The organism is Bradyrhizobium sp. UNPA324 (assembly GCF_006658635.1).
GTDB lineage: Bacteria > Pseudomonadota > Alphaproteobacteria > Rhizobiales > Xanthobacteraceae > Bradyrhizobium > Bradyrhizobium nanningense.
The window spans coordinates 981775-1037352 of the sequence record NZ_LFJD01000004.1 but is presented as its reverse complement, the minus strand read 5'-3'; the positions used below and the strand labels follow the sequence as shown (position 1 = coordinate 1037352).

Annotated in this window: 55 protein-coding genes and 1 tRNA gene; 25 read left to right on the top strand and 31 right to left on the bottom strand. The window is 64.4% G+C overall.

The features are described 5' to 3' along the window. Window positions 1-73 precede the first annotated feature (73 nt). The gene (locus UNPA324_RS04940) at window positions 74-433 is read right to left on the bottom strand and encodes a hypothetical protein (protein ID WP_141933779.1); all 360 of its coding nucleotides are present in this window, start codon (window positions 431-433) and stop codon (window positions 74-76) included. 106 nt (window positions 434-539) lie between these two features. On the opposite strand from UNPA324_RS04940, the gene UNPA324_RS04935 reads away from it, so the two are divergent. The 6 genes from UNPA324_RS04935 (at window position 540) to UNPA324_RS04900 (ending at window position 6991) form a co-directional block, all read left to right on the top strand. After that, window positions 540-1022: a hypothetical protein gene (locus tag UNPA324_RS04935; protein WP_245471880.1), complete on the top strand. Its 483-nt coding sequence runs from the start codon at window positions 540-542 to the stop codon at window positions 1020-1022. 105 nt (window positions 1023-1127) lie between these two features. Next, window positions 1128-2735: an acyl-CoA synthetase gene (locus UNPA324_RS04930; RefSeq protein ID WP_141933777.1), complete on the top strand. Its 1608-nt coding sequence runs from the start codon at window positions 1128-1130 to the stop codon at window positions 2733-2735. Window positions 2736-2744: 9 nt separating this feature from the next. Continuing rightward, entirely contained in the window at window positions 2745-3605 is an 861-nt protein-coding gene (locus UNPA324_RS04925; protein WP_141933775.1) for a PCC domain-containing protein, read from the top strand. Between the two features lie 76 nt (window positions 3606-3681). Then, window positions 3682-4380: an AAA family ATPase gene (locus tag UNPA324_RS04920; protein WP_141933774.1), complete on the top strand. Its 699-nt coding sequence runs from the start codon at window positions 3682-3684 to the stop codon at window positions 4378-4380. Window positions 4381-5456: 1076 nt separating this feature from the next. After that, window positions 5457-6035, top strand: a complete 579-nt coding sequence (locus tag UNPA324_RS04905; RefSeq protein ID WP_128919453.1) for an SRPBCC family protein — start codon at window positions 5457-5459, stop codon at window positions 6033-6035. Between the two features lie 2 nt (window positions 6036-6037). Beyond that, the gene (locus UNPA324_RS04900; protein WP_141933770.1) at window positions 6038-6991 is read left to right on the top strand and encodes a YVTN family beta-propeller repeat protein; all 954 of its coding nucleotides are present in this window, start codon (window positions 6038-6040) and stop codon (window positions 6989-6991) included. Between the two features lie 109 nt (window positions 6992-7100). Here the strand turns inward: UNPA324_RS04900 and UNPA324_RS04895 are convergent, their stop codons facing one another. Next, on the bottom strand, window positions 7101-7742 hold the full coding sequence (locus UNPA324_RS04895; protein WP_128919455.1) for an HAD-IA family hydrolase: 642 nt from the start codon (window positions 7740-7742) through the stop codon (window positions 7101-7103). Between the two features lie 69 nt (window positions 7743-7811). Between UNPA324_RS04895 and UNPA324_RS04890 the strand changes: the two genes are divergently transcribed. Next, on the top strand, window positions 7812-8033 hold the full coding sequence (locus tag UNPA324_RS04890; protein ID WP_128919456.1) for a DUF433 domain-containing protein: 222 nt from the start codon (window positions 7812-7814) through the stop codon (window positions 8031-8033). A 51-nt stretch (window positions 8034-8084) separates the two neighbouring features. Next, entirely contained in the window at window positions 8085-8387 is a 303-nt protein-coding gene (locus UNPA324_RS04885) for a DUF5615 family PIN-like protein (RefSeq protein ID WP_283810303.1), read from the top strand. A gap of 25 nt (window positions 8388-8412) precedes the next feature. On the opposite strand, the gene UNPA324_RS04880 is transcribed toward UNPA324_RS04885, so the two are convergent. The 5 genes from UNPA324_RS04880 to UNPA324_RS04860 all read right to left on the bottom strand — a co-directional run bounded on the left by UNPA324_RS04880 (window position 8413) and on the right by UNPA324_RS04860 (window position 14743). Next, window positions 8413-8736: a hypothetical protein gene (locus UNPA324_RS04880; RefSeq protein ID WP_128919457.1), complete on the bottom strand. Its 324-nt coding sequence runs from the start codon at window positions 8734-8736 to the stop codon at window positions 8413-8415. A 57-nt stretch (window positions 8737-8793) separates the two neighbouring features. Beyond that, window positions 8794-11769, bottom strand: coding sequence for an excinuclease ABC subunit UvrA (uvrA, locus tag UNPA324_RS04875; RefSeq protein ID WP_141933768.1), 2976 nt, complete (start codon window positions 11767-11769; stop codon window positions 8794-8796). A 287-nt stretch (window positions 11770-12056) separates the two neighbouring features. After that, on the bottom strand, window positions 12057-12803 hold the full coding sequence (locus UNPA324_RS04870; protein ID WP_141933766.1) for an outer membrane protein: 747 nt from the start codon (window positions 12801-12803) through the stop codon (window positions 12057-12059). A gap of 227 nt (window positions 12804-13030) precedes the next feature. Next, window positions 13031-13723, bottom strand: a complete 693-nt coding sequence (locus UNPA324_RS04865) for an outer membrane protein (RefSeq protein ID WP_128919460.1) — start codon at window positions 13721-13723, stop codon at window positions 13031-13033. A 237-nt stretch (window positions 13724-13960) separates the two neighbouring features. Continuing rightward, window positions 13961-14743, bottom strand: coding sequence for an outer membrane protein (locus UNPA324_RS04860; protein WP_128919461.1), 783 nt, complete (start codon window positions 14741-14743; stop codon window positions 13961-13963). A 436-nt stretch (window positions 14744-15179) separates the two neighbouring features. Between UNPA324_RS04860 and UNPA324_RS04855 the strand changes: the two genes are divergently transcribed. Next, window positions 15180-15677 (top strand): single-stranded DNA-binding protein, encoded by a 498-nt coding sequence (locus UNPA324_RS04855; RefSeq protein WP_100174836.1) that lies wholly within the window; start codon window positions 15180-15182, stop codon window positions 15675-15677. 357 nt (window positions 15678-16034) lie between these two features. Beyond that, the gene (gyrA, locus tag UNPA324_RS04850; RefSeq protein WP_128919462.1) at window positions 16035-18779 is read left to right on the top strand and encodes a DNA gyrase subunit A; all 2745 of its coding nucleotides are present in this window, start codon (window positions 16035-16037) and stop codon (window positions 18777-18779) included. 221 nt (window positions 18780-19000) lie between these two features. Here the strand turns inward: gyrA and UNPA324_RS04845 are convergent, their stop codons facing one another. After that, window positions 19001-20854: a potassium transporter Kup gene (locus UNPA324_RS04845; protein ID WP_141938702.1), complete on the bottom strand. Its 1854-nt coding sequence runs from the start codon at window positions 20852-20854 to the stop codon at window positions 19001-19003. 177 nt (window positions 20855-21031) lie between these two features. Further along, window positions 21032-21289: a hypothetical protein gene (locus UNPA324_RS04840; protein ID WP_128919463.1), complete on the bottom strand. Its 258-nt coding sequence runs from the start codon at window positions 21287-21289 to the stop codon at window positions 21032-21034. Window positions 21290-21558: 269 nt separating this feature from the next. Here UNPA324_RS04840 and coaD point away from each other — a divergent pair, with 269 nt between their 5' ends. The 5 genes from coaD (at window position 21559) to queA (ending at window position 24767) form a co-directional block, all read left to right on the top strand. Next, window positions 21559-22056, top strand: coding sequence for a pantetheine-phosphate adenylyltransferase (gene coaD / locus UNPA324_RS04835; RefSeq protein ID WP_128919464.1), 498 nt, complete (start codon window positions 21559-21561; stop codon window positions 22054-22056). A gap of 36 nt (window positions 22057-22092) precedes the next feature. Then, entirely contained in the window at window positions 22093-22656 is a 564-nt protein-coding gene (locus UNPA324_RS04830) for a peptidylprolyl isomerase (protein ID WP_128919465.1), read from the top strand. 8 nt (window positions 22657-22664) lie between these two features. Then, complete coding sequence (locus UNPA324_RS04825) at window positions 22665-23090, top strand: UCP034077 family protein (RefSeq protein WP_141933764.1); 426 nt, start codon at window positions 22665-22667, stop codon at window positions 23088-23090. Next, complete coding sequence (locus tag UNPA324_RS04820) at window positions 23087-23551, top strand: peptidylprolyl isomerase (protein WP_128919467.1); 465 nt, start codon at window positions 23087-23089, stop codon at window positions 23549-23551. The genes UNPA324_RS04825 and UNPA324_RS04820 overlap by 4 nt, the downstream gene beginning before the upstream one ends. Before the next feature lie 121 nt (window positions 23552-23672). Further along, complete coding sequence (gene queA, locus UNPA324_RS04815; RefSeq protein WP_141933762.1) at window positions 23673-24767, top strand: tRNA preQ1(34) S-adenosylmethionine ribosyltransferase-isomerase QueA; 1095 nt, start codon at window positions 23673-23675, stop codon at window positions 24765-24767. 136 nt (window positions 24768-24903) lie between these two features. Here queA and UNPA324_RS04805 read toward each other — a convergent pair whose 3' ends face one another. The 4 genes from UNPA324_RS04805 to UNPA324_RS04790 form a co-directional block, all read right to left on the bottom strand. Then, window positions 24904-25941, bottom strand: coding sequence for an aspartate-semialdehyde dehydrogenase (locus UNPA324_RS04805; RefSeq protein ID WP_128919469.1), 1038 nt, complete (start codon window positions 25939-25941; stop codon window positions 24904-24906). A 248-nt stretch (window positions 25942-26189) separates the two neighbouring features. Continuing rightward, entirely contained in the window at window positions 26190-26789 is a 600-nt protein-coding gene (locus UNPA324_RS04800; protein WP_128919470.1) for a PepSY domain-containing protein, read from the bottom strand. Window positions 26790-27040: 251 nt separating this feature from the next. Next, complete coding sequence (locus UNPA324_RS04795) at window positions 27041-27784, bottom strand: TetR/AcrR family transcriptional regulator (RefSeq protein ID WP_128919471.1); 744 nt, start codon at window positions 27782-27784, stop codon at window positions 27041-27043. 135 nt (window positions 27785-27919) lie between these two features. Then, a complete protein-coding gene (locus tag UNPA324_RS04790) occupies window positions 27920-29104 on the bottom strand; it encodes a patatin-like phospholipase family protein (RefSeq protein ID WP_246667115.1) in 1185 nt (394 codons plus the stop codon). Window positions 29105-29319: 215 nt separating this feature from the next. On the opposite strand from UNPA324_RS04790, the gene tgt reads away from it, so the two are divergent. Further along, window positions 29320-30465 (top strand): tRNA guanosine(34) transglycosylase Tgt, encoded by a 1146-nt coding sequence (gene tgt / locus UNPA324_RS04785; protein ID WP_141933758.1) that lies wholly within the window; start codon window positions 29320-29322, stop codon window positions 30463-30465. A gap of 14 nt (window positions 30466-30479) precedes the next feature. Here the strand turns inward: tgt and UNPA324_RS04780 are convergent, their stop codons facing one another. Next, on the bottom strand, window positions 30480-30698 hold the full coding sequence (locus UNPA324_RS04780; protein WP_141933756.1) for a hypothetical protein: 219 nt from the start codon (window positions 30696-30698) through the stop codon (window positions 30480-30482). A 223-nt stretch (window positions 30699-30921) separates the two neighbouring features. Between UNPA324_RS04780 and cysK the strand changes: the two genes are divergently transcribed. Both cysK and UNPA324_RS04770 read left to right on the top strand, forming a co-directional pair. After that, on the top strand, window positions 30922-31899 hold the full coding sequence (gene cysK / locus UNPA324_RS04775) for a cysteine synthase A (protein WP_141933754.1): 978 nt from the start codon (window positions 30922-30924) through the stop codon (window positions 31897-31899). Between the two features lie 3 nt (window positions 31900-31902). After that, entirely contained in the window at window positions 31903-32145 is a 243-nt protein-coding gene (locus UNPA324_RS04770; protein WP_128919476.1) for a BrnA antitoxin family protein, read from the top strand. A 273-nt stretch (window positions 32146-32418) separates the two neighbouring features. Here UNPA324_RS04770 and UNPA324_RS04765 read toward each other — a convergent pair whose 3' ends face one another. Both UNPA324_RS04765 and UNPA324_RS04760 read right to left on the bottom strand, forming a co-directional pair. Beyond that, window positions 32419-33849 carry a caspase family protein gene (locus UNPA324_RS04765; protein WP_128919477.1) on the bottom strand — a complete coding sequence of 477 codons (1431 nt, stop codon included), beginning with the start codon at window positions 33847-33849 and terminating at the stop codon, window positions 32419-32421. Between the two features lie 167 nt (window positions 33850-34016). Next, window positions 34017-34925 (bottom strand): DMT family transporter, encoded by a 909-nt coding sequence (locus UNPA324_RS04760; protein ID WP_128919478.1) that lies wholly within the window; start codon window positions 34923-34925, stop codon window positions 34017-34019. A 149-nt stretch (window positions 34926-35074) separates the two neighbouring features. Here UNPA324_RS04760 and UNPA324_RS04755 point away from each other — a divergent pair, with 149 nt between their 5' ends. Beyond that, a complete protein-coding gene (locus UNPA324_RS04755; protein WP_128919479.1) occupies window positions 35075-35473 on the top strand; it encodes a RidA family protein in 399 nt (132 codons plus the stop codon). A gap of 52 nt (window positions 35474-35525) precedes the next feature. Here UNPA324_RS04755 and UNPA324_RS04750 read toward each other — a convergent pair whose 3' ends face one another. The 3 genes from UNPA324_RS04750 to UNPA324_RS04740 form a co-directional block, all read right to left on the bottom strand. After that, window positions 35526-36071 (bottom strand): hypothetical protein, encoded by a 546-nt coding sequence (locus UNPA324_RS04750; protein WP_164936256.1) that lies wholly within the window; start codon window positions 36069-36071, stop codon window positions 35526-35528. Further along, entirely contained in the window at window positions 36016-36366 is a 351-nt protein-coding gene (locus tag UNPA324_RS04745; RefSeq protein ID WP_128919481.1) for a hypothetical protein, read from the bottom strand. The genes UNPA324_RS04750 and UNPA324_RS04745 overlap by 56 nt, the downstream gene beginning before the upstream one ends. Window positions 36367-36553: 187 nt before the next feature. After that, entirely contained in the window at window positions 36554-37141 is a 588-nt protein-coding gene (locus UNPA324_RS04740) for a formyltransferase family protein (protein ID WP_128919482.1), read from the bottom strand. Between the two features lie 542 nt (window positions 37142-37683). Between UNPA324_RS04740 and UNPA324_RS04735 the strand changes: the two genes are divergently transcribed. Further along, a complete protein-coding gene (locus UNPA324_RS04735; protein WP_128919483.1) occupies window positions 37684-37902 on the top strand; it encodes a hypothetical protein in 219 nt (72 codons plus the stop codon). A gap of 72 nt (window positions 37903-37974) precedes the next feature. Here the strand turns inward: UNPA324_RS04735 and UNPA324_RS04730 are convergent, their stop codons facing one another. Continuing rightward, window positions 37975-38277: a hypothetical protein gene (locus tag UNPA324_RS04730; RefSeq protein ID WP_027575377.1), complete on the bottom strand. Its 303-nt coding sequence runs from the start codon at window positions 38275-38277 to the stop codon at window positions 37975-37977. 147 nt (window positions 38278-38424) lie between these two features. Continuing rightward, entirely contained in the window at window positions 38425-38652 is a 228-nt protein-coding gene (locus UNPA324_RS04725; RefSeq protein ID WP_128919484.1) for a hypothetical protein, read from the bottom strand. A gap of 263 nt (window positions 38653-38915) precedes the next feature. On the opposite strand from UNPA324_RS04725, the gene UNPA324_RS04720 reads away from it, so the two are divergent. Together UNPA324_RS04720 and UNPA324_RS04715 are read left to right on the top strand one after the other, a co-directional pair. Beyond that, entirely contained in the window at window positions 38916-40001 is a 1086-nt protein-coding gene (locus UNPA324_RS04720) for an AI-2E family transporter (protein ID WP_128919485.1), read from the top strand. A 144-nt stretch (window positions 40002-40145) separates the two neighbouring features. Continuing rightward, window positions 40146-40538, top strand: a complete 393-nt coding sequence (locus UNPA324_RS04715) for an NUDIX hydrolase (protein WP_128919486.1) — start codon at window positions 40146-40148, stop codon at window positions 40536-40538. Window position 40539: 1 nt separating this feature from the next. On the opposite strand, the gene UNPA324_RS04710 is transcribed toward UNPA324_RS04715, so the two are convergent. From UNPA324_RS04710 to UNPA324_RS35010, 3 genes are all read right to left on the bottom strand, one after another. Further along, on the bottom strand, window positions 40540-40785 hold the full coding sequence (locus tag UNPA324_RS04710) for a hypothetical protein (protein WP_502705448.1): 246 nt from the start codon (window positions 40783-40785) through the stop codon (window positions 40540-40542). 205 nt (window positions 40786-40990) lie between these two features. Then, window positions 40991-41230 carry a hypothetical protein gene (locus UNPA324_RS04705; RefSeq protein WP_246667114.1) on the bottom strand — a complete coding sequence of 80 codons (240 nt, stop codon included), beginning with the start codon at window positions 41228-41230 and terminating at the stop codon, window positions 40991-40993. A gap of 646 nt (window positions 41231-41876) precedes the next feature. Beyond that, window positions 41877-42140, bottom strand: a complete 264-nt coding sequence (locus UNPA324_RS35010) for a hypothetical protein (protein WP_181769703.1) — start codon at window positions 42138-42140, stop codon at window positions 41877-41879. On the opposite strand from UNPA324_RS35010, the gene UNPA324_RS04700 reads away from it, so the two are divergent. Beyond that, a complete protein-coding gene (locus tag UNPA324_RS04700) occupies window positions 42037-45141 on the top strand; it encodes a DEAD/DEAH box helicase (protein ID WP_181769644.1) in 3105 nt (1034 codons plus the stop codon). The genes UNPA324_RS35010 and UNPA324_RS04700 overlap by 104 nt on opposite strands. 1378 nt (window positions 45142-46519) lie before the next feature. Continuing rightward, window positions 46520-47191: a hypothetical protein gene (locus tag UNPA324_RS04690; RefSeq protein WP_181769295.1), complete on the top strand. Its 672-nt coding sequence runs from the start codon at window positions 46520-46522 to the stop codon at window positions 47189-47191. A gap of 64 nt (window positions 47192-47255) precedes the next feature. Here the strand turns inward: UNPA324_RS04690 and UNPA324_RS04685 are convergent, their stop codons facing one another. Continuing rightward, complete coding sequence (locus UNPA324_RS04685) at window positions 47256-47498, bottom strand: hypothetical protein (RefSeq protein WP_128919492.1); 243 nt, start codon at window positions 47496-47498, stop codon at window positions 47256-47258. 221 nt (window positions 47499-47719) lie between these two features. Continuing rightward, a complete protein-coding gene (locus UNPA324_RS35005; protein ID WP_164936258.1) occupies window positions 47720-47890 on the bottom strand; it encodes a hypothetical protein in 171 nt (56 codons plus the stop codon). Between the two features lie 1356 nt (window positions 47891-49246). On the opposite strand from UNPA324_RS35005, the gene UNPA324_RS04680 reads away from it, so the two are divergent. Then, window positions 49247-49879 (top strand): hydrolase, encoded by a 633-nt coding sequence (locus tag UNPA324_RS04680; RefSeq protein WP_128919493.1) that lies wholly within the window; start codon window positions 49247-49249, stop codon window positions 49877-49879. A gap of 141 nt (window positions 49880-50020) precedes the next feature. On the opposite strand, the gene UNPA324_RS04675 is transcribed toward UNPA324_RS04680, so the two are convergent. From UNPA324_RS04675 to UNPA324_RS04655, 5 genes are all read right to left on the bottom strand, one after another. Beyond that, window positions 50021-50689: a UPF0149 family protein gene (locus UNPA324_RS04675; protein ID WP_141933745.1), complete on the bottom strand. Its 669-nt coding sequence runs from the start codon at window positions 50687-50689 to the stop codon at window positions 50021-50023. 367 nt (window positions 50690-51056) lie between these two features. Beyond that, window positions 51057-51188 (bottom strand): type II toxin-antitoxin system HicB family antitoxin, encoded by a 132-nt coding sequence (locus UNPA324_RS36045; RefSeq protein WP_349630195.1) that lies wholly within the window; start codon window positions 51186-51188, stop codon window positions 51057-51059. 210 nt (window positions 51189-51398) lie between these two features. Further along, window positions 51399-51474: transfer RNA gene (locus UNPA324_RS04665), tRNA-Lys, on the bottom strand. 423 nt (window positions 51475-51897) lie between these two features. Next, window positions 51898-54564, bottom strand: coding sequence for a glycosyltransferase (locus tag UNPA324_RS04660; protein WP_128919495.1), 2667 nt, complete (start codon window positions 54562-54564; stop codon window positions 51898-51900). 217 nt (window positions 54565-54781) lie between these two features. Further along, on the bottom strand, window positions 54782-55375 hold the full coding sequence (locus tag UNPA324_RS04655) for a beta-1-3, beta-1-6-glucan biosynthesis protein (protein ID WP_141933743.1): 594 nt from the start codon (window positions 55373-55375) through the stop codon (window positions 54782-54784). Window positions 55376-55578 lie beyond the last annotated feature (203 nt).

The window sequence follows — 55578 nt, the reverse complement described above, 5'->3', positions numbered from 1 at the left end:
AGCCGTTGGCCTCGCGCACGACTTCGTAACGCACGATTGGGTCGGCAGGTTTCAGCTGTGACTGCGGTTCACGTCAATCGGCGGCTTTGGCGAGCCTGGAATCTTCGGGCTGTTGCGGCGGGCGCAGGCACCCCTGGCAGATGACCAGGGAGCGGTTGACCCTGGCATCCTGCTCGGCCTCGCTGCCGTCCTGCGCCTGCCGCCATTCCTTCGACTGGGACTGCAGCTCGACTTGCGACCTGTTGCGTTCGGATCGGGCCGCCGCGCGCGTTGGTTGCGAGGCCGCATGCGGCCGATTGGGATCCTCGCCGGCGCCATCCCAGGCATAACGTGCAGGCTTGAAGGCGGGATCGGGCGCCAGGTGCGCCTGAGGACCCACAGCACATCCGGCGAGCGCCAGCGACAACAGGAGGAAGGCGGACGCTTTGACCATGATGCGACACTCTGTACGCAAGAACTCAGCGAGGGTGCGCCGATCATGTTTAAAATTCCCTGAACGATTGCGGTTACAGAAGCGACCAACGCCCATGCGCCATCCGATGCTTCTGCTTGTTCTGGTCGCCTCCGCCGCGTGGGCCGAGGATGCGAAGCCGTTCAATCCGTCCGACTATCCCCCCGGCGTGCAGACGGCGCTGCGCTATGCCAATGAGGAATGCACCAGCCAGGACGGTGGCGAGGTGAGCTTCGCGCCCGATACGGTGCGCCAGATCGACCTGACCGGCGACGGCCGCGACGACTACATCGTCGATTTCAGCGAGACCAAATGCGGTGGCCGCGAGACCACCTATTGCGGAACCGGCGGCTGCGTCATGAACATCCTGGTGACGCTGCCGGACGGCAGCGTACGGAAGGTGTTCGACGGCTATGTCCGCAGCTACACGATCATGCCGCCGGCAGTGAAGCGCGGAGCCGCGCGCATTCGCTTCGATCTGCATGGCAGCTTTTGCGGCGGCTTTGGCCCGCAGGCCTGCGTCAAGCAGAAGACCATCACGGCGACGCCGTTTGCGTTCAAGCAGCCGTAGGGCAGGTGTGCGGCCGGCGGCCTTGCAGAGGCGCCGGCGATGGCGATAAATGGGTCGCAATGAGCGGGCGGCCAGCGCGCCGTTCGCCCTCGAAGAGGAAGCCCCATGCAGCCCTTGCGCATGTCCCGTCGCGTCATGAATCTCGCTCATATGCTGACCCAGAATGCGCGGCGGCATGGGTCACGTCCCGGCTTCATTTGGGGAGACAAATCCTGGACCTGGCGGCAGATCGATGCGCGGGTCTCGGCGCTGGCCGCAGCGCTCGCTGCGCGCGGCATTGCCAAGGGTGACCGCATCCTCGTCCATTCCAAGAATGGCGACGAGATGTTCTTTTCGATGTTCGCCGCGTTCCGGCTCGGCGCGGTCTGGGTGCCCACCAATTTCCGTCTGATGCCGGACGAGGTGACTTATCTCGCAGAAGCCTCCGGGGCGAAGGCGTTTCTGTGCCATGTCGATTTTCCCGAACACGCGGCGGCCGTGAAGGGCGGTGCGCTGGAGTTCACCTGGAGCCTCGACGGCAAGGGCGCGTTCGGCGAGACGTCCGTTGCTAAGGCCATCGCCTCGCGCGCCGGAGAGGTGGTCCAGAACGTCGCCGTCGAGCACGACGATCCCTGCTGGTTCTTCTTCACCTCGGGTACCACCGGTCGGTCCAAGGCCGCGGTGCTGACCCACGGCCAGATGGGATTTGTCGTCACCAACCATCTCGCCGATCTGACACCCGGCGTCACCGAGCACGACGCCTCGCTGGTGGTGGCGCCGCTCTCGCATGGCGCCGGCGTGCATCAGCTGGTGCAGACCGCGCGCGGCGTCTGCACCGTTTTGCTGCCGACGGAGAAGTTCGACATCGACGAGGCGTTCCGCCTGATCGAAAGGCATCGGGTCGCCAATCTCTTCACCGTGCCGACGATCCTCAAGATGATGGTCGAGCATCCCGCAATCGACAAATACGATCATTCCTCGCTGCGTCACGTGATCTATGCGGGTGCGCCGATGTATCGCGAGGACCAGAAGACCGCGCTGAAGAAGCTCGGCAAGGTCATCGTGCAGTATTTTGGCCTCGGCGAGGTGACCGGCAACATCACCGTGCTGCCGGCGGCGCTGCACGACGCTGAGGATAGTCCGCATGCCAGGATCGGCACCTGCGGCTTCGAGCGCACGGCCATGCAGGTCTCGATCCAGGACGACGAGGGCCGCGAGCTTGCGGCCAACCAGAGCGGCGAGATCTGCGTGATTGGGCCTGCGGTACTCGCGGGCTATTACGACAATCCCGAAGCCAATGCGAAGGCGTTCCGCAACGGCTGGTTTCGCACCGGCGATCTCGGCCACATGGACGAGGAAGGATTCGTCTACATCACGGGCCGCGCCTCCGACATGTACATCTCCGGCGGCTCCAACATCTATCCGCGCGAGATCGAGGAGAAAATTTTGACGCATCCCGCCGTTGGCGAGGTTGCCGTGCTCGGCGTACCCGATGCGACCTGGGGCGAGGTCGGCGTTGCCGTCTGCGTGGCGCGCGAAGGCGAGAAGCCGGTGAGCGAGGCCGAGATGGCGGCGTTCCTCGGCCCGAAGGTGCCGCGCTACAAGATGCCGAAGCGGTTCTTCTTCTGGGAGGCTTTGCCGAAATCCGGCTATGGCAAGGTGCCGAAACGCATGGTGCGCGACGAGCTCGAGGCCCGCGGCCTGCTCGATCTCGACAAGACGAAGGCAGGCTGAGCGCAGGTGATGCGGAATATCAAGCAGCCGGGCGTGCCGCTCGTAGAACGCATCCAATGGGTGGAGGCGGGGGGACGCGCTTTCTCCTTCACGCTTGAGACAGGCGTACCGCTGCTCGAGGCCGCGCGACGCGGCTTTGCGGCCGTGGGTTTTACGAGCGGCGTGCTCAACTTCCGGCACGGCGCGCTCGGCCCGTTCGCCTATGTCATGCCGGCGCTGTCGAAGACCGGCGAAAACGCGGCGTTCTACAGCGAGACCTTCCGGCCCGCCGGCGTTACGCGCACGAAGCTCGGCAGCATGACGCTCGGCATGCGCGAGGGGGCGCCGTTCTTTCACTGCCATGGGCTGTGGACGGAGGCGGACGGCAAGGCCAGCGGCGGCCACATGCTGCCGGACGAGACTGTCGTCGCCGAACCGTTCGAGGTCGACGCATTCGGTATCGACGGTGCGGTGTTCACCGCCGAGCCCGATCCCGAGACCAATTTCAAGCTGTTTGGGCCGGTGGCGGCTGCGAGCACCGGCGCGCGCACCACGAGCCGCGCGTTTGCGCTGCGGCTGCGGCCGAACCAGGATTTTGCTGGCGCGCTCGAAGAGTTTTGCCGCGCGCACGGCATCGCGCGGGCGAAGATCCATGGCGGCGTCGGCTCGACCATCGGCGCCCGCTTCACTCACGGCGGGGTGACCGAGCCGTTTGCGACCGAGCTTGCGGCGACGGCCGGTCTGATCGCGCCCGGGCCCTCCGGCACGCTCGAAGCTGCGCTCGATGTCGCGCTGATCGACTACACCGGCGGCCTCGCCGAGGGGCGCCTCGTCCGCGGCGACAATCCAGTGCTGATGACCATGGAGCTGGTGTTGGAGGTTTTGGGTTAGGGGGCGACCGGGGCTTGCGCCGGGAGCTACCTGCCGCTTGCGTGGCATCATTGTTCTCGCTACGTTCCGGTCTGGAATGCCGGTGGGTGATCGCGAGGCCTATCCGTTTTGCCTGCCCATCTTCCCGGATGATTTCGAGCTGAGCTTCGACGCCGCCATCACGATCATCGTCGGAGAGAACGGCACCGGGAAGTCGACGATCCTCGAAGGCATCGCATCGCTCGCGGGCTACGACGATGCCGGCGGCGGCAAGGGCTACATGCCAGTCGATCACTCCGAGGCGCGCGAGAAGATGGGCGGCCAACTCGCCAAGGCACTGCGCGCAAGCTGGCTGCCGAAGATCACCCATGGCTGGTTTTTTCGCGCCGAGAGCTTCTTCTCGGTCGCGCGGTATCTTGACAAGGCCGCGCGCGACGCCGGCCAGGTCGGTCCGGACTTCCTGTCGCACTCCCACGGCGAAGGCTTCCTGCGCTTCTTCGAGGAGCGCTGTCAGCGCCAGGGCATCTTCATCTTCGACGAGCCGGAATCGGCGCTATCGCCGGCACGCCAGATCGAGTTCTTGAAGCTGCTGCGGCGCATGGAAGACTCCCGCATCTGCCAGGTGATCATGGCGACCCATGCGCCTCTGCTGATGGCTTACCCGAATGCGCGGCTGCTGCGGCTCGGGAAATACGGCCTGGAGCCTGTTACGGTGGAGCAGACCGATCATTACCGGGTGATGCGGGAGTTCTGCGACGATCCGCGTGGGTTCGTGGAGGCGACGCTGGGGGAGTGATCGAGGGCGCGACCGACTCTCGCGCTTTCCCTCGTCATTGCGAGCGCAGCGAAGCAATCCAGAATCTTTTCGCGGCGACAGTCTGGATTGCCTCGCTGCGCTCGCAATGACGGAGTATGAAGCGGCACCGTCTTCCGCTCTCGTGTCCCGGACAAGCTGCAACGCGCATAGCGCGTCGAAGACGCGCGTAAACGCGCTTATGGCGTTGCGGCGCAGAGCCGGGACCCAGTGGCCGAGCAACGCGCTGCTGCATGGGCCCCGGCTCTGCGGCGCATCGCCGAAGGGGCGCTGCACTGCGTCGGGGCACGAGAGCGAATTCATCTTTCCGCTCGAAACTCAATCGCACGCGCGGTTTCGCGTTCTCGCGGCATGATCTGCCCGAGCTTTGCGTCCGTTGCCGCCCTCAAGAGTGCCGAGGGCGCAGGGAAGGCCGGGTGCCGGCTTGCACCCGCGGTCCACTGTGCGAAAGCGTGTGCTTAAGGAAGCTGCACAGCGGCATACAGGTGAAGCCAAACATCCGGCCTTCCCTGCGCAGTGGGTTTACGGCTTATGTCGCGCTCTCCCCGGGGAGCGATGCACTATTGCCCCCGTCGCCCCTGCGGATGGCTGATGCGCGCGCCCGGTTGGGCCGCAGCATCACCGCCAGACTTGGCGCACAGACCCCGGGCGCCAGGACCACACGATTTTGCCGTACGCAAGCTGCACCGGTCGTGTCCGCGCAGGGAGCTGCTCACGGTGTGACCCGCCCTGCAGTCACCGTCGCGGCAACGCAGCCTGCGTCCACCACGTCCCACCCCGCATGTCGTGACGATCGCGATACGCCCCTCGGCCGGGCTGCGATGGGTGTCATATACGATAATCCGAACTTCTGATAAAGAGAAATATTTTGGCCCGATGGCGTTGACCTGCACCTGGGGTGTTTTGCCCGCCGGGCCCCGCAACAGGTTGTGGGTCGTGCCGCGTGCCGCCGCAACGGCGCCACGAACCGGTCTCCCCTCGGCCCCAAAATGCGCTAGGATGGCCGGGAGCGCGCGTCCCAAGTCGCGCGCCATCAACGAGACGCATGAGGAAACGAGATGAGGGTGACGATTGGACGGCGCACGGCTGTGGCTGCGGTGCTGACTGCCGCAGGAGCGGCGGCTTTGACGGTGGCTTTTGCGCCGGCTTTTTCACCGGCCTGGGCGCATGGGCCGACCCGGCAGAAGGTGCGGGAATCCATCGAGATCAACGCGCCGCAGGACAAGGTCTGGGCCGCGATCCGCAACTTTCAGGACATGAGCTGGCTTCCGCCCGTCACCAAGACCACGGGCGAGAAGGGCAACGAGGTCGGCGCGACGCGGCAGCTGACGCTGACCGGCGGGGCGACGGTCGACGAGGAGCTCTACAAATACGAGCCCGACATGATGAGCTATTCGTACCGGATCACCAAGGTCGACGTGAAGGTGTTGCCGGTGACCAATTATTCCTCGACCTTGACGGTGTCGCCGGCTCCCGACGGCAAGTCGAAGCTGGAATGGGCCGGCGCGTTCTACCGCGGCTTTCCCAACAACGATCCGCCGCCGGAGCTGAGCGACGAGGCCGCCAAGACCGCGGTGAGCGGTCTCTACAAGACCGGCCTCGAGGCGCTGAAGAAGAAGATCGAGAGCGGTAGCTGATCGTGCGGATGCTGGTTCTGGCGGCGCTCGCCGCCAGCCTTTGTCATGCCAGCCTCGGCAGCGCCGCTGCCGAGGAGGCGTTCGTCACCAACCAGCTCAGCGACGATCTGATGGTGGTGGATCTCGCGACCTCGCGGAGCGTCGCGACCATTCCGATCGGCGGCAAGCCGGCGGGCGTGGCCGTCAGCGCGGACGGCCGCTTTGCCTATGTGACGAGCCCGGACGCCAAGGCGGTGACGGTGGTGGACGCCGCCACGCGCCAGGTCGCAGGCCGCATCGAGGTCGGCGGCGGGCCGCTCGGTATTGCCGTCGCCCCCGATGGCAAGACGGTCTATGTCGCGGACTGGTACGCGGCGGCGGTGCGGGTGATCGATGCAGCCTCGCGCAGCGTCACCGCCAGCATCGCGGTCGGCGCCTCGCCATCGGGCCTTGCGGTGACGCCTGACGGCAAGCTGCTGCTCTCGGCGGACCGCGACGACGACAGCGTCTCGGTCGTCGACACCGCAACACAGCAGCGCAAGGTGACGATCAAGGTCGGCACCCGCCCATTCGGCGTCACCATCGACGCCGAGGGCAAGCGCGCCTATACCGCCAATGTCGGCTCCGACGACGTCTCGGTGATCGACATTGCAGAAGGGCGCGAGGTCGGCCGCGTGAAGGTCGGCATGCGGCCCTATGCGGTGGCGCTGACACAAGGCCGCGGCTTCGTCACCGACCAATATGGCGGCACCGTCAGCGTGTTCGATATTGCGAGCCTGAAGCCGATCAAGCGCATCAATGTCGGCGACTATCCGGAAGGGATCAACGCCACCGCCGACGGCAAGCGCGTCATCGTCGCGTGCTGGGAGAGCAACACGCTCGATATCATCGATGCGGTGGAGCTGAAGGTGATCGGCGAGGTCAAGACCGGCGACGGCCCAAGGGCGTTCGGGATGTTTTTGCGCAGGACGGAGTAGGGGATGTGTAGGGTGGGTTAGCGAAGCGTAACCCACCACTTCTCTGTCTGCGTGGAAAGCAAAGAGGCGGGTTACGCCGAGCAGATGCGCGCTTTGCGCATCTGCAGGGCTAACCCACCCTACGATTACGGCACACCGCGTCCGCAATCTCATCCATCCGCTCGAACACATGCTCCGGCGCCCGCGCCCGCAGCGCCGCCGGCGCCGCATAACCCCAGCATACAGCGCCGCAGGCAATTCCCACCGCGCGCGCCGCCTCGATGTCGCGGACCTCGTCGCCGATGGCGATGACCTGGCCCGGCTCCACGCCGGCGCGGCGGACGACACGGCGGAATTTCGCGGGCTTGCCGAACAGCGATGCCGCGCAGTCGAAATGCGCAAACAGCGCGGTCGCCTCGCCAAGCTTCTCGCGCGCATTGGCCTCGCTGTCGGACGTCACCAGCGCCAGCTGCACGCCGTTCTCCGCGAGCGTCCGCAGCATCGCCTCGACGCCCGCAAACAGCGAGATCTCAGCTGCTGCCTCCGCCTTCAGCCGCCGCGCATGCCGCGCGATCGCCGGCAGCTTCCACAAGGGCACTTCGAGCTGGCTCAGGATCTCGCGCGTCGACGCATGCCGCAGGCCCTCGATGTCCTCATCAGCGACGCGACGAAAGTCGAAGCGATCGGCGATGTCGTTGACGGTGCGCAGGAACCACGGAAAGCTGTCGGCCAGCGTGCCGTCGAGGTCGAAGATGGCGAGGGCGTAGGGCATGGAGCCGGTTGCAGTTCGCTGACAAGCGGGATGTGGCGTGCTATCATTGGGCAGAATTCGAGGAGAGCCATGCGGCACGAGCGGATTGAAATCAACCCGGCGATCATGGACGGCAAGCCCGTGATCCGCGGGACGCGCGTGCCGGTCGAATTGGTGTTGCGCGAACTGGGCGCGGGTATGACCACCGAGGCCATCATCGCTGAGCACCCGCGGCTTACGCCCGATGATATTCGGGCGGCGCAAGCGTTCGCGGCCGACTATTTGGCCGACGAAGACATCATTTATCGCTGAATCGTGCTCTGGCTCGCGGACGAGTGCGTCACAGCCTCCTTGGTGCGGTAACTGCGCGGCGCTGGTCATGACGTGCTCTACATCGCCGAATTTGCGGCGAGCCTGAGTGACGTGGAAGTCATGGCTCTGGCGTCCCGGGAAGGACGGCTTCTCCTCACAGCTGATAGGGATTTCGGCGAGCTTGTCTTTCGTCGCAGCCAAACCGTTCCAGGCCTGATCTTACTTCGTATCGATCCGGACAACGCGCAACTGGTGCGGGTGCGGCTTCTGGAGGCCGTTGGTCAGTTCGGTCAGGGACTCTTCGGCCGCTACGTCGTAATTGACGAGGTTCGCTTCCGGTCCCGCCCTTTGTAGGGTCGCATCTGCACCAGGAAGCGAGTCACCGCAACTTGCGGACGTGAACATTGACGTCGATATCGATGCTGCTGACGCAAGTCTGAGTGGTCCGGTGGGACGCGCCCTCGTGCCAGCGGCCGCCCCGCGCGCGGGCGTCGCTGACGTTCGCCAGCCTTAGGCATCGCCATTGTGGCAGACAGCCACTGCTATCGCCAGCGAACTGCCAGGCCAGCACGGCCTCCTCGCCGCGCTTGTTGGTGCCGATGATATGCGGACAGAGCTCGCGATAACGACCCTCGTAAACACAGATCACCTGCTGCTCGGCGAGAATGGCGTTGCGGAAGAGTGTGTAGTTTCGGCTGGGCATCGCGGACACTCAAAGGCTTGTTCCCCCAAAATCCCCGCAGATGAGATGGATGAATCTCTACTCCGCCGCCTCGCTCGTGCTCCGTCGCTTCGGCTTCCGCGCCTTCTTCAGCACCGGCTCCAGGAACTTGCCCGTGTAGCTCCTTGGCGCTTTCGCAATATCCTCCGGCGGGCCCCACGCCACGATCTCGCCGCCGCCGTCGCCGCCTTCGGGGCCGAGGTCGATGACCCAGTCGGCGGTCTTGATGACTTCGAGATTGTGCTCGATGACGACCACGGTGTTGCCCTGCGCCACCAGCTCGTGCAGCACCTCCAGCAGCTTCTTGACGTCGTGGAAGTGCAGGCCGGTGGTCGGCTCGTCCAGGATATAGAGCGTGCGACCGGTGGCGCGCTTGGACAGCTCCTTGGCCAGCTTGACGCGCTGGGCTTCGCCGCCCGAGAGCGTGGTGGCCTGCTGGCCGACATGGATGTAGTCGAGCCCGACGCGGTGCAGGGTCTGGAAGGTTTCGCGCACGCGCGGCACCGCCTTGAAGAATTCGGCGGCTTCCTCGACCGTCATGTCGAGCACGTCGGCGATGGACTTGCCCTTGAACAGCACCTCCAGCGTCTCGCGGTTGTAGCGCTTGCCCTTGCAGACGTCGCAGGTGACGTAGACGTCGGGTAGGAAGTGCATCTCGATCTTGATGACGCCGTCGCCCTGGCAGGCCTCGCAGCGGCCGCCCTTGACGTTGAAGGAGAAGCGGCCGGGCTCGTAGCCGCGCGCCTTGGACTCGGGTAGGCCCGCGAACCATTCCCGGATCGGCGTGAACGCGCCGGTATAGGTCGCCGGATTCGAGCGCGGGGTGCGGCCGATCGGCGACTGGTCGATGTCGATGATCTTGTCGATGTGCTCGAGGCCCTCGATGCGGTCGTGCGGGGCGGCGCCTTCGCTGGCATTGTTGAGCTTGCGCGCGATGGCGCGGTACAGGGTGTCGATCAAGAGCGTCGACTTGCCGCCGCCGGAGACGCCGGTGACGCAGGTGAACAGGCCGAGCGGAATTTCCGCCGTGACGTTCTTGAGGTTATTGCCGCGCGCGTTGACCACCTTGATGGTGCGGCGATGGTTCGGTGGACGCCGCTCCGGCACCTCGACCTCGAGCTCGCCGGTGAGATATTTGCCGGTCAGCGATTTCGGGTTGCGCATGATCTCGGCGGGCGTGCCTTCGGCGACGATGTGGCCGCCATGCATGCCGGCGCCGGGGCCGATATCGAGTACGTAGTCGGCAAGCCGAATGGCGTCCTCGTCATGCTCGACCACGACCACGGTGTTGCCGAGGTCGCGTAGCCGCTTGAGGGTGTCGAGCAGGCGGGCGTTGTCGCGCTGGTGCAGGCCGATCGAGGGCTCGTCCAGCACGTAGAGCACGCCCGTCAGGCCTGAGCCGATCTGGGAGGCCAGGCGGATGCGCTGGCTCTCGCCGCCGGACAGCGTGCCGGAGGAGCGGGAGAGGGTGAGGTAGTTGAGGCCGACGTCGAGCAGGAAGGTGAGGCGCTCGCGGATTTCCTTCAGGATGCGGCCGGCGATCTCGTTCTGCTGCGCGTTGAGCGCGTCGGGCACGGTCTCGAACCATTCGCCGGCCTTCCTGACCGACAGCTCCGAGATCTCGCCGATATGCTTGGCCCCGATCTTGACGCAGAGCGCCTCGGGCTTGAGGCGGAAGCCCTTGCACGCCTCGCAGGGCACGTCGTGGAAGTATTTCGCCAGCTCCTCGCGGGCCCACTCGCTTTCGGTCTCGCGGTAGCGGCGGTTGATGTTGGTGATGACGCCTTCGAACGGCTTCTTGGAATCGTAGGAGCGCACCCCGTCCTCGTAGGAGAACTTGATTTCGTCCTCGCCGGAGCCATGCAGGATCGCGTCTTTCGTCTTCTTGGGCAGGTCCTTCCACTTGGTGGTCAGCGTAAACTTGTAGTGCTTGCCGAGCGCGGTCAGCGTCTGCACGTAATAGGGTGAGGACGATTTGGCCCAGGGCGCGATGGCGCCCTTGCCGATGGCGAGCTCCTTGTCGGGGATGACGAGATCCTCGTCGACATGCTGCTCGACGCCGAGGCCGCCGCAGGCGGGACAGGCGCCGTAGGGGTTGTTGAAGGAAAAGAGTCGGGGCTCGACCTCGGGGATGGTGAAGCCGGAGACCGGGCAGGCGAACTTTTCCGAGAACAGCATGCGCTCGGGTCCGCTCTTGTCGTGGATCTTTGCGGTCTTCTTCTTCTCTTCAGTAGGAGCTGCCGCGGGTGCATCGGCGAATTCGACGACGGCGAGGCCTTCGGCGAGCTTCAGCGCGGTCTCGAAGCTTTCGGCGAGGCGCTGGCCGATGTCGGCGCGCACCACGATGCGGTCGACGACGACGTCGATGTCATGCGGGAATTTCTTGTCCAGTGCCGGCGCTTCCGCGAGCTCGTGGAAGGTGCCGTCGATCTTGACGCGCTGAAAGCCCTTCTTGAGCCATTCGGCGAGCTCCTTGCGGTACTCGCCCTTGCGGCCGCGCACGACAGGGGCGAGCAGATAGAGGCGGGTGCCTTCGGGCAGCGCCAGCACGCGGTCGACCATCTGCGAGACGGTCTGGCTCTCGATCGGCAGGCCCGTGGCCGGCGAATAGGGCACGCCGACGCGCGCCCAGAGCAGGCGCATGTAGTCGTAGATCTCGGTGACGGTGCCGACGGTCGAGCGCGGATTCTTCGACGTCGTCTTCTGCTCGATCGAGATCGCCGGCGACAGGCCGTCGATCTGGTCGACGTCGGGCTTCTGCATCATCTCCAGGAACTGGCGCGCATAGGCCGACAGCGATTCGACGTAGCGGCGCTGGCCCTCGGCGTAGATGGTGTCGAAGGCGAGCGAGGATTTGCCGGAGCCGGAGAGGCCGGTGAACACCACGAGCTTGTCGCGGGGAATCTCGACGTCGATGTTCTTGAGGTTGTGCTCGCGCGCGCCACGGATCGTAATTGCGCGCAGGCTGGAGCCCGCGTTCTGTTGTTGGCGCTTCGCCTTGATCACTTCATCCATCCGAGTTGCCCTCAAGGAAGCCCATGGGTGCGCGACCGCGCCAGCAAAACAGGCGCGCTTCGCCCGGGACCGGATCGGCGCCAATGGGTATGGCAGCGAACGTAGGAAGAACGGAGACGGATTTCCAGAGGGAGTTGCGAATCGTCAACGGAATGTTGGCGCGCTGGCGGCATCTGGCAGCAGCAGGACGGAACTGCATGGAACGCGCATGGCCCAACAAGCAGGGCCAAACAAAAAGGCCGGCACGAGGCCGGCCTTTCGTAACGCGGAGAGTTGGGAGGCGAAGCTCAGTACTTCGCAACCACCGGGCCGCCGAAGGTGTAGTTGAGGCGGACCGTGCCCATATCGACGTCCTGCTTGATCCGATCGATACGGTCGTTGACGCCGAGAATCGTGAACGAGTTGTTGCGCTTGCCCATGAACAGATGGTCGTACTCGATCGCCACGGACCAGTTCGGCGCGAAACCAAATTCGAGGCCGGTGCCGACCGCGCCACCCCAGCGCGTCTCGCTTGCGCTATCAAGGACGACGCCAGCCAGCAGGCCGTTATATTTAGCGTGCGTGACGGCCGCGCCACCCTTCACGTACCAGAGCACGTTGTTCCAGGCATAGCCGACCTGACCGGTGAAGAGGCCAAGTGCGTCGATCTTGGTCTGGTTGACCAGGGGCCCAAGAACCAGGCTCGTGTTCGAGCCTTTCAGGTTGGCCCAGTCGCCTTGGGCTTCGAGACCGAACACCCAGTTGGTCGACTGCCAGCGATAGCCGAGCTGACCACCGACCACGCCGCCGGTTGCATTGTGGCAGCCCTCAGCCGTGTCCGGACCCGGCACGCCGAAGATGTTGTTGACGTCCCAGCAGTTGCGGCTCGATGCGCCGCCGCCGTTGATACCGAGGTAGAAACCGCTCCAATTGTACATCGCGATCGGCGCGACCGGAGCCTTGGTGTAGGGGCGGGCCGCCAAATCGGCCGCCGAGGCCGGTGTGAACGCGCTCAATGCGAACAAACCAGCCGAAGCCAGCAAAACCTTCTTCATATCCATGTCCCCAGTATCCGGTTTCTCTTTCTTGCCTTCCGGAAGCGGAAGAGCAGCGGACCCCTATGACCCGACTGATGCCACAGCTTTACACCATTGAAGCCAAAGGTTGTGTCACCCTCGGGTCACATCTCTCCAAAAACGTGAGCTGCGGCTTGGCACCAGCCAAACAAAAAGGCCGGCGCAAGGCCGGCCTTTCGTAACGCGAGTAGCGTTTGAATCGTGGCTTAGTACTTGGCGACGACCGGGGCGCCGAAGTGATAGTTCACGCCGACCTGCACGGTGTGGAGGTTGAGCGTACCGGTGGGAATGGCGCCCGAGAAGTAGGTCTCGCCGCCGAGGCTGCGATAGAGGTACTCGCCCTTGACCGACCACTGCGGAGCGAAGAACGCCTCGACGCCCGCACCGACGGTCCAGCCGGAGTGGAACTTGCTGTCGGAGACCGAGAGGCCGCCCAGGGTGGCGGTGAGCTTGTTGTCGATCCAGGCGTAACCACCGGTGCCGTACAGCAGCACGTTGTTGACGGCCCAGCCGATGCGGCCGCGCACGGTGCCCATTGCATCGGTCTTGGAGCTCAGCGAGGCGGGGATGCCACCGACGCCGGCGACAGCAACCGTGCCAGCTGCCGAGGCGCTGACGTCAGCCCAGGCGCCATCGGCCTCGACACCGAACACGACGTTGCCGGTCTGCCAGTTGTAGCCGGCGGTGCCGCCGACGAAGCCACCCTGCATCTTCGGGTCGCCCGAAGAGGCTTCCCAGGCGCCGCCGCCGACGATACCGAGGTAGAAACCGGTCCAGTTGTAGACCGAAGCCATCGGAGCGACCGGAGCCTTGGTGTAGGGGCGAGCCGCGAGATCAGCAGCCGAAGCGGGGGCGGCCAGAGCGAACAAACAGGCCGAAGCCAACAAAACTTTCTTCATTTTCAACTTAATCCCAGTCCCAGTTTCTGTTGTTGCCTTCCGCGGGCGGAAGGGCAGCGGACTCAACGGCCCAACCGAGGCGGTGCTTACACCACTGAAGCTGCAAGTTGTGTCTCCGAAAAGCCACAGTGGTCGAAAAGGTGATGGTTACTGACTCATTGCACCAGCGGTCTATTTGAAAAGAAAAAGGCCGGCACTGAGGCCGGCCCTTCCGTTCTTCTGCGATATCCGAGGATATCAATACCTGGCGATCAGCGGGCCGCCGAAGCGATAATTCAGCCGAACCAGACCCATGTCGACGTCCTGGCCAATACGATCGCTTCCGAACGCAGCGCCCCCAGGGGTCGTGAAACCGATCGTGCGGTGGCCGAGGAAGATGTGGTCGTACTCGATTCCGAGCGACCAGTTCGGTGCAAATCCAAATTCCAAGCCGGCGCCAACGGTACCGCCCCAGCGGGTCTCGCGCGCCGATGCCAGCAGCGCGCCAGCGCCTGGCGTGCCTGCAGCGGCATAAACGTCGTACTTGTCGCCGACAACCGCGCCGCCGCCCTTCACATAGAACAACACGTTGTTCCAGGCGTAACCGACCTGACCCGTGATCAAGCCAAAAGCATCGATCCGGGAGCGGTTACGATCACCCGTGACCAAAGCGCTTCCAGGGAAGAGGGTGCTGACGTTGTCGCCCGAGAAGTCAGCCCAGTTACCCTGTCCTTCGAAGCCGAACACCCAATTGGCGGACTGCCAGCGATAGCCAATTTGGCCACCGACCGTGCCGCCTGTCGCATTGTGGCAACCCTCAGGCACAAGGGTGCCCGTCACCGGCGTCACGAAATCCCAGCACTTGTGGGACGAGCCGCCGCCACCGTTGATGCCGATGTAGAAGCCGCTCCAGTCGTAGATCGCGGCGACCGCCGGCGCGGGGGCCTTGGTGTAGGGACGCGCAGCGAGATCCGCCGCGCTTGCAGGGGCCGACAGCCCCAACGCTATTGCACTGATTGCACCAAACAAAATCTTATTCATTGCAGTCTCCCCAAGTTCGTCCGCTTCTCGATGTCCTCGAAGCGGTTGATCAGATGCGACGCCCAGATGAACAATTCCGAGGCAATCGTAGCTTAGCGAAAGAGCAGAGTCCGTCTCCGGAATGCCACACTTGGCGGGCGACTTGCGGGTTCCAACTTGATGAATGTTAAGTGTTTTTTCCCGTTATGTGGAACCGGGGAAAGTTCCATCTCGGATTGGTTTTTCGCCGCGGCCGAGTCAGCGGGCAACGGGTCCCAAGCAGCGAAGAACAAATCTGGAACATGGCGGCGGTCGATGCTATATGTGGGGATAACCCCGGGGGTGCTGGGCTGAGCGGCGCCCGCGAGCGTATAGGGTCGCCTCAACAGGGCGCAGAGGAACGCGGGCAGCGCGCTCGGCCTTTTGAAATCAGTGGCATTCGGAGTGGAGAGCGGCGATGGCGGGAAGCGTCAACAAGGTCATTCTGGTTGGAAACCTCGGCAAGGATCCTGAAATCCGCCGCACCCAGGACGGGCGGCCGATTGCGAATTTGAGCATCGCCACCTCGGAAACCTGGCGCGACAAGAATACCGGCGAGCGCAAGGAAAAGACCGAGTGGCATCGCGTCGTGATCTTCAACGAAGGGCTCTGCAAGGTCGCCGAGCAGTACCTGAAGAAGGGCGCGAAGGTTTACATCGAGGGGGCGCTCCAGACCCGCAAATGGACCGACCAGAGCGGCGTCGAGAAGTACTCGACCGAGGTCGTGCTCCAGGGCTTCAACTCGACCCTGACGATGCTCGATGGCCGTGGCGGTGGCGGAGGGGGCGGCAGCTTCGGTGACGAACCGGGCGGCGATTTCGGCTCCTCCGGCCCGGTCAGCAGCGCGCCGCGCCGTCCCGTTGCCGCCGGCGGCGGTGGCCGCAACAGCGACATGGACGACGATATCCCGTTCTGAGAACGGATCGGACGATGGAGGGCGCTGGCCGGGCTCAGGGGCGCCTTCCACGTCGTGTCAGCGAACCTTGCTAATCGGCAGAAAGGGCTCGGGATTTCCGGGCCCGTTTCATGTTCGGCTTGAACGCGGCTTGCGCGGGGGCAAAACGAGCCGATGGGGCGCTCTCGCGGCATGATGGACCCTGTGGCAGGGGCGATTTTGGAAGACCGGTTCCAGGTTCATTCCAGGCGCTCCTTCCAACGCCGTAAGTCATTGGAAAAATAAGCGGAAAAAGCGCTTCCCAGCCTTCGCCAAGGGTGGTTATCAGGGGCACGATGCGCTATATGATTCCCAGACAAAAACTCACCGGATTCCCCCTTGGCTGACGACGACAACAAGCCCGGCGACCAGCCGGCGCAACCCTCGGACATTCGCCCCGTCTCCATCCTCGACGAGATGAAGAAGTCCTATCTCGACTACGCCATGAGCGTGATCGTGTCGCGTGCGCTGCCCGATGCGCGCGACGGTCTGAAGCCGGTGCACCGCCGCATCCTGTTCTCGATGAACGAGGAAGGCTATACGCCCGACAAGAAGCACAAGAAGTCGGCCGGTATCGTCGGCGACGTCATGGGCCAATACCATCCGCATGGCGACCAGGCGATCTACGACTCGCTGGTGCGCATGGCGCAGCCGTTCTCGATGCGCGAATTGCTGGTGGACGGGCAGGGCAATTTCGGCTCGGTCGACGGCGATCCGCCCGCGGCGATGCGCTACACCGAATCGCGCCTGACCAAGATCGCGCTGAAGCTTTTGGAAGACATCGACAACGAGACCGTCGACTTCCAGGACAATTATGACGGTTCGACCAGGGAGCCGGTGGTTCTGCCGGCGCGCTTCCCGAATTTGCTGGTCAACGGCGCCGGCGGCATTGCCGTCGGCATGGCCACCAACATCCCGCCTCACAATCTCGGCGAGGTCATCGACGCCTGCCTGGCATTGATCGACAATCCGTCGCTGACCATCGACGAGCTCAATAACATCATCCCGGGCCCGGATTTTCCGACCGGCGGCATCATCCTCGGACGCCAGGGCATCCGCAGCGCCTACCATCTCGGCCGCGGCTCCATCGTGATGCGCGGCAAGGTCGCGTTCGAGACCATCCGCAAGGATCGCGAGGCGATCGTCATCACCGAGATTCCGTATCAGGTGAACAAGGCGACGATGGTCGAGCGCATTGCCGAACTGTACAAGGAAAAGAAGATCGAGGGCATTTCCGATCTGCGCGACGAGTCTGACCGCGACGGCTACCGCGTCGTCGTCGAGCTCAAGCGCGACGCCATGCCCGACGTCGTGCTGAACCAGCTCTACAAGTTCACGCCGTTGCAAACCAGTTTTGGCGTCAACGCCGTCGCGCTCGATTCCGGCCGTCCGCAGACGATGAACCTGAAGGACTTGCTGACGATCTTCGTCGGCTTCCGTGAGCAGGTCGTCACCCGCCGCACCAAGTACAAGCTGCGCAAGGCGCGCGAACGCGCGCACGAGCAGGTTGGCCTTGCCATCGCGGTTGCCAATATCGACGAGATCATTCGCGTCATCCGCACCTCGCCGACACCGGCTGTCGCGCGCGACACCCTGATGACGCGCGACTGGCCGGCGCGCGATGTCGAGGACATCATCACGCTGATCGATGATCCCCGCCACCGCATCAACGAGGACGGCACCATCCGCCTGTCGCTGGATCAGGCCAAAGCCATCCTCGAGCTGCGGCTGGCGCGCCTCACCGCGCTCGGCCGCGACGAGATCGGCGGCGAGCTGGCAAAACTCGCCGGCGAGATCGGAGACTATCTTGCGATCCTGCGCTCGCGCGCCCGCATCCTCGACATCATCAAGACCGAGCTCGCCGAAGTGAAGGCCGAGTTCGCCACGCCGCGCCGCACCGTGATCATGGAGCAGGAGGGCGAGGTCGAGGATGAGGACCTGATCCAGCGCGAGGACATGGTCGTCACCGTCTCGCACGCCGGCTACGTCAAGCGCGTGCCATTGTCGGCCTACCGGGCGCAGCGCCGCGGCGGCAAGGGCCGCTCCGGCATGCAGACCCGCGACGAGGATTTCGTCAGCCGCCTGTTCGTGGCTTCCACGCACACGCCGGTGCTGTTCTTCTCCTCGCGCGGCCAGGTCTACAAGGAGAAGGTCTGGCGTCTGCCGGTGGCGGCGCCGAACGCGCGCGGCAAGGCGCTGATCAACATCCTGCCGCTGGAGCAGGGTGAGCGCATCACCACCATCATGCCGCTGCCGGAGGACGAATCCACCTGGGCCAACCTCGACGTGATGTTCGCCACGACGGGCGGCAACGTCCGGCGCAACAAGCTGTCGGACTTCGTCGACGTCCGCCGCTCCGGCATCATCGCGATGAAGCTCGACGACAACGAGGCGATCGTCGACGTGCAGATCTGCACCGAGCGCGACGACGTGCTGCTGACCGCCGCCGGCGGTCAGTGCATCCGCTTCCCCGTCACCGACGTGCGCGTGTTCACCGGGCGCACCTCGATGGGCGTGCGCGGCATCGCGCTCGCCGACGGCGACAAGGTGATCTCGCTGGCGATCCTGCGCCACGTCGAGACCACGTCCGACGAGCGCTCGGCCTACCTGAAGATGCGCCGCGCGGTCGCCGGCGAAGCCGCGGCGGAAGAGGCGCCAGTGGATGCCGAGGCCGAGGAGGCGTCCGGCAGCTTCCAGCTCGCGCAGGAACGTTACGCCGAGATGTCGGCCCAGGAGCAGGTCGTGCTCACCGTCTCCGTCAACGGCTACGGCAAGCGGACCTCGTCCTACGAGTACCGGACCACGGGACGCGGCGGCAAAGGCATCGTCGCCATGAGCGTCAACAACCGCAACGGCAATCTGGTCGCCTCGTTCCCGGTGGAGGACGCCGATCAGATCATGCTGGTCACCGACAACGGCCAGCTGATCCGCTGCCCGGTCGAAGGCATCCGCATCGCGGGCCGCTCGACCCAAGGTGTCATCGTATTCGACACCGCCGAGGACGAGCATGTGGTGTCGGTCGAGCACATCACGGAAGAGGCGGAGAGCGGGAATGGGGCGAATGGGGAGTCAAGCGGGGAGTGATGTGTCACCCCTCGTAGCCCGCGCCCCAATCTCCACTGTCGTCCCGGAAAAGCGAAGCGCAGATCCGGGACCTCAGCGCGAGCGCTTGCGCTCGTCGCGATAGCCAAGGGAGACGTTCGGCGAAGACTCGGAGTTGCCGGTCTCGCGCGGCAACTCCTCCCTGTGGTTATGGGCCCCCGCGTCCGCGGGGACGACACCGAAGATGTCGTGCGGTCATCGCCCTAAATCTCCAGCTCGGTGCCGAACTCCACGACCTGCTTGGTCGGCACGCCGAAGAAGGCGGCCGAGCGCTCGGCGTTGCGCTGCAGGAAGGCGAACACGCCTTCGCGCCAGACCCACATGCCCGGCACGTCCTCGCGCGGAATGATGGTCTCGCGGCCGACGTAATAGGTGATCTCGGACAGGTCGATGCCGGCCAGCTTGCCCTGGCGGCAGACCAGCTGCAGCCCTTCATAGATCGTCGGATTCTGCATGAAGCCGTAATGCAGGATGATGCGGGTGATGCCGGGGATGATCTCGATCACCTCGGCGCGCTCCTCGTCCGCGATGTGCGGCGATTCCTCGATCAGCACGGTGACCAGCAGCACGCGCTCATGCAGCACGCGGTTGTGCCTGACGAACTGGGTGAGCGCGAGCGGCACGCCGCGCGGCGCGGAGGCCAGGTACACGGCGGTCCCGGGCAGCCTCGCATGGCATTTGTTGACGGCGGTCTCGATCAGATCCTCCTCGGGCTGGCGCAGCCGGGCGCGTGCCGCTTCGACCAGCTTCACGCCGGCCCGCCAGGTCAGCATCAGGAAGGCGACGAGGCCGGCGAGCAGCAGCGGAAACCAGCCGCCCTCGAACAGCTTGATCGAGTTCGCCGAGAAGAAGATCAGATCGATGACGAAGAAGAAACCGTTCACGGCAACGACGAGCCAGGGCGAAAAGCCCCACTGGATCGCGACCAGCGCGGCCAGCAGCGTGGTGATCGCCATCAGCAGCGAGACCGCGATGCCATAGGCGCCGGCAAGCGCGTCCGAGGAGCCGAAGCTCAGGACGGCGCCCAGCGTCGCGGCGGCGAGCAGCCAGTTCACCAGCGGCACGTAGATCTGGCCGATCGCATCGCTGGTGGTGTGGCGGATCTGCATGCGCGGCAGGAAGCCGAGCTGGATCGATTGCTGCGTCAGCGAGAACACGCCGGAGATGATCGCCTGCGAGGCGATCACGGCCGCGACCGTCGAGAAGGCGACGAGCAGATAATGCAGGGCGTCGGGGCAGAGCTGGAAGAACGGGTTCTCGATCATCGTGGGATCGGTGATCAGCAGCGCGGCCTGGCCGAAATAGTTCAGCACCAGGGCGGGTAGGCAGATCGCGAACCAGGCCAGCCGGATTGGCAGCCGGCCGAAATGTCCCATGTCGGCATACATGGCCTCGCCGCCGGTCACCGCGAGAAAGGCCGCGCCGAGGATTCCGAACGAGATGTGGAAATCCTGGTGGATCAGGAATTCGAAGGCATAGAGCGGGCTGAGGGCCGCCAGCACCGCCGGCGCCTTGACGATGCCGTGGATACCGAGCGCGGCGAGCACGACGAACCAGGCCAGCATCACCGGTCCGAAGATGCGGCCGATGAAGCCGGTGCCCCGCTTCTGCATCATGAACAGGCCGATCAGGATGGCGACGGTCAGGGGCACCACGACGGGCGCGAGCGAGGGGGCGTCGACCTTGAGGCCCTCGATGGCGCTGAGCACGGAGATTGCCGGCGTGATCGCGCCATCGCCATAGAGCAGCGCGGCTCCGATCAGGCCGACCACCAGGAGATGGGCACGCCAGGTGCCGGGTTGGGCGTGGCGGGCATGCAGCAGCGCCAGCAGCGCGACGATGCCGCCTTCGCCGCGGTTGTCCGCGCGCAGGATCAACAGCGCATATTTCAGCGAGATGATCAGCAGCAGCGCCCAGAGGATTAGCGAGGCAACCCCGAGGACCGCGTCGTGACTGAGTGTGCCGCCATGGGCGGCCGCCTTGGCGGCTTCCTTCAGGGCGTAGAGGGGGCTGGTGCCAATATCGCCATAGACCACCCCGAGGGCGCCCATGGTCATGGCAAGCGGCAGCGGATCGGGATGATGGCCGGAAGCGGCGGCTTGTGTGCTGGACAACGGCGCCCCCAATGGGATCGCGCCCGACGGGCCATTCCGACGGGCGCGAGCCTCACGCAGTGTGCGACGAGACGCCGCAAAACTCCACGGGGTTTATATGACGCGAAGCTGACAGACCGGCTACGGCGTGCGGTTGGCGGTTACGAGGCGCGCTTCGCGGATCGTCGCCTTGGTGCCGGCCTTGCGCAGGCACGAGGTCTCGAAATTCGGCCAGGCCTGCTGCGAGCAGTCCTTGCCGATGGCGCGGATATCGAGCCGGTCGCTCTTGGCCAGCGGCTGCGGCACGCTGGCTTCGACCGTCGGGGCAAAGCCGGGCAGGAGGGTCAGAGCGGCAGCAACGCACGCGGAGATCATAATCGCCGAGAGAGCCTTGATCATTGACAGTCCCCTGTGATGCGGCCGCCTACGCCCAGTGTGCGGCCCGTCGTTCGTTGGCCGGATTAGTAACCATGGCCAGTTTCCGGACGTCTTCGCCGGCGCGGGAAATGGTTTCGTGTCCGCCCCGGTTTGTTTCGTGACCGCTCTCAGGACGAAACAAACCGGCCATCGCCGACACGACCGGCGGGATATTTTGCCGGAAACGACCAAGGAAAGGCCAAGCAACCTGCCCGGCTTGCCGGGCCGGGCCGGGCGCGGTAGGAGGGGACATGCCGCGTATTGCCTTCTATCCCGGTTCCTTCGACCCCATCACCAACGGCCATCTGGACGTCGTCCGGCACAGCGTGTCGCTGTGCGACAAGCTCGTGGTCGCGATCGGGGTCCACCCCGGCAAGAAGCCGCTGTTCTCGACCGAGGAGCGGCTGAAGATGCTCTATGACGTCTGCGGGCCGGTGGCGGCCAAGGCCGGCTGCGTGCTCGAAGCCGTGACGTTTGACGATCTGTCGGTGACGTCGGCGCGCAAGCACGGTGCGACGATCATGATTCGGGGCCTGCGCGACGGCAGTGACCTCGACTACGAGATGCAACTCGCCGGCATGAACGAGGCGATGGCGCCGGAGGTGCACACGGTCTTCCTGCCGGCCTCGCCGATGGTCCGCCCGATCACCGCCACTTTGGTGCGCCAGATCGCCGGCATGGGTGGGGACGTCTCGGCCTTCGTCCCGCCGATTGTCGCGGCCCAGCTCAAGACAAAATTCGCCGAATAACGGCGCGCTTCATCTTCCTTCTGATCCGGAGTTGTCATGATCCGAATTCTCGCAGTCCTTGCCGCGCTTCTGTTCGCGGTGCCGGCGGTGGCGCAGCAATTGCCGGCCAACCTCGACAAGGCCAACGCCATCGTCATCGACAGCACCAAGGGCCGTATCGTCATCAAGCTGCGCACCGATATCGCGCCCCAGCACGCCGAGCGCATCAAGCAGCTCGCGCGCGAGGGTTACTACAACAACGTGCCGTTCCATCGCGTCATGGACGGCTTCATGGCGCAGACCGGCGACGGCCAGAACTTCAACGGCACCGGCGGATCGAAATATCCGAACCTGAAGCAGGAATTCTCCAAGGTGCATTTTGCCCGCGGCATCGTCGGCATGGCCCGGCGCGGCGACAGCGTCGACAGCGCCAACTCGCAGTTCTTCATCATGTTCGCCGACGGCGGCAGCCTCGATGGCCAGTACACCGTGGTCGGTGAGGTCGTGCAGGGCATGGACGTCGTCGACAAGCTGAAGAAGGCTCCGCCCGGCTCCGCCGGCGGCGCCGTGACCGATCCCGACAAGATGGTGAAGGTGCAGGTCGCCTCCGACATCAAATAGGAGAGACGATGGCGCGCCGTGGCAAAAAGCTTATCGTAGCTGCCGCGGCGCTCCTGCTTGGCCTCTCCAGCGCGGCCGCCGAGGACGCGCAGGTCAACACCATCCAGGACATCTTCCGGCATCTGCGCACTTGCTGGAGACCGCCGCCGCCGAACAAGGCTCGCCCACTCGACATCACCGTCGTCGTGAGCTTTAACCGGGCCGGAAACATTCTGGGCCATCCGAGGATTACCTATGAATCCGCGGAGGCCTCCGACAATGACCGGCTGCAATACCGGATCGCGGTGATGGAGGCGTTGCAACGCTGCACGCCGGTGCCATTTACCGATGCAATGGCCGGCGCCGCCGCGGGACGTCCATTCGCGATCCAGTTCCGTAACCGCAAAACGTCACCTGACAAGACCTCACCCCCAACGCAAGAGAGACGAGCATGAGCGTCACCGAAAACACCCTGATCCTCGAGACCACGCAGGGCCCCGTCACCATCGAGATGCGGCCCGACCTCGCGCCCGGCCATGTCGCCCGCATCAAGGAACTGGTCCGTGAGGGCTTTTACGACGGCATCGTGTTCCACCGCGTGATCGAGGGCTTCATGGCGCAGACGGGCTGCCCGCAGGGTACCGGCACCGGCGGCTCGGGCAAGAAGCTGAAGGCCGAGTTCAGCAAGGAGCCGCATGTGCGCGGCACCGCCTCGATGGCGCGCGCCGCCAATCCCGATTCCGGCGACAGCCAGTTCTTCATCTGCTTCGACGACGCCCGCTTCCTCGACAACCAGTACACGGTGTGGGGCAAGGTCACCGAGGGCATGGAGAACGTCGACAAGATCAAGCGCGGCGAGCCGGTGCAGAACCCCGACAAGATCGTCAAGGCGCGGATGGCCGCGGATAAGGAATAGGCCGATTGGTCGGTGTCATGCCCCGCGCAGGCGGGGCATCCAGTAACCACCAGCGGCGGTTACGACCAAGATCGTGAGTACTGGATCGCCCGCCTGCGCGGGCGATGACAAGTTCCGGGACATGCGTACCGATCTCTTCGACTTCGACCTGCCAGCCGAGCGCATCGCGTTGCGCCCGGCGAGCCCGCGCGACTCCGCGAAAATGCTGGTCGTGGAGAACGGCGCGTTGCGCGACCAGACCATCGCGGACCTGCCGTCATGGCTGAAGGCGGGCGACCAGCTCGTCGTCAACGACACCAAGGTGATCGCGGCCCAATTGAAGGGCCGCCGCATCGGCCGCGAGACCGAGCCCAGAATCGAGGCGACGCTGATCAAACGGCTCGACGGCTCGCGCTGGCAGGCGCTGGTGAAACCCGCCAAGAAGCTTGTCGCCGGCGACCGCATCCGCTTCGGCAACGAAGGCAAGGTCTGCCTGCTCGGCCATCTCGACGCCGAGGTCGAGGCCAAGGGCAGCGAGGGCGAGGTGACGCTGTCGTTCTCATTCCACGGCCCCGCGCTGGACCAGGCCATCGCCGATCTCGGCAGCCCGCCGCTGCCGCCCTACATCGCCTCGAAGCGTACGCCCGACGATCAGGACCTCACCGACTACCAGACCATGTTCGCCGTGAACGAAGGCGCGGTCGCTGCGCCCACCGCGGGGCTGCATTTCACGCCGGTGCTGGAGCAGGCGCTGCTCGCGCGCGGCGTCGGCATCAACCAGGTCACGCTGCATGTCGGGGCAGGGACGTTCCTTCCCGTGAAGGTCGACGACACCGAAGGCCACAAGATGCATGCCGAGTGGGGCACGATCCCGGCTGAGACGGCGGAACGTCTCAACAGCGCCCGAAAGAACGGCGGCCGCATCATCGCCGTCGGCACCACGTCATTGCGGCTGCTCGAGAGCGCAGCGCGCGAGGACGGCACGATCCAGCCCTTCGCGGCCGAGACCGCGATCTTCATCACCCCAGGCTATCGCTTCCGCGCCGTCGATGTCCTGATGACCAATTTCCACTTGCCGAAGTCGACGCTGTTCATGCTGGTGTCGGCATTCTCGGGGCTTGAGACGATGAAGGCGGCGTACGCGCACGCGATTGCGAATGGGTACCGGTTTTACTCGTATGGCGATGCGTGCTTGTTGTTTCGGGCAACAAGCGCAGCTCCATCACCGTCACCCTGAGGTGCTCGCCTCTTCAGCGAGCCTCGAAGGGCGACGGCCCGGATGTCGCACCTCGGCCGCGCATCCTTCGAGGCTCCCGGCGCGATGCTTAACGCATCGCGCCACTCGCGCCTCAGGATGACGGGTCGAGACTGCGTTACGCCATCACCCGCTGCGGCAGGAGCTCGGCGATTTGTACCGCGTTCAGCGCTGCGCCCTTGAGCAGCTGATCGGCCGCCACGAACATCGAGATCGAATGCCCGCTGGCGTCGCTGAGATCCTTGCGGATGCGGCCGACCAGGACGTCGTCCTGACCCGAGGCGTCGATCGGCATCGGGAAGTAGTTCTTGGCGCGGTCGTCGACCACCTTCACGCCGGGCGCCTGCGCCATGATGGCGCGGACCTGATCCTCGCTGATCGGCTTCTCGCATTCGAAGGTGATGGCCTCGCAATGGGCGCGCAGCACCGGCACGCGGACGCAGGTGACGCCGATCGCGATCTTGTCGTCCTCGAAGATCTTGCGGGTCTCCTTGATGACCTTGGTCTCTTCGTCGTTGTAGCCGGTCTCGGGGTCGACGGCCGTGTTGTGGTTGAAGAGGTTGAAGGCGTAGGGGTGCGGCATCACCTTCGGCGTATAGACCTGCCCGTTGAGATTGGCGCGGGTGGATTCGACCAGCTCCTCCATCGCGGCGGCACCGGCGCCGCTAGCGGCCTGGTAGGTCGAGATGATGACGCGCTTGATGCGGTTCTTCTGATGGATCGGCCACAGCGGCACCAGCGCCGTGATCGCCGCGCAGTTCGGATTGGCAATGATGCCCTTGTGGTCGCGGATGCGGTTTGCGTTGATCTCGGGGATCACCAGCGGCACGTTCGGGTCCATGCGGAAGGCGGAGGAATTGTCGACCACGACCGCACCGGCCTTGACCGCGATCGGCGCATACTTCCTGGAGATGCTGCCGCCGGCGGAGAACAGGGCGATATCGACACCTTCGAAGGACCGCTCGGTCAGCTCCTCGATCACGACCGGCTGGCCGCGGAACGACACCGTCTTGCCGGCCGAGCGGGCGCTGGCGAGCGCCTTGAGCTTGCCGACGCGAAAGCCACGCTTGTCCATGGTGGCGATGAATTCGGCGCCCACCGCACCGGTGACGCCGACAATCGCGACGACGGGATCGTTACTCACTTTGTCCTCCATTGAGATTTGCGAATAAGACAACAAAAAAGCCCCGGACCATCGAGGGCGGGGCTTGCCGTAGAGTTGATGCGTTTAAGTCGACGACCTACGCGCGCACGCCTCCCCGGGCCCCTGGGGCCGTGGTGGTTTTGGTCGTGCGTTTGGTGGTCGTGAACATGGCGGCGACTTATGCGGGAGAGTCTTGCGCCCGTCAATGGCTTTTCGCCCCGGTTAGTGCCGGGGGCGAACCTGCCGCTATTTCGCAGCCGCTATTTCCTGGCGCCCGGGGGCTGCAGGATGACCTCCTTGAGGTCATCGCCGCTGATCACGACGATCGCAAAATTGAGTCGGCCGCGTTCGCGCACTAATCCGCCGCTGATCGCCTTGCCCGAGGCCGCACGTTCGGCGACGCGGACGGCGTCGGCGAGACGGTGCCTGATCGCACCGAGGGCAGCGAGATTGTCGCGGTCCTCGTGATCGAGCTCGGCGAGGGGCAGGGCGGCCTCCCCACCGACGAGCTCGCCGGTCGCAGCATTGATGGTGTGGCGCCAGATCCGGTCGTTGTGCAGGGTCTTCACCCGATACACCGGCACGCGGGCGGCTCCGTCGAAACTCACGTCCGCCGTGGTGGCCCCGGCGTGGCGGGCTTCGGCGATCGCCATGGCCTGGCTGATCGAGATCGACGAGCTGCGGAAGCGCTCGATCTCGCGGCTGACGGCCTGGCGGTCAGCTTCGGCATCGTTATCTGTATCGCTGTGAAGGGCCGTGGGCGTGCCCGTGGTCACGATCGCCCGGGCAGGCGCGGCGAGGAGGAGAGCGGATAGGCTGATCGCCAGTAGCGGCAAGATCCAGTGGTTGGTCGTCTTCATGCTCGAAACCTCTGACCGGCGAGTAGGGCCTGATCATCCGAAAGAAGACGCGGCCGACCTTGGGCGTCGGTCGGCCGCGGAGCGACGTGACGGGCTGTACCCGTCGCGGCGATCGAAGCGGTACGGACCTCTTTGGGGCTGGTGAAAAAGCGGTCCGCATCGCCTTATAACGAAACCATACCGTATCGTTTTATTTCGGTCAACGCGCCGGCGGTGTCCGTGTGGGGATAGATCGGGCGTTCACGGAATTGTCAGCGGGAGGGACGGCGGCGTTGCGTGCCCTTGGCATCCTGGACGCGGCCGGCGGGCCCCAGCGCGCCGGCCAGGAACAGCTTGATCGCCGCGCGCATGCGCTTTTCGGCGGCTTTCATCTCGAGGGCCGTTCCGAAGGTCGCCATGCGGTGGGTGTGACCGACGACCACGTCGAGAAACACCTCGGCTGCAATGGTGGTGTCCTCGACGTCGAGCGCGCCCTGCGCCACCAGATGGTCGAAGAAGCGCGCGGTGGTGGCAACCGCCTTGAGCCAGCCTTCCTCCTTGCCGAGCTTGGCGACGTCGGGGAAATTGATCGCCTGCGACGTCATCATGCGGCTGAAGGCGACGGCGTCGGGGCCGCAGGTGAATGTCAGCATCTCGCGTCCGATCTCGATCAGCCGCTGCTCGACCGAGATGTCCGCAAGGCTGCTAAGCTGCGTTTCCGCGGCGGCGGACAGTGGCGCAAGCCAGCGCGCGATCTCGCGCCTCAGCACGGCGGCAAACAGGCCGCGCTTGTCGCCGTAGCGGGAATAGACGGTGGGCTTGCTCACCCGGGCCGCTTCCGCGACCGCGTCAAGCGAGGTCGCATCGAAGCCGCGGTCCAGGAACAGGCGGGTGGCGACCTCGATCAGCCGCTGGTCGCGCTCGATGGCGGCGGTCTTCGTCGGCCGGCCACCGCGGGATTTCGGCACCTCGCGCCGCGGCGCTGCCGCTCTCGTCTTGGTCGCAGTCAATCCCATGCCCACTGATTCCTGCGCGTTTCGGACAGTCGTCATTCGCTCTATATCGCGCAGGAGCCGAGGCGTCATCGCGAATCTGGCCGAATTGGCCGTATCGTCAACGGTTTCGGCACAGCCTCGTTCCGCCACCGGTTCTCACGGCACCGTCGAGCTCCAGGCCTGACCGGAAACGGCCTTGTCATATCCGTATTGATAGAGCGCCCGCATATAGGCGGTGTCGAACCCTTCCGATGGCGGCGCCGGATATTCGCGCGCGATGTAGGAGAGATGAAAGCCGAGACGGTTGCGCCTTGCGAAATCATAGGTCGAGAAGATGATCGAGCGCGTCTGTGACTGGGTGATCGCCGACAGGCTGCGCGAGGCGACGTCGATGGTGCCGTTGGAGACGAGCTCGAAATTGCGTTCGATCTTTTTGTTGACGAGGATGTAGATGTCCATCTTCGCGCTGCCCGGCAGTCGGCTGCCCTGGAATAGCAGGGCTTCCGGCAGCGTCAGCACCGGCGCGGTCACGCCGCCGTCGACATGCATCTCCTGAAATTTGCGGCCCTGGCCCTCGGCGTCGATCATGATTGGCGGAAACACCAGGGGAATGCTGGCGGAGGCCGCCATCACGTCGCGAAACAGCTTGAGCGCCTCGGGCGTGCCGACGGCGGCGATCTTGCCCATGTCCCAGATCGCGGTGCGCTGGGTGTCGAGGTCGGTCGTCACGATCAGCAGCTTTCGCCCCTTGGCGTTTTCGCGCGCGACCTGCGCCAGGATATCCGGCCCGACATAGCGGGCCACCAGCTCGCGCAGCCGCGTGTTGCCGAACAGGCCGGATCCGAACAGCACGCGCATGATGCTGGGATCGTTCAACAGGCTTTCCGCGATGCCGCTGGTGTAGACCTCCTTCAGCGTGTCGTCGTATTGCGAGCCGAGAAACGCGAACGGCGCGATCAGGCCGCCGGTACTGACGCCCGAGACGACGGAGAAAGTGGGTCGGGTTCTCGCCGCGGTCCAGCCGTTGAGCACGCCGACGCCGTAGGCGCCATCGGCGCCGCCGCCGGAGAGCGCCAGATAGGTCTTCGCCGCGGTGCTGGTGTCCTTCTCGAAGCTGAATTTCGTGATGGGTTCGTCGGCGTAGCGCCTGAGGCCATCGATCTCGAGCACGCGCGATGTGCTGGCTTCAGTGGCCGTGTAGGGCGTGCGGGGCAGGGAGGTGCAGGCGGCGAGCGCCAGGCTGCACGTCAGGACCAGGAATCCGGTCAGGCGGCCGCCTGTCTGCCTGATCCGCTCATGGGAGCGGTCGGAGAGGTCAGTCGAACACGAAGGAAGGGGCATTGTCGGTGGCTGGCGATCACACATTTGGCGCCGCCGGCAAGTCTCGCCGCGGCACCTCGTCCAGCCCCGTAGTAAAACTATACGGTATCGTTTTGTTTAACAAGGCCGGCGGCGGGAATAATCACGTCCATTGTGTCCCAGTCTGAGGCACCGACCGGCCGCTGCGTGGTTTGGCTGGGTTGATCGGCCTCCTCCGACACGCAATAAGCACCGCCATGAATCCCGACAATGATCTTCCCAATCACTTTGAGTTGCTCGCAACCGATGGCGCCGCGCGCACTGGACGCCTGACCACGCCTCACGGCGTGGTGCGGACGCCGGCCTTCATGCCGGTCGGCACCGCCGGTGCCATGAAGGGCATGCACTGGCGCGAGGTGCGCGATGCCGGCGCCGACATCGTGCTCGGCAACACCTATCACCTGATGCTGCGTCCGAGCGCCGAGCGGATCGCGGCGCTCGGCGGCTTGCAGAAGTTCACCGGCTGGAACGGGCCGATGCTGACGGATTCCGGCGGCTTCCAGGTGATGTCGCTGGCGGACCTGCGCAAGATCAGCGAGCACGCCGTCACCTTCCGCTCGCATATCGACGGTGCCAAGGTCGAGCTGTCTCCGGAGCGCTCGATCGAGGTGCAGCGCCTGCTCGGCTCGGACATCGCCATGCAGATGGACGAGTGCGTGCGGCTGCCGGCCGAACACTCCGACATCGAGCGCGCGATGCAATTGTCGCTGCGCTGGGCCGAGCGCTCAAAGCGCGCCTTCGAGAGCGCTCCCGCCGGCTACATGCTGTTCGGCATCGTGCAGGGCGGCGATGTGCCCGAGCTTCGTCATGCAAGCGCTGGAAGTCTGGTCGAGATCGGCTTCCATGGCTATGCAATCGGGGGGCTTGCCGTCGGCGAGCCGCAGGCGGTGATGCTGGCGATGATCGACGAGACCGCGCCGGTGCTGCCGAAGGAGCGCCCGCGCTACCTGATGGGCGTCGGCACGCCCGATGACATCCTCGAAGCGGTGAAGCGCGGCATCGACATGTTCGATTGCGTGATGCCGACGCGCAATGGCCGGCACGGCGTCGCCTTCACGCGCTTCGGCCAGGTGAATTTACGCAATGCGCGCCACGCCGACGATCCGCGTCCGCTGGACGAGGAGAGCTCGTGGCCGTCGGCGCGCAACTACGCGCGTGCCTATCTGCACCATCTCGTCAAGGCGGGCGAGACGTTAGGGGCGATGCTGTTGTCCGAAATCAATATCGCCTACTACCAGTTCCTGATGCAGGGCATCAGGGACGCGATTGCACACGGAACGTTTGAGGAGTTCTATCAGCGTACGCGCGAGGACTGGGCGAGGGGCGACATCGCCCCGCGCTAGGCCACGACAGAACGTCAGTTGCACACGAAGCGTTGCTTCACGGCATGTTTGGTCACGAAGCCATAGCCGCAATTATCGCAGGTCCAGAGATAGCTGATCATGTGGTCCGAGACGTAGGCGGATGCTTCGGCGGCGACCATGGAATCGGCGCAGACGGGACAGGTAGGCAATTCGCTGCAACGCGGATCGCGGTTCAGCGCGACGGTCGACATCACTTCAGCAACTGCTGACATCGTGGTGACCTCCCTGCTTTGAGACCTAAGTCTAACATAAGCAGAATCAGTTGACGAGGTCGCAACACAAATGCGTTGGTTTTCTGCTAATTAAAGCTCACGCGATTTTGCGATGCAGCGTATTTAACATGTGCCGCATTGTCGCTTGCGTGTCGTCGCGGGCTATCCGTAACTGCGCATGAGCTGCGTAAGAAGCGCATATTGTCGCCACAGGGAGTTCATCATGGACGCATCGTCCAACACGGGTGCAGCGCACCAACCCGGCCGCGGCCGGATCTATGACTCGATCGTCGAGGCCTTCGGCAATACACCGATCGTGCGCTTGCGCCGGCTGCCCGGCATGCACGGCGTGAATGCGACCATTTTGGCAAAACTTGAATATTTCAACCCTGCCGCGAGCGTGAAGGACCGCATCGGCGCGGCCATGATCATCGCGATGGAGAAGGCGGGCATCGTCAAGCCCGACACCGTGCTGATCGAGCCGACCTCCGGCAACACCGGCATTGCGCTCGCTTTCGTGGCGGCTTCGCGCGGCTATCGCCTCAAGCTGGTGATGCCGGAATCGATGTCGATCGAGCGGCGCAAGATGCTGGCCTTTCTCGGCGCCGAACTGGTGCTGACGCCGGCGGCGCAAGGCATGAAGGGCGCGATCGCCGCTGCCGAGGAGCTGTTGAAGACGACGCCGAACTCGGTGATGCCGCAGCAGTTCAAGAACCTCGCCAATCCCGAGGTGCACCGCCGCACCACCGCCGAGGAGATCTGGAACGACACCGGCGGCAATATCGATTTCTTCGTGGCCGGCGTCGGCACCGGCGGCACGATCACCGGCGTCGGTCAGGTGCTCAAGCCGCGCAAGGCCTCCCTTCGCGTGGTCGCGGTTGAGCCGGAGGAGAGCCCGGTGCTGTCGGGAGGACAACATACCCCGCACAAGATCCAGGGCATCGGCGCCGGATTCGTCCCCGACATCCTCGACCGCGCGGTGATCGACGAGATCGTGAAGATCAACTCGACGACCGCAATCGAGACCGCGCGCGCGCTGGCGCGGCATGAAGGCATTCCGGGCGGCATCTCCTCGGGTGCGGCGATCGCGGCTGCGCTGCAGATTGGCAAGCGGCCTGACGCTGCGGGAAAAACCATTCTGGCGATCGTGCCGTCCTTCTCCGAACGGTATCTTTCGACGCCTTTGTTTGAAGGAATCTAGGACATGGCAGATCAACCACCGAGGCGGCCGCGCACGCTTGGCGATGCCAGGACCGAAGCGGAGGCAGCGTTCAAGAAGGTGACAGCCAAGGTCGCCGCGGCGCCGCCCAAGCAAACTGCCGTTCCCGGCATCAAGGAGCAGGTCACACTGCGCATCGATCAGGACGTGCTGGAGTTCTTCCAGCAGAGCGGCCCCGGCTGGCAGGATCGCATCAACGAGGCGCTGCGAAAGGCCGCGGGGAAGTAACGGACCTCATTGCGGGTCGGGACCAGAATCCTTCCGTCCGTGTCCCGGACAAGCCGCAACGCACACGCGTTGCGGCGCAGAGCCGGGACCCAGAAGCCACGAGCTCCTCTGCGATATGGGCCCCCGGCAGTGCAGCGCTGAAGGAGCGCTGCACTGCGTCCGGGGCACGAGGAGAGACTAGGCACTGCTCCCACACCGTCATGCTGCGACACCGTCGTACCAACAAAAAAGCCCGGCGCGAGCCGGGCCTTTCTATTTCAATCTCGCTTCGGCTCAGCGGCGGAACATGCCGCCCATCATGCCGCCGACGACGCCGCCCACGAAGGCCGCACCTGCCGCATCGCCGGGGCTGCTGCGTTGAGGAGCCGGCGCCGGCTGGCTGCTCTGAGCCGGGGCACTGGCCGCGCGCCGGGCCGCCTTCTGGCTGTTGTCGCTCGCGGTCGCCGGGGCAGCCACGATCTCCGAGAGCAGGGCCTTGTGCTGCAGCTTGTTGAGGTAGCCCGATGAGGGATAGCCGCGCGCTGTCTGCCAGCGCTTGAGCACGGACCGCGTCTCGTCGTTGAATGCGCCGGTCTGCTTGGTGTCGAAGCCGAGCGCCGTGAGGCGACGTTGCACGTCGCGGCGTTTGTTCTTGTCGAGGCCGATCTGGTCTTCGGTGAGCTGGGTGGCCTCATCGGTGAAGGTTGCGGGATCGATGCCGGCGTTGAGCGTGCGGGTCGCGGTCGAGGGGCCGCTCTTGATCGCCGCGAGGCGTGCCAGCGCCAGCGCCTTGAACTGACCGTTTGGATAGGCGGAGAGATAAGCGTTGAGCTCTTCCGGCTTGTTGGACTCCTTCACCGAGCGCCAGTATTCGAGCTCGACGCCGTCCGAGCTCCCGGTCGCCGCCGGCACCATGCCCGCAGCGGTCGGGGCTGCATTGGCGACCTGGGCAGCCGGGGCCTGATTGAGATAGACGGAGCCGGTCAGGTTGGTGTGGCCCCAGGGCAGCTGGCCCTTGCGGGTCTCTTCGTTGACCTGGGCGCGCACCGACGTCATCGCCTGCTGGATCTCGACGCCGGGCTTGGTGATGTTGTCGATCAGCGCACGCGTGAACGGGCTGTTGTTGCCCTCCTGACCATCGAGCGCGGTCTGGCCGGGGCCGGTGGCGAATGCGATGAGGGTACCTTCGCCGGATTTCATCTCGGCGAGACCGCTCTGCACGTTGACGCTGCGGGTCGCGGAGTTCGACTTGATCTTGGCGGCGAACGGATTGTCGCGGCAGGCATCGAGGAAGACGAGCTTGACCTTGGCATCGCCCATAGTCTGCTCGAGCGTCAGGTCGATGTTGATGGCAGCCCCTAACTTGACGTCCATTTCTGATTTGATGTCGGCATCGACGGGCAGCAGGTAGTTGGTGCCACTCACGGCGATGCCGTGGCCGGCATAATAGAACAATGCGATGTCGGAGCCCTGCGCCTTGCGTCCGAAGTCGAGCAGCTTCTCCGTCATCTGGTCGCGGCTGAGATTGGACCCTTCGATCACCTCGAAGCCGACATTGCGCAGCGTCGCCGCCATCGCCTTGGCGTCGATCGGCGGGTTCGGCAATTGCGCGACGTTCTTGTAGGAACCGTTGCCGACGACGAAGGCGACGCGGCGGTCAGCCTTAGCGGCACTGACCGACAGCGCCATGCACATCAGCGAGGCGAGGAGGGTGAGATAGCGCATTCTGAAATCCCCAGAATCGAATTGCAGGCAGCAACAAATTGGCAACGAACCTACACGAAGTGCCCGACTTCGTGCCATCAAAACGGCGGTCCGCTGCGTTCAACCCGCTGCTGTGTGGCCGAATGTGCACGGTGGAGCGCCGCTCCAACGTGATCTAAATCACACGGCTACTTCGTTTTGTCGCGCGAGGCGGCGCGAGGTTCACGGTGTCCCGGCGGGATCGCTGGCCCCGGCTTCAAATTCAGGAGATTGCCGCACAGGATCAACGCCGCGCCGAGCACGGTCCAGCCGTCGAGCCGCTCCGAATAGAGCAGCCAGCCGGCTGTCGCGGTCAGTGGAACCCGTAGGAAGTCCATGGGAACCACGATGGTCGCATCCGCGTACCGGAGCGCACTGGCGAGGCAATAGTGCGAGAAAGTGCCGCAGACCCCAATGACAAACAACCATCCCCATAAACGAGGCGACGGCCAGATCCACACCGCGAGCGTCGGCAGCAAGCCCACGACGGCCTGCACCACGATCATCCAGAACAGGATGGACAAGGCGCTTTCGGTCCGCGTCAGCGACTTCGCCAAAATCATGGAAATGCTGAAGCCGATTGCAGCCCCGAGCGCGATCAATTGCCCTGGATTGATCTCGCTGGTGGCGGGCCGCACGATCATGACGACGCCGACGATGCCGAGCGCGACGGCGGCGATCTTCCAGAGCGTCATGCGTTCAGACAGGAACGTCGCGGCCAGCACGGCGGTCCAGATCGGCATGGTGAATTCAATCGCGACGACCTGTCCAATTCCGATCAGTGTCAGTGCGTAGAACCAGCCGAGCTGGGCAAAGTAGTGAACCCCATTGCGTGCGAGGTGCTGGGGCAGGCGCTTGGTCGCGACCGCCTTGAAGCCACCGGCGCGGTAGATGATCGGGAGAAGGAACGTGAACCCGATCACCGAGCGTACTTCCATGATTTGGAAGACGTTCAGCTCGCGCGTGGCCTCGCGCCCGGCAACCGCCATGACCAGCATCAGCGACAGCCAGCCGGCCATCCACAGTGCAGCCATCGTTTTGGACGGTGTCGTGCTCATTGGTGGCGATGGCTGGAGGTGGAATGTGGAAGGACGGTCGGTATCGGCGACATCGCCGCCGTTTGCAACGTCCAAATCTGCGGATGCAGCGATGCAGCGGGTCGTGCTAGGCATCATCGAACAATGACAAAATCGGGAGAGCTTCGCTCATGCGCATCTTGCAGCCGGCCGAATGGAAGAAACCGCGTGGCTTTTCCCATGGCGTCGCGTTCGAGGGGCCGGGTCGCTGGGTGGTCCTGGCTGGCCAGACCGGCGGCGACGAGGCCGGCAATTATGCGCCCGACATGGCGGCGCAGGTCGAGGTGGCGCTGAAGCGCATCATCAAGCTCCTGAGCGAAGCCGGCGCAGGTCCCGAGCACATCGTCCGCCTGACCTGGTACCTGACCAGCCGCAGCGAATATGAAGCAGCCGGTGTAGGCATTGGTGCGGCCTGGAAGGAAACGCTCGGACGCAATTTCCCGCCTTCGACGCTGCTCTATATCGGCGGCCTCGTGGACGACCGTGCCAAGGTCGAGATCGAGGTCACGGCGTTCGTGCCGGACGCATAAAAAAATCGATCCGGCGCGGGCGCCGGATCGATTGTCATGTGGCTCTATCGGCTTATCGCGACATCGAGATGTTGGCGCCGCGGAACTGGCTGTCGGCGCGCATGGTGACGGTCTGCTTGTTGCCGCTCGTCCGCAGCGCGATGTTGGCGTTGAAGCTGGCGGCGGAGGCCACCACCTCGAAGTTTCCGCCGCTGCCGCGGCCCTGGAGCGAGCCGGAGATATTGCGGCTGGCCTCGGACCAGCTGCCGGTGATGGCATTACCCGCCGACTGAACGCTCGCGGAGAGGATGAATTTGTAGGCGTCGCTGGCGCAAGTCAGCGTCATTTCCATCGTGGGGCCGATGGGGGCGTATTTGGCCCGACAACGGATGCGTTCCGTCGATCCGTCCTCGAGGCTGACGGTGCCGCCGCCGCTCCAGCTGCCCGCCATCGGGGCGAACGGGCCGGACTGGGCCTTGCTTTCGGAGGTGACGATTCCCGCCGCAAACAAAACGGCGGCCGCGATCAGCAGCCGCCGGCTCCGGGCGCAAGCCTCAATTGGTTTATTGGCGCGATGCTTCCCATCGCCCGCTGCACGGTATGCCTGCAGATGCTCCATTCCACTTCCCCGATCCGGCGTTGCCGTTGAGTTGACCGTTGGCATATGCACCATTGATCGAAACTTTCACAAGTCCCCCGCTACCGATGGTGCCGGAAACGTTAGCGCCGGGGGCGGTAATCCTGCCGTCGGCAACCGTCAGCATGGAGCTCGCGGTCGGCTCGCAGGAGCCGCTCTTGGTCACGATCGTGACCTGCCAGTTGCCGTCATAGGGCGTCTGGGCAAAGGCGGAAGCGGCGAGGGTGCCGGTGAAAACTGAAGCGGCACAGAACACCGCAATGCGAGCAAAACGCATAAATTCCGTCCTTCAATGTGTCTGATATGCTGTCGCTTATCTGGACCAAATGTGACGGAAATTTGTTGCAATGCCAAATCGAAAATTGTTCCTGTGGAAACAATGGTTTATTTGTGTTTCCGAGGGCAATTTTCGAAGCAGAATCAATGCTGCTTCAAGTTAAGAGTAAACGCCGGGAGAGGCCCCTTCAGGACAGGCTTGGCGCGGAGGTCGCGAACTGCTCGTCCTGAGTCTTGGCGGGCAGCGCCTTGTGGACCTTGGCGTAGTCGATCACATCGGCGAGCAGCTTGAGGCCGAGGGGTGCCAGCGCGCGCTCCCAGAGTTCCCGCGCCGTCTCGCCCCTCTTGACGAAGCACCAGTCCTGGGCGGCGATGGCGCCGGCGTCCATGCGATCGGCGAGGTGGTAGATCGTGCCGCCGGCGATCGGATCGCCTTCCTTGATGGTCCATTCCACGGCGGCCTTGCCGCGATGGCGCGGCAGCAGCGAGGGGTGATAGCCGATCCCGCCGAACTTGGCGGCGGCGAGCGCGTCCTTGCCGATGCGGGCGTGGCTGTGCGCCGTGATGATCAGATCGGTATCGGGGCCAATCTCGGAGGCGACGACCAGCTTCGGGTTAGCCTGCACCACGACCTCGATGCCGGCCGCCTTGGCGGTCGCGGCGAGGCGATCCTCGGCATCGGCGACCACGACCCGGACGATCGAGACGCCGTGCTCCCGGAGCATGTTCAGGGTGGTCACGCCGAAATGGCGGGAGCCGACGAGGGTAATGCGCATGGGTATCCGATCCGGTCTCGCAACTGCGTCATCCCCCGATAACACGTCCGGACGCCCTGTCACCACCCGCGCAGCGTTTGCGCGGGTTATCAACAATGCACCGAGGCGCGGGCTGCGATGGAGGTCATGATGCGCAGCCTGCCGTTCCGGTGCTTCCATGGCGGGCGCAGATTGCCGCGCACTTAACCCGCGTCACCGATGAGCATTGCCGCGCGGCCACGGTGGGGCGGCAAGCGGACGATAAGTCGGTTCCTGTGTTTCGTTTTTAACAGAGGGAGGCTGAGCGGGCTGATAAGAGTGCGTGGACCGGGGCTGGCGACATTTCAACCCGCATCCGTTTTTAAAACCCGGTTTGGGCCGCTGGCGCAATCGTCAGCGGCCTTTTCAATGCCGCGTACCACGAAATCACCTGACGGTAACGCGATCTCAACCAGCCGGGCGTATCGACGAATCCGTCGCGGATTTGTATTGCGTACCGCGACACCGAAAATGTCCCGCCGGCGTGGGTGCGCCGCGCGGGCCTTTTCGCCGGGACAAATTTCATGCCGCGCGCCATTGAGCAGATCGTCGACAGCTATGTGCGGCTGAAGAACCGCCGTGGGCTCGACGAGCTGATGATGCACCGGCAGCGGCTCGCGGTCGAGCTGAAGGGCAGGTCCGGATATGATTTCAGCCTGCCGATCGGCCAGATCGACGAGGAGATCGCGATCATCGAGGCCGGCCTTAGCCGGCTCAAGGCAAAGAATTCCACGACGATCTAGCGGGGCCTGCGAGGTAAGCTCTCGCGAGGATTCGGCGACGACGCATCGTCGCCGGGTCGACACGCTTGTCGCTCAATCGCGCCGGCCGCCGTCGATCACGGTGAACAGCGGCCGCGCCGGGGTCGGCTCGACCAGTAATTCCTCGACCAGCGCGGTTGCCGCGTCGACATATTTGCGTGTCGGCTTGTCGAGAGGGCGCTTGGCCTCGTCGTCGAGCGCGACCTTTGCGGCCTCGACCAGCTTGCGCATGCGCGCCGCGTGGTCGTCGCCCGCCGTCAGCGTCGCGCGTGCCAGCGACCGCAGCACGAACAGCTCGCCCTCGAGGCGGAGCAGGCGGTCGTTGAGCCTGGTAAGGACGGCGTTGAGGTCGGCCATGATTGCTGGTTCGGCGCGAAGGATCCGTTCTGATCTAGCGGCGATCGGTGAACGGAGTCCAAACGGCGCCGCTGCAATTCGGCCGATCCTCCGGTCGGTCTCGGACGGCCGTGCGGTGCAATCAGAGATGCGCGCGTGGTGGATGGCCTACCATTCGACGTCCGCCCAGCGCCTCCCGAACACGGGTGGCCGTGTTTTCACGGCTTGCCAGCCGAAGAAATGATGCTTGCCGGACCAGGCGTGCACCACGCCGCTACAGATGCTGCACTTGAAGCTGCCGACGTGGGCTTCGCTATGTTCCTCCCTGGTCGCGGTGTAGTTCATCCCGCAACCCCCACAGGTGAATTCTTCGATCGTCCAGATGCTGTTGGCCATTGCACGGAATGCTTTTTGTTGACCCCGCTTGCACGGTAGTCACGGTCGTTTGCAGCGGCGTAAACCGGCGCGGGGAAATCCGGTTAATAGGCGTTAGCCAAGGCGGGAGGGCGTGCTATCGTCTTTCGAATGCGGAATGGCCCGATGTATTCCTCATCGCGGGGCCGGCCAGTTCCCAGTCGTCTTGACGCCGGATGCGTTGCTGGCAATAAGGGCTGGGCCTCGCAAGCACCGGAAGTTGCGTTCATGCCGCAAGGAAAGCAGTGCCCGTGAAAAGTCTCCGTCAGCTTCTGACGGGAGAGGACGTCATCCAGCTCGTGATCCGGCTCGGCCTGCTCGCCCTGTTGATCATCTGGACCTTCCTGATCATCCGCCCGTTCGTGCCTATCCTGGCCTGGAGCGGCGTGCTCGCGGTTGCGTTCTATCCGGCCTTCAGCTGGGTCGCCAAGGTCCTCGGTGGCCGGCCCAAGACCGCAGCGGCGATCCTGACCATGATCACGCTCGGCATCGTCATCGGCCCGGCGACCTGGCTCGGCATCAGCGCGGTCGACGGCGTGCGCGAGCTGGCGCGCCAGCTCGGCACCGGCGATCTGGCGCTTCAGAGCGCCCCCGAGCAGCTCAAGTCGTGGCCGCTCGTCGGCCCCTGGCTCTACGACCTCTGGGACCAGGCCTACACCAACGTCCGCGCGGTGGTGCGCGAGGTGGCGCCGTATCTCCAGCCGCTGGCGGGCCCGCTGCTTTCGCTTGCCGGCGATGCCGGCGTCGGCACGCTCCAGTTCCTGGTCTCGGTGTTCGTGGCCGGCTTCCTGTTTCCGCATGGGCCGCGGCTGGTCGCGGCCGGCCGCGGCTTCCTGTTCCGCATCGTGCCGGAGCAGAGCGAGCATTTCTTGTCGCTCGCGGGCGCGACCATCCGCGCCGTGGCGCAGGGCGTGATCGGCGTGGCGATCGTGCAGGCGCTGCTCGCCGGCATCGGCTTCAAGCTCGCCGCCGTGCCGAGCGCCGGCCTTCTCGCCTTCATCGTGCTGCTGCTCTCGATCGTGCAGATCGGCGCGTTCCTCGTGCTGCTGCCGGTGATCATCTGGATCTGGACAGCCAAGGACGTCACCACGGCGCTGCTGCTCACCGTGTTTCTCGTCCTCGTCGGCTTCCTCGACACCATGTTGAAGCCGCTCGTCATGGGGCGTGGCCTGACCACGCCGACCATCGTGATCTTCGTCGGCGTGATCGGCGGCACGCTCGCCCACGGCATCGTCGGCCTGTTCATCGGGCCGATCATCCTGTCGGTGGCCTGGGAGATGATGATGGCCTGGATCAGAACGGAAGACCGGGCAGGGGCGGGCAAGAACTGATCTCGCCGCGAGCGGCGCGATCTGCCCGCGGTGCCGCGCCAGGACGCCCGACGCCTTGCGGCCTGTGATCAAGGCATGCCGCGAACTTGTCTGTTCGACTAGACAAGTTACGATTGGGACGATTCTGTTTCAACGACGGCAGCGATGGCGAAATCTTCCAAGCTGGTCGCCGCGAGGCGCGGCAAGGTATTGTTGGTACGACGCCGGTCGGACGGCCTGTGGATGTTTCCGGGCGGCCGCAAGCGTGCGCGCGAGTCCGCGAAGGATTGCCTGCGGCGGGAGATCAGGGAGGAGCTTCCCAAGCTGAAGCTCGGCAGGATCAGTCTCTGGAAAGAAGTGAAAGCGAGGAACAAGCGCTCCGGCCGCAAGATGAGCGACGCGATCTTCATTGCCAAGACGGCCAAAGGCAGGCTGGCGATTGGCGACAAGAAGGAGATCGACCGCGCCGCCTGGCAGAAGCCGCGCGGTATCCGTCTGACAGCGACCTCGCGCTACATCCGCGACCGCCTGTTTCCGAGGAAGCAGAAGCGGAGGTGAGCTAGTCCTCGCGTCCCGCCGATCGCGTCCGTCCGGCGAACGATCTCGACTGAGCCGCGCGCGGCTCTGGAGCGGCCAGTCCGGCCGCACCGACCTCCCGCATCTCCTTGCGGGCTTTGCGCGCATTGCGCATCGCGCGCTTGATGAAGGGATGCTGGGAATCCTCGGCGAAGAACAGCACCACTTCGCAACTCGGACACTGCCTGGAATAGCCGTCCTGCAACCGCCCGGCGCGATCGCGAAACACGTTCTTGCACCGCGTGCACTGAATCTGGACCGAACCCATGCGCGGACGACAATGATTTTGAGAAATGGATCTTCAGCTGATCCCAAATGTCTGAAGAAAGCTTGAATGCGCTCGCGGTTGGATGTCGTAGAACGCGTGCGGCGAGGTGCCGTCGGCCGGCCGCGGCGGGCGTCGGAAAGATCCGGTTCGAACGGCCCGCCGGCCGTTATTGCCGGGCTGCCATCGTGTCCAGACAGCGGTTGAGAAAAGCGGTGCGATCCCTGGGCAGCACCTTCTCGAGATCCGCCTTCAGCGCGCATTCGCGTTGGCGCAATTGCTCGGCCCGGCGCTTCTCGGCTGCCTCGCGATATTCGGGAGCAACCTTGCTCGGATCGACCAGCGCCTGCGAGCGGGCGGGTGCCATCGCAAGCAGTGCGATGGCGGCGATGAAAAGGAATGGTTTCAAATGAGCCTCCGTAAAAGCGGCATCCTAGCGCGCCGCGCCTACGCGCTCAAATGGGGACGTGGTATCCCGCTCCGGCGTGATTGAACGGGTGGACCATGGCGGCCGCCCCCGGCGAAGCTTTCGGCCGGCGGCTTTGGAACGACTTGGCGTGGCGGGCGTCGAATCCTTGCTCTCGGCCCAGCCCCAAGCCCCCCAAAGCCCCGGGCCGCGAGAAAACCTTCCCCACAAAGGTTGGCGACCTCAGGGCCCCCGCGCTGAGGTCGTTTGTTTGCCGCAAGATGTGTGAACCAGTTCACAAGCGCGCGCTGAAATCGCTGCTATGAAGACGTCATTGCTTGACCAGTTCATTTTGCTCGAAACACCCCAGCGTGGCTCCAAGCGCTGGGGTTTTTTCGTTTCTCTCCCTGCGCAGAATGTTTACAATCGCGCCAAGCGTCGCATCGACAGACGCAGATCCCGCGCCGCGCCAGTTCCGTTCCGAGAGGTCGATCAACCAGCCCTGTGTCGGGATCGTTGCGCCGTGCTGAACGTTGCCACGAGGCGTGCGTTCACGGGGCAAATCTCATATGCATGGCGCGACGTCGCCGAATCGCAAAATGACTGCGGCTGGCGTTCAGTTGACGACGGTTTACGACCAGAAACGGATTCAAGTGAGGCTTACCAAGAAGGCGCGGGTGGCCAAGAGGTCGCCGAAGAAGACGTTGCCGAGCAGGACGTCGACAAGCAAGGCGTTGCCGAACAGGACGTCGCCAAGGACGAGCAAAGCGGTGCAGCGGGCCACGATCTCGTCGTCGTCGCCGCTCGGGGTGCTGGCTCTGCATCTGCTTGCCCAATGGAAGCGGTCCGGCCGCAGCGGCATCGTTTTTCTCGCCGAGAACGAGAACAGGGCGGAGCGACTGGGCAGCGTCATTCACGCGCTCGACCCTGCCTGCGAGGTCTTGGTGTTTCCGCGCTTGAACACCTTGCCGTTCGATCAGCTCGAGCCGTCGCACGAGCTCGCGGGGCGCAGAGCCTCCGTACTGAGGCGCCTCGCGAAATCCAAGAAGCCGCTCTTTCTCGTCTCGACGGCGGAAGCCGTGATGGAGCGCCTGCCGCCGCCGGCGAGCCTGTCGCGCCTGAGCGTGAGCTTGAAGGTGGGCGGCGCGTTCTCCGAGCGCGAGCTCGAGGCGCGCCTCGAAGCCCTCGGATACGATCTCGACGACGAGCCCGATTATCCGGGCGGGGCGCTGTTCCACGGCCAGACCTTCGAGATATTCCCCGCGGGCGCGCTGGGGCCGTTCCGGATCGAGCATTCGGATCGCGCGATCAAGCGGATCGTGGCGTTCGATCCGAACGAGCACAGGATCATCTTCGAGACCAGGGAGCTTCTCGTCGATCCCATGTCGGAGCGGCTTGGCCTTGCCGGCAAACGCGGCAAGCGCGCCAGCCTGTTCGACTATTGCGGGCGTGCCAAATGGATCGCCGACGCAGGAGTCCCGGTGCATGCCGACGTCTGGCTCGATACGATCGAGGAGGCCGCGCCGCGCGCGGAGCGTGAACGCGAATATCTCGGACGGCGCGATTGGAAGCAGCTCTCCAGGGGCATGAAGGTGCTGCCGCGCGCGGCGTCCTTCCAGACCATCCCGGAGTTCTCCAAGCTGACATCCGCCAGGAAGGCGCTGCGTGCTTTCATCGAGGAGACGCGGCGGGCAAGTTCGCGTCTGATCCTCGCCGCTGCGCAGGAGGACGATCTGCGCGTGATGGAGCGCATGAGCGGCCTCAAGGCGCCGCGCTGCGAAGACTGGGACGAGGCGACGAGCGGGCGGAACGGCGAGGCGGCGCTGTTGGCCGATCTCGATGCGGGCTTCGTCGTGCCGGGCAAGAAGCCTCTCGTCGTCGTGACGGCCTCCGACGTGCTCGGCAGCCGGGCGCATCATCCGCAGCCGATGGCGCGCGCCTGGAGCACGGCCTTCGACCATGCCGATGTGCCCGAGCAGGGCACCGTGGTCATCCATCTCCAGCGTGGCCTCGGCGTGCTCGATGGCCTGCAGACCGTGAACACCGGCGGCGGCGGCTTGCGCGAGATGATCCGCCTGAAGTTCGCCGGCGACAATGCGGTTCTGGTGCCGCCGTCCGATCTCGCTTTGATGTGGCCTTACGCGGCCGAGCTCGGCAAGCTCTCGCTCGACAAGGCGGACGGCAGCACGTGGTGGGCCCGCCGCACGGAAGCGGAGCGCGAAATCCAGGCCGCCGGCAAGGCGCTCGCCAAACACATCAGCCAGCGCCGCCGGCGGCGCGGCGAAAAGCTGGTTCCGCCGGGATCGGCCTACGAGAAGTTCGTCGCGCGTTTCCCTTACTTCACGACGATCGACCAGGCCAAGGCGATCCACGACGTGCTGGACGATCTCGCATCCGGTCATCCCATGGACCGGGTGATCTGCGGCGACGTCGGCTTTGGCAAGACCGAGGTGGCGCTGCGGGCGGCGGCGGCCGTCGTGCTGTCGGGCAAGCAGGTGGCGGTCGCGGTGCCGACGACGGTGCTGGCCCGCCAGCACGTCGCGACGTTCCAAAAGCGCTTTGCGCCGTTCGGCATCGAGGTCGGCAACCTGTCGCGGGCGACCTCGGGCGCGCAGCTGCGCGAAACGAGAGAGGGACTGCGCAGCGGCCGGATCAAGGTCGTGATCGGCACGCAGGCGCTCACGGGCAAGGACGTCAAGTTCGATGATCTCGGCCTCGTCATCATCGACGAAGAGCAGCATTTTGGCGCGGCCGAGAAGGCGAAGCTGTCCGGCCTTGGCAAGAACGTCCATGTGCTGATGATGAGCGCGACGCCGATCCCGCGCACGCTCGCTGCGGGCCTTGCCGGCTTCCGCGACCTCAGCGTGATCGCCTCGCCCCCGGTACATCGGCTGCCGGTCGCGACCCGGATCGCGCCGCTGTCGGATGCCGCCATCGCCTCAGCGCTGCTGCGCGAGCAACGCCGCCACGGCCAGAGTTTCCTGATCTGCCCGCGCATCCAGGATCTCGATCCGATGCTGGCGCGGGTGCAGGCGGTGGCGGGCGACTTACGCATCGTCTGCCTGCACGGCAGATTGGCGGCGGACGAGATCGACGACCGCATGATGAGCTTCGTCGAGGGCAGGGCCGACGTGCTGCTCGCGACCAACATCGTCGAGAGCGGCCTCGACATTCCCCGTGCCAACACCATCGTGGTCTGCTGGCCGGAGAAGTTCGGCCTCGCCCAGCTCCATCAGCTGCGCGGGCGCGTCGGCCGTAGCGGCATCCGCGCCTTCGCCCATCTCTTGACCGAATCCGAGTCCGGACAATCCGAGAAGCGGCTGGCCGTGCTCGAGGAGTTCAGCCGGCCCGGCGCGGGTTTTGCCATCAGCGAGCGCGACCTGGATCTGCGAGGCGCCGGCGACCTGTTTTCCGAGCAGCAATCCGGCCACGTCCAGGTGTTTGGTCCCGTGCTCTACAGCCACCTTCTGAAAATGGCTTCGGAGAAGCTCGACGAGGGGCAGGCGGTGTGGGTGCCGGACCTGAACCTGCCGCTTGGTGAGATGCTGCCCGAGAGTTACGTGCAGTCCGAGCCGGTGCGGCTCGAGCTCTATGCCCGCGCCGCACGGTGCACCGACGAGGACGACCTCGAAGACCTCGAGGAGGAAACCGCCCGCCGCTTCGGACCCTTGCCGAAGGTCGCGCGCGACTTCTTCGCCGCAGGAAGGCTCAGGCTCGAATGCAAGCGACGAGGCATCGTCCGCCTCGACGTCGGCCCTGAAGCTGCGGCCGCGACGTTCCTGCCCGGACGCCTGCGCAAGTCGCGCGGGAAGTCACTGCAACGCTACGGCGACCGCGTGGTCTATCACGCCAAGATGCAGGGCGCGCCGTTCGAGCGGGTGGAGGAGCTGTTCGAGCTGCTGGACGAAGGCTAGGGGCTCGCGCCTTCGTGAGCACAGAACCTTCGGTTGGCAGACCTGCAACTCTCGCAGCGGCCGGGCTTCTTCAATCGCGAATTCATAGCAGGAACCCTGCCTGATCATTATAGTTAATGAAGCTTGGCGATGGAGATTGTCCGATGTCCCGTGCCATCCCTCCGATCATTGTCGCGATTATCGCAAGCGCATTTCTGTTGGTTCTGGCGCAAGCAGGCGGTGCAATTGCCGGGTCCGGGGGAGCGGGCATGGGGACGGGACCGGGTAGCGCAGGTGGGTCGGCACCTTCCGGAATGGGGACGAGTGCAGGCAATGCGGGTCCCTCAGCGCCTCCAGGGATGGGGATTAAAGACGCCGCCCCCAGTGGAAATCTGGGCACCGACAACGAACCGATCAATCCGAACGTTCAGTCAGCCACGCCCGCGAGGTCGCGGGCGGCAGCTCAGGCCGCGAAAAATGCCGGGGTCGGCCACGCTCCAAATGGTCTGCCGATCGGCGCAATTGGAAGCGGCACGAGCAATGAGGATCAAATGGCCACTGGCCCTTCCCGAAACAGCTTCCGGCCGGCAACACAGGCTCAAGGAAACACCAATGTTGGTTCAGCAGGTCTGCCAGGGAGAGGCGCGAGTCCTTCAGACCAGATCAGACTGCCGCGAGCCGCACGAGCTGGGGACAAGGTGCTGGACGCCAAAGCGCAGGTTGAGCGACGAACGACTGTGTCGCGCAGACGCGTTCCGAGCCCGATACGGCCAGGTTTGTAGCCTGCGAGCGAAAGGGCGAAGAGATAGGATCGGCGTAATGCGTCATCGCCCTCGACCACAGCCCCGATGCGGCGCTGCTCGAACGGTGGAGAAGCTGTTCGAGCTGCTGAACGAGGGCAGGGAACTTCAAAATTGCGAAAACAACCCCATGCACAGTAGCTAAGTGGCGCTGGCACAAGGCTTTTTGAATCCGGCGGGAAGGGTGCGTTTGCCCCATCCGGGCAAAACAGGGGTATTCGCAGGCTTTGGCGAATCCGTCCTTCGGAATATTGAGCCAGCAACGGCTGCCCTAGGGTGGGCAAAGGCGCGAAGCGCCGTGCCCACGATCTTTCCGATCCGGCCACAGATGCGTGAGCACGCTTCCGCCTTCGCTCTTCGAGCTACGGCGGACAAGTCGCTTTGCCCAGCCTACGGCAGTGTCAGCGTAAAGCCTCTGCTCTTCGCTTGGCCCCCGTACTCGAACGGAGGCGCCGGGCCCGTCGGCCGGCCGGGCCGCTAACGTGGAATTAATCCGAAATGCTCACAATTTTAGGCAGTTGTGTAAGGGTGCTGCGTACAAAGGACTCGTCGTGAGGACGTTCCAGGGGCGGCTTCCTGTTGCTCGCTCATTGGGGTCCATGCACGTGACCACGACATTCGAAACGGCAAGCTTTGCCGAAGAGCTCGACGCTGCAGCGCTTGCAGCCGCCGCAGCAACGCACGAACCCGAAACTCCCGAAGCTTTGGAGCCGGTCAAGCGGTCCAGCCGGAAATCGATCCTGGCCCTTTCGGTGTGTGCTTTGGCCATCAACGGTGCGGCGGCCATCTATACGTCGCCGGCCGATTTTTCGTCGCTGAACCTCGGCAGCCTGGCGGAACTGCTTCCGCGCCAGGAAGCGCCCGTGCCAAAACCGGATCCGGTCGTCGCTGCCCTGAAGGACATTCAGGCGGCCCAGCAGCAACACACCGCGTTGCTGCAGCAGAACAATCAGGCTGCGGATCAGAACTCGGTTCTGCTGCAGCAGGATTCAATGCTGCTGCTGTCGCTGCGACAGAGCATCACGGACGAACGGGTCGATGTGAAGAAGATCTCGTCGCAGCTGTCCACGCTGATCGCGAAGGTCGACTCGCTGCAAAGCACGATGATGATGTCGGACGTGACGTCCTCCATTCGAAAAGCGCATGCGCGCTTTGGACTCTCCGCCGCGTTGCGCAAGCGGATGGTTCGGGAGACCAAACCTCTGGGGCCGGTCTCCGTTGGCGGCGCTCCGCTGAGCGTGCCGGCTGCAACGCCGGCGCCGGAAAGCTGAGGCGACGTCAAGCTGATCGGCGACGACGACGCCCGCGCTGGTCCGGCGGGCCGGATTGGCGCCGTCACTTCAAGGCGTGATCGATCTTGTGCCCCAAATGCCCGGTGTCGTGATCGCGACGCAACTGGCTCAATGACGTCTCGTTCAGCTGGGCCAGGACCTCGCTGAGCTGCGTCGCATCGGGATACCCGGCTGCAAAACTCTTGCCGTAGATCTTGCGCAACGTGCCGACCAGCGTGTTGCCGTGCTTCTTGCTGATCGCGCCGTCCTTGTCGCGATGGCGGCCATCCAGGCCCGATTCCTTCATGTGTCTCTCCCGTGCGGCGTCTTAAGCGCCTGGAAGGGAGCCTGCGCCCAAACCGGTGGACTGGCAATGGTATGGCGCGCCGGTCGACGGTCGGCCAGTGTCACGGGAAGAGCGCGCAATTATCTCGGAGCTTGTGAAGCTGCGAAGCAAAACAGCGCTGGCTGAACAATGCCTCGTCGAACGTCGGCAGAGGCGGATAGCAGCAGGCGGGGGGCTCGGAACTAGGCGGCCTGCTCCTCGAACGAGGTATAGACCCGGCCGCTGGGATCCACGACCTGAACGTCCCAGCAGCCGTCCTTGACCAGCTCCTTGGCCTTCTTGAGGGCGGCGGCGAGCGAAGGCCGCTTGAGACTGACGACGCCCGCCGTGTCGAAACCGTTGATTTCAAACATGCCGCTCCTCCGATTTTGCTGAATCCTACACCTTTCCGGCCGGTTGTCTTCCGGCTTTTTGAGGCGTGGCTGCCTGGAGCCGCCGCAGATGCGACGCAATGGCAGGGTGCGGTCGTCGAGAGCACCGTCCCGCGCAGTGCGCTAGGCTCGGCTATCCCGACCTTAATCGAGCGGGATGGTGTCCACCCGCAGACAGGGACGGCACTGGTAGGCGTGCACTGCGGGAAGCGTGAAGATCGCCGGCAGCGTGGCCAAGAACGTCATCGGCCGTCTGCACTTGGAGCAGATCAGAACGGGCGGACTGTCTTTCGCTGCGCAGATCATCGCCAAAATGCCGGAAGGGATGGGGCACAATAGACGGATGCTGCGGGGAGTTCATCTCGGGGCGACTACTGGACTCCATCGGAAATTGGCGGGGTCTTGCGACAAGGCGGCAGCAATTGCACGACCGTCGTTGTCAGACAGAGGGCAGCGTGACGAATACTCTCGCCGTGGGATTGGTGCAGCCGCACCAGGCTCCTGACCAAAGGTCAATCCGGCGGAGCAAACTTGACTGGGCACACCATCTTCAATCCAGCGCGGCGATCGGCGACGGCTACCGATCAATAGTCGTCGCGGTAATAGCGGTGTCGCCACCGTGGGCGGTACTCCTCCCTGTAGTATCGGCGCGGCTCATAATAAGCGCGGGGTTGGCGCGCGGCTTGATACTCCGGCGGAATGACGCCGTTCGGATAACATCTTCCGTAGATATCGGTATCATACCCGTAGCTGCACGGCCCTTCACGGACCTGAACCAAGTTGGGCGTTTCGGTCTGGGTTACTGCGGTCGTCCCGAGCTGGAGCGCAAGGACTGCAGCAGCTGCTGCGCTGGTCAAGGGCATGTTCAGTTCCTCCCATGGTGTAGGAGCTAAACGCCGCAGAGCCGCGCGCGGTTTCCAGGTAAAGAGAATGGATTTTCGTCCCTGCGGTCGCGGCATTCATCGTCTATTCATCACTGCGCGAACGGGCGGACTGTCTTTCGCTGCACAGATCATCGCCAAAATGCCGGGAAGGGAAGGGCACAACCATAGACGAATGGAGCTTTGTCGGCGTTTATAGCTTGAGGGTTCAATGCGGGCCAGGCGGCCCCCTCAGGTACGTAACGAATCGGCCAGACGATCGTCGCCTTGCGCTAGCGCTTCGGCACAAATGCCAATTGCACGATCTCTTTGAGGATGACCTGACCCTCTCGCCCGCCCGGCAAACCCGTCGGCAATGGCGCACTGGACGGGATGAAACTGCGAACCGCTACGTGATCGTTTCTGATATATGTTTAGCTCAGACGACGCTTCACTTCGAACGCGAAGGAGGAACAACGTGACAAAGACCCAGCCCGAGCCCGTCCGAGAGGCCGATCATCTTCTGACACCGAAAAACTGCATTCTGGTCCTGATCGACTACCAGCCTGAGCAATATTCCAGCGTGACTTCATCCTCTCGTGAGGAGATCACCCTCAATGCGGTTGCGCTCTGCAAACTCGCTCAAGCCTACGGCATCCCCGTGGTGCTCTCGACGGTGGCGGTTGATATGGGCGTGAACGAAGGCACGATTCCGGAGATCCGCGCGGCTTTGCCGGGAGTGGAAGAAATCGACCGTACGGGCGTCAATGCTTGGCAAGACGATGACTTCCGCAAGGCGGTCCAGAACACGGGGCGGCGCAAGGTGGTCATCGGCGCGCTTTGGACCGAGGTCTGCCTGGCCTTTCCGACCCTCGACATGCTGGCCGAAGGCTACGAGGTCTATCCGGTCGCCGACGCGGTGGGCGGCATCTCGCCGGTCGCGCACGAACGCGCGTTCGACCGAATGATTCAGGCCGGGGCAAGACCCATCACGGCGATCTCGTTCGGCTGCGAGATCATGCGGAACTGGGCGCGCGGAGATTCCGACAACCTGCGAGAAGTCATGCGATGGTATTTCCCTCAGCATCGCCGTCTGCACAAATCGGCTTAACGGACGCGGATGTTGTGCTGCATTCAAAGTGTCTTCGCCGGTTAGCGCCCCGCCTCCGAACCACCGCAAGGCGCACGAACGCGATTCCTGCCGCCCACGTTTCGACATTGACGACTGTGCTGGTGAGGATCGCGGTCTCGCTCAGTTAAGTCCGCAGCATTTCTTATACTTCTTGCCGGAGCCGCACGGGCATGGCTCGTTGCGACCGACCTTCCTGAGGCCTGCCGCTGCCTTTGGGCCGATGTCCTGAGGCGGCCGGTAGTTGGCAAGCCGCCATTCGTTGAGAATGACGACCCAGTCGGCGATCTTGTCAGGTGCTGCGGTCATGATGGGATCGTCGAGCTCGACCTTCTTGTCTCCCCGGGCAATCTCGGCGAGCAGCAGCATCCCATTCATCGCCGCCGCCGTATAGGCATCGGCGTCGAGCAGCACCTTCCAGGCCGCCGGGCGCAGCGCGACGGCCTTCTCGAAGCCCGCGATCCAGATTTCCCAGACCACGTCGTCATTGTCGACGGTGAACAACGGACTGTAGCGTTGGGGATGCTCCATCAGCGTGAGCGCGACCTCGTTGTAGTGCTCCATCACCAGCCCGAGAACCCGATTGGCATGATCGAGATTTTCGAAGACCGGCGTCTGGTCCGCGCTGTCCTCATGCCAGACGACGGGCAGCCAATCCCTTGGCATGATCAGCTCCGGGCAGGTCAGCAAGCCGGCGATGAAGCCGTCAAGCTCGTCGACCAGCATGGCGTCATCGCCGAGGGCGAGCAGTTCCTCGTCAAGCTGCTTGGTGCGTCGCGATGGTTCAGACATAGGCGCCTTCAAGTCCATGACGATAGTTGGTAGAGCTGTTCCTGCAGAATGACGTGACACGCGCTCGAACGGGAATCCATGTTTGGCTCCGGCCTGATCCAGCGCACTCTCAAGGTGGTTCGTCGTCGGAACGTACCTCAAAGAAGAGCGCTAGGCGGCTTGCCCCTCAAACGAGGTGCTGACCTCGCCAGTAGGACGGGGAGCTAGCTCAGAACCCCTAGCCATAACCTGGGGCATAGCCTCACGAAGGTAAAGTCTTTCGATTCAACTACCGGGCCGCCGCGCGTCGCAGGTGCGAGGGCACGGGGATGGCGCGATGGTCTTCCTCGGCAGCCTCGATCCAACGTGCAATTGCATCCTGCACATTCTACACCGCTTCGAATTCGGTGGCGCCGTCGGACATGCAGCCGGGAAGGTCGGGCACGGTCGCAACGAAGCCACCGCAGTCTTCCTCCGACAGCGGCTCGATGATGATCTTGTAGTGCGGACGCTCGTCCATGTGGTCTCAATCTCGCAGGAAGGCTGTCAGCAAAGAATGATGGGTTTCGCAAAGGGCTCAACCGATCCTACGCGCTGCTTTATCGAGCCTTGAACAGCAAGTTGATCAGAAAGCATTCTTGCAGTTCAATCGTGGCTGCTTGAAACCAGCTCATCGCTTGGCGTGCGTTTGAAATGTGCAGCTGTACTTGGGTAGCCGTGCGGGAGCTATTGGTGAGCGCGCTGGGGCTCGAACCCAGGACCCCGTGATTAAAAGTCACGTGCTCTACCGGCTGAGCTACGCGCTCCCATGACCGCTGATGGCTTAGACGTAGATCGCCATCGTGCTCGGACATTCGAGAAGCATGTCTTGCCGCTGGGCTTAGGCTTGCGTCGCGGGGAAAAACCGGCTGTTTCCGGATCATGCTCTCGGCCTGCGCTGTGTAGGGGGAGTGGCCGCGCAGGTCAATAGTCCGGGGCGCTGCCGAAACTCTTGGCAGAAGCGGTGATTTGCTCGCCCTATCCGCCGCTTAGGCCGGGATTCTCAACCCGATTGGCGGCCACCATCCACGCTGAACTGTCAGAGCTTGCCGGTCGAGCACGGCCTTTCATGGTTCGAGACGCCCGCTTTGGCGGGCTCCTCACCATGAGGGTCTTCCATCTCGCCGCGAAGCGCGACCTCATCCTGAGGGCCCACCGCAGGCGGGCGTCTCGAAGGATTTGCCCGCCCGTCAGTTCGTCTCCCGCCGCACCTCATTCGGCACGGCTTGCGGCGCGCCCACGGGGGGCAGCGCGACCGGGCGGAGCCCGATCAGCTCGGCGGTTCGGATCGCGCTGTCGCGCCAGAACTGGAACGAGTTGATGCGGCTGAGTTCGAGGATGGCGATGGCGACGGCCGCCAGGAACGGCAGGCTCTGCAGCACCAGCACGCCGGCGAAGATGTAGATCTCGGTGATCTGGCGGAAGCTGTTGCTGGCGATCAGGACGCCGGCGCCGACCAGGAGCAGGGTGCCGATCACGGCCTCCCAGAACGCCTGGAACTCGATCGACATCCTGCTGAGGCCGCCCTTGGAGGTGCGGGCGAAGGCGATGTGCTCGGTGATGAGGCCCTGCGCGACCGCGCGCGACACCGTCCACTGCACGCTCATCGCCGCGATCATGGCGCCCAGCATCTGGCCGGGCTTGATGGCGACGCGGGCGCGGTACATCGACAGGAAGTGCACCAGCGAGACGATGAAGGCCCCGATGATCGGCAGCGTCAGGATCTTGTCGGGGATGGCGATGTCGGCGAAGGCGACGATCGGGACCCAGACGAGGTTGAGCAGCGCCACCACCACGCCGAGGCTCTCGGCGCCGAGCCAGTTCAGCCAGCCGAGGCCATATTCGCGCTTCTGGTCGGAGGTCAGCCGGCTCGCGCCCGGCAGGAAGCGGCGCCAGTGCTTCTTGACGATCTGCAGGCCGCCATAGGCCCAGCGGTGACGCTGCTTCTTGAACGCCTCATAGGTGTCCGGCAGCAGGCCCGCGCCGTAGCGGGTGTTGGTGTAATGGGTGGTCCAGCCGAGCTCCTGGATCGCTAGGCCGAGATCGGAATCCTCGCAGATCGTGTCGGACGACCAGCCGCCGGCCATGTCCATCGCGGCGCGGCGGATCAGGCACATCGTGCCGTGCACGATGACTGCGTTGAGCTCGTTGCGCTGGACCATGCCGATGTCGAAGAAGCCGGCATATTCGCCGTTCATGATGTAGTGCATGATCGACAAATCGCCGTCGCGGTGCTCCTGCGGCGCCTGCACCAGGCCGACGCGTGGATCGGCAAACGCCGGCACGAGATCCCTAAGCCAATCGGGCTCGACGACATAGTCGGCATCGAGGATGCCGATGATCTCGGCATCCGCCGCGGTGCGGTCCATCGCGATGCGCAGCGCACCCGCCTTGAAGCCTTGCACCTTCTCGGCGTTGATGAACTTGAAGCGTTCACCGAGCGCGCGGCAATGGTCCTGGATCGGCTGCCAGAACGCGGGGTCGGGCGTGTTGTTGATGATGACCACGCATTCGTAGTTCGGATAGTTCAGCCGCGACAGCGCATCCAGCGTCTGCTTGAGCATGTCGACCGGCTCGAAATAGGCCGGGATGTGGATCGAGACCTTCGGGCAGTAAGTCTCGGGCACGTTCTCGACCGGCTTGTCCTTGGCGATCAGCCGCTGCGGCGGCCGGCCGAAGGCGACCGCGGCGATCTCGTCGATGCGCGCCATGGCGATGAGAACAAGAGGAACAAGGAGGATCATGCCGAGCGTCAACGCGAAGGCCGAGCCGAAGATGAAATAATGGCTGTTCCAGAACGCGAACACGGTCGCGGCCCAGGCGCCGACGCCGTTGGCGGTCGCCGACAGCAGGAAGGCTTGTTTCGCGGTCGGCTTCTCGATCCGCAGGATCGGCAGCGACAAGAGGATGCCGACCAGCAGCGCGATGCCCATCAGCTTCCAATAATCGGGGTTCTCGACCGGACCGGTCCAGGCGAATTTCGGCTCGCGGCTGGCGTTGAGGATGCCCCAGTACGGACCGACGCCACCTTCGAAGAACTTCCAGGGCTGATCGATCGCTTCGACGATGTTGTATTCCATGCCGATGGCTTCGGCGCGGGTGACGAAGTTGCGCAGGATCAGCGCCTGCTGGAACGGACCCGGGTCGGCGTTGCGTAAGTTGTAGCCCTGGCTTGGCCAGCCGAATTCGGCGATCACGATGCGCTTACCCGGGAACAGGTTGCGCAACAGGTTGTAGCGGTCGACGGCCTGGTCGACCGCCTGGTCCGAGCGGAAGTTTTCCCAATAAGGCAGCACGTGCGCGGCGATGAAATCGACGCTGGAGCCGAGGTCGGGATTGTCGCGCCAGATGTTCCAGATCTCGCCGGTGGTGACGGGCACGCGGACCGAGCCTTTCACCTTCTTGATCATGTCGATGAGGTCTTCGACCTTCTGCTCGCCGCGGTAGATCACCTCGTTGCCGACGACGACGCCGACGACATTGCTGTTCTTGCGGGCAAGGTCGATGGCGGCCTTGATCTCGCGCTCGTTGCGATCCTTGTCCTTGTCGATCCAGGCGCCGACGGTGACCTTGAGGCCGAACTCGGCCGCGATCGGCGGCACCAGTTCCACGCCGCCGGTGGACGAATAGAGGCGGATCGCGCGCGTCATGGTCGACAGCGTCTTCATGTCGGCGCGGATTTTCTCGACCGTCGGGATGTTGTCGATATCTGGGTGAGCCGAACCCTCGAACGGCGCGTAGGACACGCTGGGCAGCAGGCCCTTGAAGTCGGGCGCGGGTTCCTTGTCGCGCAGGACTCCCCATAGTCCAGCGTGAAGCGCAGACACAAGCAACAGAACGGCGGCGACAACGCGCATCGCGGCTAAACCAATAGGGGCTGAGGTGGCAGGGAAGCGGATCCGACCCCGAGATCCGACCAAGTCCGCGGCAAAGGAAGCATATCTCTGCCGCGCCGTTTCACAACTGTCATGGCCTCATGTCCTTATCAGGGCATGGCCTTTTCGAACAACGCGCGGCAGTGCCAACCGGGTCTATGGCCGATCGTTCCTGAACGACAGCTGAAACGACCCGCGGCTATTTCTGCGGCGCTGGCGTCGGGCTTGCCGCAGGCGAGGGGCTCGCGGCCGGCTGCGGTGCCGGCGGATTGCCGGACGCCGGGGCCGCGGGCTGGGCGGCCGCGGCCGCCGCCTGCTGCGGCTGGGCCGCCGGGTTGATCCAGCAGGCGTGCACGCGGCTGTCCAGGGTCTCGGCGACCTTGGGGTCGATCTGGCCGCCGAACCGGGTCAGGCAGCGGAAGGCGGCCTGGATGTGGCCGCCGGGGCAGCCGAAGCGATCGTAGAGGTCGAGATGGCGGAACGCGGTATCGAGATCGTCCCGCCACATCAGCCGCACCACGCGCCGGCCGAGCCAGACGCATTCGGGATTGCCGGCCGGGCCGTTGATGACCTGGGCGGCTTCCGCGAACTCGTCGGTGCGGCGCTGGTTCTGGGCGGCATCCTTGGCGGCGTCGGCAGGCTGGGCGGCGGCCTTGCCTTGATCCGGGGCTGGCGTGCCGCTCTGGGCGGAGGCGCCACCGAGACCGGCGAGAGCGAGAAGGCAGGAGACGGCCAAGGTGGCGGCGAACTGCCGCAGGACCGCATTTCGTGACTCGAACACCCGTTGCCGCATGAATTCCCCAATGTATCCGCTGGCCGTCCGCGTCAGGATCCCGCGGACGCGTCGGTGATGGCGTCCAAATGGGTCTCCAATGCGGCGGAAAAGTCTTTGGGAGTCCATGGCCTGTATTTGGAATTTTGTCCAGCAAAGTCACGATGCTAGGGCCCGGCCGAACGGCCGCGGCCCGATTCCTGTAGGACAGGAGCATATCCGCA

Bases quoted from the DNA above. Each gene is read 5' to 3' on its own strand.
- UNPA324_RS04740 (WP_128919482.1), bottom strand. From the start codon at position 37,141: ATGCGCATTACCCTCGTCGGCTCCCGCCATTTCGGCGTGACCACCCTG.
- UNPA324_RS04935 (WP_245471880.1), top strand. From the start codon at position 540: ATGCTTCTGCTTGTTCTGGTCGCCTCCGCCGCGTGGGCCGAGGATGCG.
- UNPA324_RS04685 (WP_128919492.1), bottom strand. From the start codon at position 47,498: ATGAAGGAATCGGGCCTGGATGGCCGCCATCGCGACAAGGACGGCGCG.
- UNPA324_RS04715 (WP_128919486.1), top strand. From the start codon at position 40,146: ATGGCGAAATCTTCCAAGCTGGTCGCCGCGAGGCGCGGCAAGGTATTG.
- UNPA324_RS04755 (WP_128919479.1), top strand. From the start codon at position 35,075: ATGCGCATCTTGCAGCCGGCCGAATGGAAGAAACCGCGTGGCTTTTCC.
- tgt (WP_141933758.1), top strand. From the start codon at position 29,320: ATGAATCCCGACAATGATCTTCCCAATCACTTTGAGTTGCTCGCAACC.
- UNPA324_RS04800 (WP_128919470.1), bottom strand. From the start codon at position 26,789: ATGAAGACGACCAACCACTGGATCTTGCCGCTACTGGCGATCAGCCTA.
- UNPA324_RS04920 (WP_141933774.1), top strand. From the start codon at position 3,682: ATGCCGGTGGGTGATCGCGAGGCCTATCCGTTTTGCCTGCCCATCTTC.
- UNPA324_RS04845 (WP_141938702.1), bottom strand. From the start codon at position 20,854: ATGACCATGGGCGCCCTCGGGGTGGTCTATGGCGATATTGGCACCAGC.
- UNPA324_RS04860 (WP_128919461.1), bottom strand. From the start codon at position 14,743: ATGAATAAGATTTTGTTTGGTGCAATCAGTGCAATAGCGTTGGGGCTG.
- UNPA324_RS04745 (WP_128919481.1), bottom strand. From the start codon at position 36,366: ATGCGTTTTGCTCGCATTGCGGTGTTCTGTGCCGCTTCAGTTTTCACC.
- UNPA324_RS04760 (WP_128919478.1), bottom strand. From the start codon at position 34,925: ATGAGCACGACACCGTCCAAAACGATGGCTGCACTGTGGATGGCCGGC.
- queA (WP_141933762.1), top strand. From the start codon at position 23,673: ATGCGTACCGATCTCTTCGACTTCGACCTGCCAGCCGAGCGCATCGCG.
- UNPA324_RS04765 (WP_128919477.1), bottom strand. From the start codon at position 33,849: ATGCGCTATCTCACCCTCCTCGCCTCGCTGATGTGCATGGCGCTGTCG.
- UNPA324_RS04660 (WP_128919495.1), bottom strand. From the start codon at position 54,564: ATGCGCGTTGTCGCCGCCGTTCTGTTGCTTGTGTCTGCGCTTCACGCT.
- UNPA324_RS04840 (WP_128919463.1), bottom strand. From the start codon at position 21,289: ATGATCAAGGCTCTCTCGGCGATTATGATCTCCGCGTGCGTTGCTGCC.
- UNPA324_RS04725 (WP_128919484.1), bottom strand. From the start codon at position 38,652: ATGGCCAACAGCATCTGGACGATCGAAGAATTCACCTGTGGGGGTTGC.
- UNPA324_RS04780 (WP_141933756.1), bottom strand. From the start codon at position 30,698: ATGTCAGCAGTTGCTGAAGTGATGTCGACCGTCGCGCTGAACCGCGAT.
- UNPA324_RS04825 (WP_141933764.1), top strand. From the start codon at position 22,665: ATGGCGCGCCGTGGCAAAAAGCTTATCGTAGCTGCCGCGGCGCTCCTG.
- UNPA324_RS04750 (WP_164936256.1), bottom strand. From the start codon at position 36,071: ATGGAGCATCTGCAGGCATACCGTGCAGCGGGCGATGGGAAGCATCGC.
- UNPA324_RS04880 (WP_128919457.1), bottom strand. From the start codon at position 8,736: ATGCCCAGCCGAAACTACACACTCTTCCGCAACGCCATTCTCGCCGAG.
- cysK (WP_141933754.1), top strand. From the start codon at position 30,922: ATGGACGCATCGTCCAACACGGGTGCAGCGCACCAACCCGGCCGCGGC.
- UNPA324_RS04690 (WP_181769295.1), top strand. From the start codon at position 46,520: ATGCACGTGACCACGACATTCGAAACGGCAAGCTTTGCCGAAGAGCTC.
- UNPA324_RS04770 (WP_128919476.1), top strand. From the start codon at position 31,903: ATGGCAGATCAACCACCGAGGCGGCCGCGCACGCTTGGCGATGCCAGG.
- UNPA324_RS04890 (WP_128919456.1), top strand. From the start codon at position 7,812: ATGCGGCACGAGCGGATTGAAATCAACCCGGCGATCATGGACGGCAAG.
- UNPA324_RS04805 (WP_128919469.1), bottom strand. From the start codon at position 25,941: ATGGAGGACAAAGTGAGTAACGATCCCGTCGTCGCGATTGTCGGCGTC.
- UNPA324_RS04940 (WP_141933779.1), bottom strand. From the start codon at position 433: ATGGTCAAAGCGTCCGCCTTCCTCCTGTTGTCGCTGGCGCTCGCCGGA.
- UNPA324_RS04905 (WP_128919453.1), top strand. From the start codon at position 5,457: ATGAGGGTGACGATTGGACGGCGCACGGCTGTGGCTGCGGTGCTGACT.
- UNPA324_RS35010 (WP_181769703.1), bottom strand. From the start codon at position 42,140: ATGACGCTGCCCAGTCGCTCCGCCCTGTTCTCGTTCTCGGCGAGAAAA.
- UNPA324_RS04855 (WP_100174836.1), top strand. From the start codon at position 15,180: ATGGCGGGAAGCGTCAACAAGGTCATTCTGGTTGGAAACCTCGGCAAG.
- UNPA324_RS04820 (WP_128919467.1), top strand. From the start codon at position 23,087: ATGAGCGTCACCGAAAACACCCTGATCCTCGAGACCACGCAGGGCCCC.
- UNPA324_RS04790 (WP_246667115.1), bottom strand. From the start codon at position 29,104: ATGCCCCTTCCTTCGTGTTCGACTGACCTCTCCGACCGCTCCCATGAG.
- UNPA324_RS35005 (WP_164936258.1), bottom strand. From the start codon at position 47,890: ATGTTTGAAATCAACGGTTTCGACACGGCGGGCGTCGTCAGTCTCAAG.
- UNPA324_RS04730 (WP_027575377.1), bottom strand. From the start codon at position 38,277: ATGGCCGACCTCAACGCCGTCCTTACCAGGCTCAACGACCGCCTGCTC.
- UNPA324_RS04675 (WP_141933745.1), bottom strand. From the start codon at position 50,689: ATGTCTGAACCATCGCGACGCACCAAGCAGCTTGACGAGGAACTGCTC.
- coaD (WP_128919464.1), top strand. From the start codon at position 21,559: ATGCCGCGTATTGCCTTCTATCCCGGTTCCTTCGACCCCATCACCAAC.
- UNPA324_RS04865 (WP_128919460.1), bottom strand. From the start codon at position 13,723: ATGAAGAAAGTTTTGTTGGCTTCGGCCTGTTTGTTCGCTCTGGCCGCC.
- UNPA324_RS04830 (WP_128919465.1), top strand. From the start codon at position 22,093: ATGATCCGAATTCTCGCAGTCCTTGCCGCGCTTCTGTTCGCGGTGCCG.
- UNPA324_RS04930 (WP_141933777.1), top strand. From the start codon at position 1,128: ATGCAGCCCTTGCGCATGTCCCGTCGCGTCATGAATCTCGCTCATATG.
- UNPA324_RS04870 (WP_141933766.1), bottom strand. From the start codon at position 12,803: ATGAAGAAGGTTTTGCTGGCTTCGGCTGGTTTGTTCGCATTGAGCGCG.
- uvrA (WP_141933768.1), bottom strand. From the start codon at position 11,769: ATGGATGAAGTGATCAAGGCGAAGCGCCAACAACAGAACGCGGGCTCC.
- UNPA324_RS04925 (WP_141933775.1), top strand. From the start codon at position 2,745: ATGCGGAATATCAAGCAGCCGGGCGTGCCGCTCGTAGAACGCATCCAA.
- UNPA324_RS04895 (WP_128919455.1), bottom strand. From the start codon at position 7,742: ATGCCCTACGCCCTCGCCATCTTCGACCTCGACGGCACGCTGGCCGAC.
- UNPA324_RS04795 (WP_128919471.1), bottom strand. From the start codon at position 27,784: ATGGGATTGACTGCGACCAAGACGAGAGCGGCAGCGCCGCGGCGCGAG.
- UNPA324_RS04655 (WP_141933743.1), bottom strand. From the start codon at position 55,375: ATGCGGCAACGGGTGTTCGAGTCACGAAATGCGGTCCTGCGGCAGTTC.
- UNPA324_RS36045 (WP_349630195.1), bottom strand. From the start codon at position 51,188: ATGGACGAGCGTCCGCACTACAAGATCATCATCGAGCCGCTGTCGGAG.
- UNPA324_RS04735 (WP_128919483.1), top strand. From the start codon at position 37,684: ATGCCGCGCGCCATTGAGCAGATCGTCGACAGCTATGTGCGGCTGAAG.